Origin of the sequence: Azospirillum picis, assembly GCF_017876115.1 — a bacterium.
In the GTDB taxonomy this organism is placed as follows: domain Bacteria; phylum Pseudomonadota; class Alphaproteobacteria; order Azospirillales; family Azospirillaceae; genus Azospirillum; species Azospirillum picis.
In genome coordinates this window covers 113601-170744 of sequence record NZ_JAGINO010000007.1, presented here as the reverse complement: position 1 = coordinate 170744, position 57144 = coordinate 113601, and the positions used below count along the sequence as shown (strand labels likewise).

The following is a 57144-nucleotide window of genomic DNA, read 5'->3' as shown; positions in this document are numbered from 1 at the left end:
CACGCCCGCATTGGTCAGGCAATCCACCATGTAGAAGACATAGGCGGGACCCGAGCCGGATACAGCGGTCGCCGCATCCACCAGCGCCTCGTCCTCCAGCCATTCCAGGCTGCCGACGGCGCCCAGCAGGCGGCCGGCGCGCTCGACGACGCCGGCCAGGACGTCGGCCGGGATGCCGGGGCCGGCGACGGCGACCGTCGCCCCGCGGCCGACCGCGGCCGGGAGGTTGGGCATGGCGCGCACATGCGCGCCGGCCGCCGGGAACAGCAGCTTGAGGTCTGCCAGCGTCTTGCCGGCCATGATCGAAACGACGAGGCTGCCGCCCGACAGCCACCCCTCGACCGCCGGGGCGGCGGCGGCCACCATCTGCGGCTTCACCGCCGCAACCAGGATGTCGGCATGGCCGGTGCCGGCGGGGTTCAGATGGAAGCCGGCGTGGCCGGCCAGCGCCTGCAACTCGGCGGTCGGTGTCGGGTCGATGACCGCGATCGCGCTCCCGGGCACGCCCTGCGCCAGCCAGCCGCGCAGCATCGCCGCCCCCATGCGCCCGGCGCCGAGCAGAAGGATCGAGACGTCGGGGCTATGGTCGGAGGCGGGCACCGGGCTGGTCATGGCGTCGCTGGTCTCTCACATGGTCGAAGGGGAGGAACCGGGCAGGCTTGCGCGCCTGCAGCCACGGGAGGCCCCCGCGCTGCAGCGGTCCGTCACGCTGCCCGCCGATTGTCTGGATTGGCTGCCATTCCGACCCGGTCCGTCCGGGGGCGCAGCGAGTCCTATTTAACGCAGAAGCCACCCGGCTTTCCATCTGGTATTTTCATCATTTTGCCGTCTTATGTTCTGTATACGAGTTGATTTTCAGAATGAACAACGGCTTTTCACCGCAATCGCAGAGCGATCATGTCGGGTCAAGGAGTGTTCCCCGACAAGCTCCGCAGAAAATACGGCTTCCTCGCAGCACGCCGATGAAAGTTCCGTTCTCAGCGTGCGCGACAGGCGTTTCTTCTTGATGGCGTCCGGATTGCCGACGGGCTTACGGACTTGGCAGCCACGGCCTGCCCGCCCCCCCGCAACGGGAGAGCGGATGATGGTTCGACCGCGTCGGCGACAGCCGGGATCCCGGCGCGCCCCGCCTTCGGGCTTGTGCACCCGCGCGACAGATCACCCCTTGAGCGGCCTTGCCTTCGCCTTGTCCGGGGGCTTGCGATCGGGAACCGGGGGAGCGGATTTCTCGGTCCCGGCCTCTCCCAGATAGGTCTGGGCGGCGGCGACCACCGTCTGCCAGGGGCGGTTCAGGGCGGCCTCCGGCCAGCCGCCGGCGAACAGGCCGGAGATCATCCAGCCCGCCATCAGCGTCACCGCGAGCTGTTCGGAAAAGCCGCCGGTCTTCAGGATCGGCAGCGCGAAGTTGCGCCGCCGCTTGATCGGCCACAGCAACGGCAGGCCGGCGGGCGTCAGCAGGTCGCCCGCCAGATGGGTCAGGTAGCCGACGATGAAGGGGACCAGCAGGCGCGAATAGGCCGCATGCTCATGAAGCAGCCAGACGCAGCCCGCGATCGCCAGGACCGAGTGGGTGATGCCGCGGTGGCCGAAGATGCCGGACACGGCCAGCGACAGCGGCCGCATCATCTGGCCCATCGTCGATTTCGGATGGTCGATGTCGGGCGCCAGCGCTCCGACGATCGCCGCGCCGAACGCCACCAGATCGAACTCCACCCCATACCGGCTGGACAGGTAGAACCAGGTCGCACCGCCGACGATTATGTGAGAGGACGCCATCAACGTCGGTCACCGCGGAGCCTGAAGCGGGTTGGTCGGGGCCGGCGCCGTTGCCAGGGCCGAATTTGGGGGAGCCTGACATTAAGGCACATTTCGCTTCCAGAACAATGCTTCAAAATGAAAGGAGGGATTCCCTGGGCGCATAACCAGCATGCGCACGGCAGGGGACGGACGCCGGCGAACGGACGACCCGCGGCATTCCCGGGGGCCTGCATATGCGGTAATGCGTTGCAGGCCGAACCTGTTGATCATGGCCGGAAGGAATGCGATCCTGCCGCCTCATCATCGGGCGGGCAGGATGTCATCGAACACGTCACCGAATGGCGGCAAGCGCCTGACGATCGGGGTCGTCGACGATGATCCGGCCGTTCTCCAGACGGTCGCCGACCTGCTGGCCGGCGAGGGATTCGAGCCGGTCCGCTGCCCCGACGCCGCCTCCCTGATGGCGGTCCTCGCCTCCGTCCGGCTCGACCTGATCGTCCTGGACCTGCGCCTGCCCGACCGCGACGGCATTTCCATCGCAGCCCAGGTGCGGGGCACGATGGACGTGCCGATCATCATGCTCACCGGACGCGGCGACGACATCGACCGCATCATGGGGCTGGAGGTCGGCGCCGACGACTACATCGTCAAGCCGTTCAACAACCGCGAGTTCATCGCGCGGGTGAAGGCGGTCCTGCGCCGCACCGCCCGCGAGCCCATCCGCGAGACCGCACATGTGCCGCCGCCCTGCAAGCGCGGCTACCGCTTCGCCGGCTTCACGCTGGACGAGGATGGCCGCCGGCTGTTCGACCCGGCCGGCAAGCCGGTGTCCCTGACCGTCGCCGAGTTCGACCTGCTGCTGGCGCTGGTCCGCGCCCATGGGCGGGTGCTCAGCCGCAACCAGATCCTCGACCTGACGCATCACGACCGCGACGACGTCTTCGACCGGACCATCGACGTCCTGATCCTGCGCCTGCGCCGCAAGATCGAGAGCAATCCGCAGCAACCCTGGCTGATCCGGACGGAACGCGGGCTCGGCTACGTGTTCGACTGCGACATCGAGGCAATCGGCACTTGATCCGGGGACACTGATCCGGTGGCGGCCGGTCCGGCGGCCGCGGTTCCGTTAACAAGATTACAGCCCCTCCCCATCGTCCGTGAAATCGGCCATTCACGCTGGCGGGGTATGCTGGCCGGACCAACAAACCCGTCCTCGTCAAAAAAGCCATTTCGACCTCCTGGGAGGAGTGTTCCGTGAAATCCACAGGCAATTGGATCAAGTCGGCCGGCCTCGGCCTGGGAATCCTCGCTGCCGGGGCCGTCCTCGCCGCCACGGCGGCGCCGGCCAAGGCGCAGGGCACGCTGACCGTCCTGTGCGGCGTGCAGGAGGAGTGGTGCAAGGCCATCGCCGTCGCCTTCGAGAAGAAATCCGGCACCGCCGTCGCCATGAGCCGCAAGAGCGCCGGCGAGGCGCTCGCCCAGATCCGCGCGGAAGCGGCCAACCCGAAGACCGATGTCTGGTGGGGCGGTCCCGGCGACCCGCACCTCCAGGCGGCGGAGGAGGGGCTGACCCTCGCCTACGAAAGCCCGCAGTTCAAGGACCTGCAACCCTGGGCGCAGAGCCAGTACAAGCAGTCGCAGGGCCGCAGCATCGGCATCTACGCCGGCGCGCTCGGCTTCACCTACAACACGGAGCTTCTGGCCAAGCGCAAGATCCAGGCCCCGAAATGCTGGGCGGACCTGCTCCGTCCGGAGTTCAAGGAAGAGATCCAGATCGCGAACCCCAACGCCTCCGGCACCGCCTACACCGCGCTGGCGACGCTGGTCCAGATCCTGGGCGAGGACAAGGCCTTCGATTACCTGAAGAAGCTGAACGACAACGTCAACCAGTACACCAAGTCGGGAAGCGCGCCGGCCGCCGCGGTCGCGCGCAGCGAGACGCTGGTCGGCGTCATCTTCATGCATGACGGCATCAACCAGAAGATCAACGGCTTTCCGGTGGACGTCGCCGCCCCCTGCGAGGGAACCGGCTACGAGATCGGGTCCGTCAGCATCATCAAGGGTTCCAAGAACCTCGACGCCGCCAAGGCGTTCTACGAGTTCGCCCTGTCGCCGGAAGGACAGGCCACCGGGGCCGAGACCAAGCAGTTCCAGATGCCGTCGAACCGGAAGTCGGCGACCCCTCCCGAGGCCCCGAACCTCGAGGCGATCCGGCTGATCGACTACAACTTCCAGAAATACGGAACCGCCGAGGAGCGCAAGCGCCTGCTGTCGCGCTGGGATGCCGAAATCAAGTCCGTCGCCCGGTAACCGCCTCCGCTTCCCTCATTCCGGCCGAATCCGCCATTCGCCGCCCATTTCCCGGGCGGCGGAGCCGGCCGTGCTCGGCCCGTCAGAACCCTCAGGTGATGTGATGCGTCCTCGCTCAGCAATATGGCTGGCGCTGGGGTGGGTGGGCTTTGCCCTGCTCCCCTGGTTCGCCGGCGGCGGCACCCAGCCCGCCCTCGAACCGCCGGCGCCCGGCCCGGCCGGCTCCGCCCTGATCGACGGCCTGACGAACGGACGCTGGTGGCTCCTGCCCATCGCCCTGCCGCTGCTCCTGGCGCTGGCCGTCACCGCGCTTCCCCGGCTGCGCCCCCGTCAGCCGGCGGCGCTGCTGGCCGCCGGCGCCTTCGGGCTCGCCTGGGTGGCGGTGCAGGGCTTCGCGATCGGCCTCGACGGCTGGGCGTGGGGATGGCTCGGCAGCCTGTTCGGCCCGCTGCCGCGCGGGCAGGGAGGCTACGGCATCGGTGCGGTGCTGACCGTGCTTTCCTTCCTGTTCCTGATGACCAGCGGCTTCGCCGGCCTCGGCTTCATGAAGGGGGACCGCTTCACCGCGGGCGCCATCGGGCTGGTGCTGGCCGCCATCGCCGCCTTCGTCTTCCTGCCGGTGGGCTATGTGCTGAGCGGTGCCGGCGACACCGGCGACGGCGGCTTCTCGCTGGTGGCGCTGGCTGGGCGGATCGCGGCCCCCGACATCTGGCGCCTGTCCTGCCTGACCGAGGCGAAGGCCTGCGGCGTGGTCTGGAACAGCGTCTTCCTGGCGGTGCTGACCGGCATCGCGACCACCCTGCTGGGCCTGGCCTTCGCCCTGGTGGCGGTGCGCACCGGCTTCCGCGCCAAGAAGCTGCTGCGGCTGCTGACGGTGCTGCCGATCATCACCCCGCCCTTCGTCATCAGCCTCGCCGTCATCCTGCTGTTCGGGCGCAACGGCACGGTCACCCTGGCGCTGTCGGACTGGTTCGGCATCCCGGTCTCGCGCTGGATCTACGGGCTTCCCGGCGTCCTGCTCACGCAGACCCTGGCCTTCACCCCGATCTCCTTCCTGGTGATGATCGGCGTGGTGCAGGGCATCGGCCCGTCGCTGGAGGAGGCCGCGCAGACCCTGCGGGCCAGCCGCTGGGTCACCTTCCGCACCGTCACCTGGCCGCTGATGCGTCCCGGCGTCGCCAACGCCTTCCTCATCAGCTTCATCGAGAGCCTGGCCGACTTCGGCAACCCGCTGATCCTCGGGGGCAACCTGGAGGTGCTGTCGACCAAGATCTACTTCGCGGTCGTCGGCGCGCAGAACGATCCCGGCCGCGCCGCGGCGCTGGGCATCATCCTGCTCTGCCTGTGCCTCGGCGCCTTCTGGGTGCAGCGCCAATGGCTCGGCAAGAAATCCTATGCGACGGTGGGCGGCAAGGGGGACAACGGCATCCCGTCCGAACTTCCCCGCGGGATCAGGATCGCCGCCTACGCCACGGCGCTTCCCTGGGCCGCCTTCACCTTCATCCTCTACGGCCTGATCCTGTTCGGCGGCTTCACCGAGAACTGGGGACGCAACAACAGCCTGACCCTGCGCCACTACCTGGCGGCCTTCGACCTGAGCTGGGGGCCGGGCGGCCTGATCTGGTCGGGCCGCGCCTGGGGATCGCTGTTCACGACGATCGAGGTCGCCGCCCTGTCGGCGCCGCTGACCGCCGCCGTCGGCCTGCTGACCGCCTACCTGCTGGTCCGCCAGCAGTTCAAGGGCCGCGGCGCCTTCGAGTTCCTGACGATGCTGAGCTTCGCCATTCCCGGCACCGTCATCGGCATCAGCTACATCCTCGCCTTCAACCAGCCGCCGATCGAGCTGACCGGCACCGTCACCATCCTGATCATCTGCTTCGTCTTCCGGAACATGCCGGTCAGCATCCGGGCCGGCGTCGCCGCCATGTCGCAGATCGACCGCAGCCTCGACGAATGCTCGCTGACGCTGGGTGCCGGCAGCGTGCAGACGATCCGCCGGGTGATCCTGCCGCTGCTGCGCCCGGCCATCGTGGCCTCTCTGGTCTACAGCTTCGTCCGGGCCATCACCTCGATCAGCGCCGTCATCTTCCTGGTCAGCCCGAAATACGAGCTGGCCACCGCCTACATCGTCGGCCGGGTCGAGCAGGGCGATTTCGGCCTCGCCATCGCCTACAGCTCGGCACTGATCGTGCTGATGTCGATCGTCATCGCGCTGATCCAGTTCGCCGTCGGCGAACGCCGGATCGGCCGCCGCACCGCCACTTCCGCCACGCTTCAGGAGAAGCCGGTATGAGCATCGCCAGCAAGGCCGCGGGCGTCGAGTTCCGCAACGTCACCCGCCGCTACAACACCGTCGCCGCGGTGGACGATGTCAGCTTCACCATCGAGGCGGGCACCCTCGTCACCCTGCTCGGCCCGTCGGGCTGCGGCAAGACCACCACGCTGCGCATGATCGCCGGGCTGGAGATGGCGACCAGCGGGACGATCCTGATCGGCGGCAAGGACGTCACCCGGCTGCCGGCCACCGACCGCAACGTCACCATGGTGTTCCAGTCCTACGCGCTGTTCCCGCACATGACGGTGGCGGACAACGTCGCCTATGGGCTGGTGGTCAGCGGCGTGCGCAAGCGCGACGCCGCCGCCAAGGCGGCCGAGGGGCTGGAGCTGGTCGGGCTCGGAGGCTACGGCCAGCGCCTGCCGAGCGAACTGTCGGGCGGCCAGCAGCAGCGCGTCGCCGTCGCCCGGGCCCTGGTGCTGGAGCCGGAGGTGCTGCTGTTCGACGAGCCGCTGTCCAACCTCGATGCCAAGCTGCGCCGCAAGATGCGCGACGACATCCGCGAGTTGCAGCAGAAGCTCGGCCTGACCTCGGTCTACGTCACCCATGACCAGGAGGAGGCGCTGGCCGTCTCCGACCGCATCATTGTGATGAACAAGTCGGTGATCGCCCAGAGCGGCACGCCGGACGAGCTGTACCGCCGGCCGAAGAACCGCTTCGTCGCCGACTTCATCGGCGGCGCCAACCTGATCGACGGCGAACTGGTCGGGCGCAGCGGCGGCACCGCCACGGTGGCGCTCGGCCGGCTGACGCTGTCGGTGCCCGATCCGGGGCTGCCGGCCGGGGAGGTCCTGCTGGCCATCCGGCCCAACGCGATCCGCCTGCGGCCCGCCCCCGTGGGAAGTGCCGCGGACAATGCCGCCAGCGAGGGCATCCCGGTCACCGTGCGCAAAGCCACCTATCTCGGCTCGCACATGGAATACGGGCTGGCCAGCGAGTTCGGCGACCTGTTCGTGGTCGATCCGAACGTCTCCAACCCGGTGCCGGCGGGGGCCAGCGCGCTCGCGACCTTCACCGGCGACGGCATCGCCGCCGTCGGACGCTGACGCAGCGGCGCCGCGGGCGGCGCGGAGAGAAGGGAGGTCGGGGGTGGAAGGAAGGGCAACGCCGTCCCGGCGGACGCGCCTCGGGATCCGGTCCGGGCTGGACGCCGCCATCGCACGGACCTGCGCCGGCGCGGAGGAGCTGCGCCGGCGCGGGCCGGCCGAACGCCGGCGGGCTTCTTTTCCCGCTGGCGCGGGCAAGGCGGACGGCTGTAGCCTCCCAACCGATGGTCAAGCGCGTGTTGCCCCCCGTTAGCGTCCGCGGCCGGCTGCTCGCCGCCTTCGGAACCATGGTGGTCCTGACCGCCGCGGTCGGCGGGGTCGGATGGATCGGGCTGGGGGAGACGGAGCGCTCCCTGCTGTCGCTGCAGCGCGACGGGCTCGGCAACATCGCGCTGGCGATGCGGATGGCGGAGCTGAGCACCGGGCTGGCCGCCCGCGCGCCCTTCATCGCCGCCATCGAAGCCACACCGGGGCTCGACGAGGAACGCAGCCAGCTCGAACTGAAGCTCGCCGACCTGACGGGGCTGGTCAACCGGCTGCCGGGGCTGGAGCGCGTGTCGCTGCACGTCCCCTCCGACGCCCCGTCGCTGGTGCGGCTCGCCGGCCGGCTCGACGGCACGCTGCGCAACCTGATGGACGTCACCGGCGAGGCCATCGCCGTGCGGGCGGAGGCCGCGACGATCCGGTTGGGCCTGGAGCGCCAGCGCATCCTCGGCGAGACGCTCGCCGCCGCCGCGGCCAGGACCTTCGAGCATCCCGGTTTCGAGGTCGTGGGAACGCCGCCCCTGCCCTTCTCGGTGCTGCGGCTGGCCGACCGCACGCGGGACACCGTCTCCGCCGCCCTCTCCACGAACAACCCGGCCGACCTCGCGCGCTGGCGCACCGGCTTCGAGGCCGACCGCCAGAGCCTGCGGGCGATCGACACCGCCACCGCCGGGCTGGCCCTGCTTGCCCCGTCCCTCGACCAGCTTCTCGGCGTGCTGGACACCCAGGCGCCGGTGTTCGACATCCGCGGGCGCCAGCTCGGGATCGAGCAGCGCAGCCGCTTCCTGGTCGCCGCCGCCAACACCCTGTCGGTCCAGTTGAACCGCGAGGTGGAGAGCGTCACCACCGCGATGCAGTCGGCGGCCCGCAGCCGGAGCGACGCCACCTTCTCCGCCCTGTCGTCGGGCAAGGCCGGCATCCTCGCCCTCGGCGTGCTGTGCGCCCTGGCGGCGGTCGCGGCGGCGGTCTACGTCATGCGCGACGTCGCCGGCAACCTGCGGGCGGTGACGCGGGCGATGTCGGCGCTGGCCGGCGGCGACCGGCTGGTCAGCGTCCCGGCCACCGGCCGGCCGGACGAGATCGGCGACCTCGCCCGCGCCTTCAGCGTCTTCAAGGAGAACGTCGCCGAACGCGATGCCCTGGCGCGGAAGCTGGGCGAGAACTCGCGCATGCTGAAAGCCGTCTTCGACAACATGAACGACGGCCTGTCGGTGTTCGACGAGAACGGCCGGCTGGTCACCTGGAATCCCCGCTTCCTCGACCTCAACGGCTTCACCCCGGCCGAGGTCGCCGGACGCGAGCTGGCCGAACTTCAACGGAGCCTGTCGAGGCGCGGCGTCGGCATCCACATGCTCGACGGCAGCAGCGTCGACCTGGAGGAGCTGACCCGGCTGCGGACGCGGCAGGCCGTCCGCTGCGAGCATCATTTCCCCGACGGGCGCGTGGTGGAACTGCACAGCAGTCCGATGCCGTCCGGCGGTTTCATCACCACCTACTCCGACCTGACGGAACGCAAGGACATCGAGAAGCAGCTCCGCCACGCGCAGAAGATGGAGGCGGTCGGCCAACTGACCGGCGGCATCGCCCACGACTTCAACAATCTGCTCGCCGCGATCATCGGCAACCTCCAGATGATCCACGACGAAACCGTGGAACAGGAGCAGGTGCGCGGCAAGGCGCTGCGGGCGCTCGACGCGGCGGAACGGGGCGCGACGACGATCCAGCGCCTGCTCGCCTTCTCGCGGCAGCAGGCGCTGCAGCCGCAGGCGATCGACCTGAACGAGCTTGTCGAAGGAATGCTGGATCTGCTGGCCTACGGCCTGGGCGGCGGGATCGTCCTGAAGACCGAACTGGCGCCCGGACTGCCCCCGGCCCTGGTCGACCCTGGGCAGTTGGAGAACGCGTTGCTCAACCTCGTCGTCAATGCCCGCGACGCGCTGGCCGACGGCGGCACGATCGTCATCGCCACGGAGGCCGACGGAAGGGACGCCGGCGGTGCCGCCGCGGGAGGGGGCGGCGACGCGATCGTCCTGTCGGTCCGCGACAACGGCAGCGGCATGCCGCCCGCCGTGCTGTCCCGCGTGTTCGAGCCGTTCTTCACCACCAAGCGCTTCGGACGGGGCAGCGGGCTCGGCCTGTCGATGGTCTACGGCTTCGTCCGGCAGTCAGGGGGCAAGGTCGACATCCACAGCGAGGTCGGCGCCGGCACCCGGGTCGCCATGTCCTTCCCGTGCGCGCGGCTGCAGCCCGAGGCGCCGTCCCAGCCGCGGGATCCTGGCCTGGTCGAGGGCGGGCGGGAACGCGTCCTGGTGGTGGAGGACGACGCCACCCTGCGCATGACCACGGTCGACATGCTCACGGCGCTGGGCTACCGGGCGGTGCCTGCGGCGTCCGCGGAAGAGGCGCTGGTCCTGCTGGAGAGGACGGCGTTCGACCTGCTGTTCACCGACGTCATCCTGACCGGCGGCATGAACGGACCCGCCCTGGTGGCGGTCGCGAAGGTCAGGCAGCCGTCGTTGCAGGTCCTGTTCTGTTCAGGCTATGCGCGGGATTTCCTGGTGGAGAGCGCCAGCCTGCCGCTGGACATCCACTTCATCCAGAAACCCTACCAGAAGCCGCTGCTCGCCGCCCAGGTCCGGAACGTCCTCGGCAACGGCGCCCAGCCAGCCGCCCAGTCCGGCCCCGTACGCAGCCTGGCCGACCAGACGGCGACGCCGGAACGGGGCTGAGGCGGCAAGGCAGAGGACCAGGAACCGGACCGCAGGTCGACGCCGAGCCCCCGAGACAGGAGGGGAAACGGGAAGGCCCGCGACCTCCGGCGGCAGGGACGCTGCCGGAGATCGCGGGCCTTCGCCGTGGCGGTCGGTCAGTTCGCCACGGCCTTGATCTCGGCGTCCCAACGGCTCAGCAGGCGCTTGCGCTCCTCGACCATGCCGTATTTCTGGAAGTTGTAGTCGATCAGCCGGACATCTTCGAACTTCGGCGCATCGGGCGGCGACACCGACTGCTTGTTGGACGGCGTCATCTGCATGTTGACGGCTCCGTAGTTCTGCGCTTCCGGCGTCAAGGCGAAGTCGTAGAACGTCTTGGCGGCGTCGAGGTTCTTGGCGCCCTTGAGGATGCTCATCGAACCGATCTCGTAGCCGGTTCCCTCGCAGGGGGTCGAGATGTCGACCGGGAACTTGTTGACCTTCTGGATGACGCTATCGTTGACCCAGGAGATTCCGACCAGCGTCTCGCCGCGGGCGACGGCCGCTGCCGGGGCCGCACCGGACTTCGTGTACTGGTTGATGCTCTCGTTGAGCTTCTTCAGGTAGTCGAAGCCGGCATCCTCGCCGAAGATCTGCACGAGCGTCGCAAGCGTCGTGTAGGCCGCGCCGGAGGAGTTGGGATTGGGCATCTGGATCTCGCCCTTGAACTCCGGACGCAGCAGGTCGGCCCAGCATTTCGGCGGCTGGATCCCGCGCTTGGCCAGCATCTCGGTGTTGTAGACGAAGCCGAGCGCGCCGGCATAGATCCCGACGCTGCGCCCGTTGGACTGCTTGTACTGGCTCTGCGCCCAGGACTGCAGGTCCTTCAGGTGGGCGCTCTCGTAGGGGACGCTCAACCCTTCCTCGGCCGCCTGAAGGTGCGGGTCGCCCGAGCTGCCCCACCAGATGTCGATCTTCGGGTTGTTCGCCTCGGCCCGAATCTGCGCCAGAGCCTCGCCGGCGCTCTTGCGGGTCATCGCGACGCTGATGCCGGTCTTCTTCTCGAAGGCGACGACCATCGCCTTGCACCATTCCTCCTGCACGCCACACATGACGGTGACGCTTCCCTGCGCATGGGCCGAGCCTCCACCAAGCGCAAACAGGGCGCCGATACCGACAGCCAGAGAAGCCGCTCTGGCAAATGCAGAAATCATGGAAAAATCCTCCGACTTGTTCTAGATTATTATTTTCACGAGGATGCCATTTTATCCAAAAATATTTGCATTTCTGAACATAAATGGCATCAATAGCGAAGAGAGAACAAGAACGATATTGATTTCTCTTCGCCTCTTTCACCGCCGTCGCGTGGCGTCGTTCCCCCGGCGCCATTCTTTCCGATTGTTCATACAACGTGCGAATGAATGGCGGATTTCATGATGATGGGAAACGGACGAAACACTGTTAACCGAGACCGTACGGCAGGTGGTGCCTGGGTGCCGGCCAGGGACAAGACCGGCAGTGGGATCGGCGATCATGGCTGAGCCTGTCGCTGCCACCGTCGACCGCCTGCGTGGACGGGCCGGATTCCTGCCGGTCGACGCGGTGGCCGGGCTCGCCGACGACGGCGTTCTCGTCCTCGATCCGTTTTCGACGCTCGTCTCGCCGGGGGTGGCGCTGGCGGCCGGCGTCACCCTCTGGCCCGGCACGATCCTCCAGGCGACCGGCGATGGCCGCATTGCGATCGGAGCCGAGACCCAACTCTTTCCCGGAACCCGCATCGTCGCCGCTGGCGGGCGGGTGTCGGTCGGCACCATGGCCGAAATCGGCGAGGAAGGCGGCTTCACCATCAAGGCCGACCAACCCGGCAACCTCGTCGAGATCGGCAGCGGTGCGCGGCTGCTCGGCGGCGGTTCGCTCACCCTGTGCAACAGCATCGGGGATGGGGCGCAGGTGCTCGGTCCCATCCGGATGCAGAACTGCCGGCTGCAGGCCGGCGGCAGCCACCGCGAGCCCGATCCCGACCGGCGCGGCGGCGTGCTCAAGGGCAGCGGCGTCGCCCGCGGCCTCACCGTGCCGACCGGGATGGTGATCCAGGCGTTCGGGCTGTTCAGCGAGGACGACCTGCGGCCGCAGACCTTCTTCCATCCGAAGCCACGGGAGTGATGCGATGACGGATATCGGGAATGGCCGGCTCGAACTCGGCCTCGGCCTGCTGTCGATCGGCCGGAGCTGGGGGGTGCGCCCGGCCGCGGTGCCCGGCGAGGCCGAGGCCGACGCCCTGCTGCGGCGCGCGCTCGACCTCGGCATCCGTGTGCTCGACACGGCCCCGGCCTATGGCGGCAGCGAGGCGGTGCTCGGCCGTTTTCTCGCCCGCCTGCCGGGACCGCAGCGCTCCGCCGTGACGGTGATGACCAAAGCCGGCGAGCATTGGGATCCGGAAACCGGGGTTCCCTTCGCCGACCATGGCCGGGATGCCCTGCGGCGCAGCATCGACCGCAGCCTCGGACTGCTCGACCGCGTCGACGTGCTGCAGATCCACAAGGCGACGGTCGAGGTGGTGGACAGTCCCGGCGTCGTCGCCGCGATCGACCATGCCAGGGGGGCGGGCGTGACGCGGTTCGGGGCAAGCGTCGCGACGGTCGATGCCGGCCTGCGGGCGATCGAGACGGGGCTCTATTCCTTCCTGCAATTCCCCTTCAGCAGCGCCAACCGGCAGATGCTTCCGCTTCTCCCGGCAATGGCCGGGGCCGGGCTGCGGGCGATCGTCAACCGTCCCTTCGCCATGGGTGCGCTGGTCGGGCCGGACGCCGACGGGGATGCCGCCCGGTCGGCTTTCGCCTTCATTGCCCGGCATCTCGCCGACGGCATCGTCCTGACCGGAACCGGCAAGGTCGCCCACCTCGAAGCGAACGCCGCCAGCTTCGCCGGCGCGATGGCGCAACCCGCTCCCTAACCCTCACCGCTTCCGCAACAGCGCGGCAGGCTGCCCGAGGAATGGGCAGGCTGCCGCGTACCTGAACGGCTGCGTGCAAATTGGGCACATCCCACATCGGCGCGCTTTCGGCCCTCGTTCCGGTCGCGCCCCGCAACCGCCGTCCGTCCGCGCCCGAGGGCGTTTGGCCTGACGTTTGCAGAGTACAGAGGCTTGCTTTTTCACCAGCCCGCAGGACCGGCCCGGCAGCTTAATATCGGGCGAGTGGACAGGTCGATCGGCGGACAGGCCGCGTACACTGCCAACAAACAGGATTGACAGCGGGCTTCGGCCCTCGTTAACGTTGGGACAAGAATTAATTGGGCGAATAATAAAATCGCCTAACCGTCTGATACCAGACACATAAGCATCCCGAACGGGGGCAGCCCCTGCGCGCGTCCCCGGCCAGGCCGGCGACCTGCGCAGGCGTGGGACCATGTGCAAGTCCACACAAAATTCCCTAAGGACAGGAGGGTTAGAGATGTACCGCTACGTTCTGGGATGCGCGCTCGCCGCCGGTGTCGCCGCGGCCGCTCCGGCCAACGCGCAGGACAGCGTCAAGATCGGCCTCGTCGAGCCGCTGACCGGCTCCGTCGCCTACAACGGCAAGTCGGTGGTCGAGGGCGCCAAGCTGGCGGTGGAGCAGATCAACGCCAAGGGCGGCGTGCTCGGCAAGCCGGTCGAGCTGGTGATCGAGGACGGGCAATGCGCCCCCGCCAACTCGGTGAATGCCGTCGAGAAGCTGGTGCAGAAGGACAAGGTGGCCGTCCTGGTCGGCGCCTTCTGCAGCTCCGCCACCGCGGCGATCATGCCGGTGGCGCAGAAGTACAAGATTCCGCTGGTCACCGGCGTGTCGTCGAGCGCCGCCCTGACCGAACAGAACAATCCCTGGTTCTTCCGCGCCGCCGAGACCGACGCGCTGATGGCCAAGGCCTTCGCCAAGATCCTCGCCAACGACCTGAAGCTGAAGAGTGTCGCCTATGTCGGCGTCAACGACGACTGGGGCCGCGGCGGCGTCGAGGAGTTCTCGCGCGACCTGTCGGCGCTCGGCGTCAAGACGGCGATGACCGAGTATTTCGACCACGGCACCACCGACTTCTTCACCCTGCTGACCAAGCTGCGCGCGGCCAAGCCCGACGGCATCTTCGTCGCGGCGGAGACGCAGGACGGCTCGATCCTGGTCAAGCAGCTCCAGGAGATGGGCCTGCAGAGCAAGGTGTTCGGCGTCGGCTCCTGGGCGACCGCCGACTTCATCAACCTGACCGGCGACGCCGCCGAGGGCATCTATGCCGCGGTCCCCTACGTCTCCAGCGTCGAGAACCCGGCCAACCAGGACTTCGTCAAGGCCTACGAGGGCAAGTACAAGGTGAAGCCCGGCAAGTACGGCGCCGCCGGCTACAACGCGCTGAACATCACCGCGCAGGCGATCGCGCGGGCCGGCGGCACCGACGCCGAGGCCATCCGCAAGGCGCTCGCCCAGACCGACTACAAGGCGCCGAACGGCAACTACCGCTTCACCGCCAAGGGCCAGGCCTACGGCTTCGACGCCGTGCTGGTGCGCATCGAGGGCGCCACGCCCAAGGTCGTCGCCTCGGCCCCCGTCGAAGCGCCGCAATGAGCGCCGCAGTGAGTGCCGCAGTGAGGCGGCATCCCGCCACGCCCTAAAGGCCCCCTATCGAGGCTGACACCGCAATGGATCTGTTCCTGCAATTCCTGGCCAACGGGCTGGTGGTCGGCGTCTTCTACGCGCTGTCGGCGCTCGGGCTGACGCTGATCTTCGGCCTGATGCGCGTGGTGAACTTCGCCCACGGCGAGTTCTACATGCTGGGCGGGGTGGTGGGGTGGTTCGTCACCACCTACCTCGGGCTCGACTTCTTCTCAGGGCTGGTGCTGGTGGCGCTGGTCATGGGCAGCTTCGGCTGGGCGGTGGACCGCTTCCTGATCGAGCGCGTCCGCGGCCAGGGCGAAGAGCCGGGCATCCTGCTGACCATCGGGCTGTCGATCTTCCTGGTCAACATCACCCTGCTCGCCGTCGGCCCGGCGCCGCTGAAGGTCGCTCGCGCCATCACCGAGGGGCCGATCTTCCTCGGCCCGGTCACCATCACCAAGATGCGCCTGCTCGCCATGGTCATCGGCGTGGCGCTGATCTTCGCGGCGCACGCCATCATCCACCGCACCCGGCTGGGCAGCGCCATGCGGGCCACCTTCCAGGACCCGATGGCCGCCAGCCTGGCCGGCATCCGCACCAAGCAGGTCTATGCCGCGACCTTCGCGCTGGGCTGCACCCTGTCGGCGCTGTCGGGCATGCTGCTGGCCAGCATCTATTCCGCCCAGGCGTCGGTCGGCGGGCTGGTCAGCCTGAAGAGCTTCGTCGTGGTGATCCTCGGCGGCATGGGCAGCTTCCCCGGCGCCATCGCCGGCGGCCTGCTGCTCGGCGTCGCCGAGGCGCTGTGGGGCGGCTATGTCGCCACCGGCATGGTCGACATCATCGGCTTCCTGCTGGTCATCCTGATCCTGGTGCTGCGGCCGCAGGGTCTGTTCTCGATCCGGGCGGAGAGGGCCTGACATGACGCTCGAACGCAACGTCCTCCTCGGGCTCGGGGTACTGGCGGCCCTGCTGCCCTTCGCGGTCACCGACCAGTATCTCCTGCACCTCGCCGTCATGGCGCTGTTCTACGCCATCCTCGCCAACAGCCTGAACCTGGTGGTCGGCTATGTCGGCGAGTTCTCGCTCGGCCACACGGCCTTCCTGGGCACCGGCGCCTACACCGCGGCCCTGCTGTCGGTGAACGCCGGCTGGCCGATGTGGGCGGCGGTGCCGGCGGCAGGCCTGGTGGCGGCCCTGTTCGGGCTCGGCATCGGCGCCATCACGCTGCGGCTGCAGGGACCGTACTTCGTCATCGTCACCCTGTCCTTCGCCGAGGTGCTGCGCATCATCGCCAACAACTGGATCGGCGTGACCAACGGCCCGATGGGGCTGGCCGGCGTCGGCCAGGGTGGCATCGCCGACAAGCGCGTCTTCTTCGCCATCGTGCTGGGGCTGGCGGCGCTGACCTTCTACCTGTCCTACCGCTTCGTCTATTCCAACGCCGGCCGCGCCGCGGTGGCGGTGCGCGAGAACCGCTACGTCGCGCAATCGATCGGCGTGAACCCCTTCGGCTCGGCCATGCAGGCCTTCGTGCTGGGCGCCTTCATGGCGGGGTTGGCCGGCGGCTTCTACGCCTTCTACATCTCCTTCGTCGGGCCGGAGGTGTTCCGCTTCTCCTTCATGGCGACCATCATCATCATGGTGCTGATGGGCGGCAAGGGCACGCTGGTCGGGCCGGTGGTCGGCGCGGTCATCGTCACCCTGCTGGAGGAATACCTGCGCGAGCTGCAGGAGCTGCGGCTGTCGCTGTTCGGGCTGATCGTCATGGCGATCGTGCTGTTCCTGCCCAACGGCCTGATGGGCTTCATCGCCCGCCGCCGCGAGCAGCGCGGCGACGCCCCCTCCCTCTCCCCCGCCATCGAGGAGCGCACCGTATGACCGCCCTCCCCACGCAGCGCCATGGCGGCGAACCGCTGCTGCGCGCCGAGAACCTGACCATGCGCTTCGGCGGCATCACCGCGGTGAAGCAGGTCGGCTTCTCGGTCGGCCCCGGCGAGATCGTCGGGCTGATCGGCCCCAACGGCGCCGGCAAGACCACCTGCTTCAACATGCTGACCGGCTTCTACACGCCGACCGAGGGCCGGGTCTTCTTCAAGGGCGCCGACGTCACCAGCCACAAGCCGCACGCCATCGCCCGGCTCGGCCTGATCCGCAGCTTCCAGAAGACCAACGTGATGAAGCGGCTGACGGTCTTCGAGAATGTGCTGACCGGCCACTACCTGGAAGGCCGCCAGTCGCTGCTCGCCACCTTCTTCCCCGGCGAGCGGGTCCGCCGGGCCGAGCGCGAGGCGCGGGAGAGCGCCGCCGCCGTCGTCGAGACGATGGGCCTCGCCCGCCGCATGAACGCCCCGGCCCACCTGCTGTCCTGCGGCGAGCTGCGCCTGCTGGAGGTCGCGGTGGCGCTGGCCGCCAAGCCGACCCTGCTGATGCTGGACGAGCCGGCCGCCGGCCTGAACAGCCACGAGGCCCTGCTGTTCGGCGAGACCCTCAAGACGCTGATCGGCAAGGTGGTGCAGTCGCTGCTGATCGTCGAGCACAACATGGAGCTGGTGATGGGGGTGTGCGACCGCATCGTCGTCCTCAACTTCGGCCAGATGCTGGCGGAAGGCGAGCCGCGCGAGATCCTGAACAACCCGAAGGTCGCCGAGGCCTATCTCGGCAAGGCGGCGGCATGAGCACGATCACGATGGACGCCCCGGACAGGACGGCCACTGCGGGCGATCCGGTGCTGCGGGTGCAGGACCTGCATGTGGCCTACGGCAGCACCGCGGCGCTGCACGGCATCTCGCTCGACGTCCATGCCGGGGAGACGGTGGCGCTGATCGGCGCCAACGGCGCCGGAAAGAGCACGACGCTGCGCGCCATCTCCGGCCTGCTGAAGGCGCGGTCGGGCAGCATCGACTGGAACGGCAAGCCGATCGCCAACCGCCCGCCGGAGGAGATCGTCGCCGCCGGCATCGCCCATTGCCCGGAAGAGCGCCATGTCTGGCCCGGCATGACGGTGGAGGAGAACATCGCGCTCGGCGCCTATCTCTGCCGCTCGAAGGACGAGGTGCGCACCCGCATGGGCATGGCCTTCCACCGCTTCCCGCGGCTGCGCGAGCGGGCCAGGCAGATGGCCGGCACGCTCAGCGGCGGCGAGCAGCAGATGCTGGCCATCGCGCGCGCCCTGATGTCGGAACCGCGCCTGCTGATGCTGGACGAGCCCAGCCTGGGCCTCAGCCCCCGCATGGCCGAGGAGGTGTTCGAGGTGGTGCGCGCCATCAACGCCCACGGCGTGACGGTGCTGCTGGTCGAACAGAACATCCACAACGCGCTGGCGGTCGCCAGCCGCGCCTATGTCGTCCAGACCGGCCGCATCACCACCGCCCGCCCGTCCGCCGAGCTGCGCGACGACCCGGAACTGCTGAAGGCCTATCTGGGCGGGTGAGTTCGGGGCGTGGACCGGCCCCCTCCCTAACCCTCCCCCGCTTCGCGGGAGAGGGGACTGCCGCCGAATTGGCGCGTGCTCCCTCTCCCGCAACGCGGGGGAGGGTCGGGGAGGGGGCCGGCCCGCCACCAGACCACTGGCGTCACAGGTCAATAGTAATTAAACAGCCGACCGATTAATTTTCGGCGTCTCCCTGAAGGAGGGATAGAGTGAGAAGCAAACCGCGGATCGGAATCGTCGGCGGCGGCATCGGCGGCGTGGCGCTGGCCGGCTGCCTGCTGCAACGGGGCTTCGAGGTGCGCCTGTTCGAGCGCGCCCCCGGCTTCGGCGAGATCGGCGCCGGCATCCAGATGACGCCGAACGCCGTCAAGGTGATCAAGACGCTGGGCCTGCTCGACAAGATGCTGGAGGCGGGCTTCCTGCCGAAGGCGCTGGTCGGCCGCAACTGGCGCACGGCGCGGGAGAATTTCCGCACGCCGCTGACCGACTGCCCGACGCTCTACGACGCGCCCTTCATCCACATCCATCGCGCCGACCTGCATTCCATCCTCGCCTCGGTGGTGCCGGAGTCGATCGCCACCTTCGGCATCGGCTGCACCGGCGTCCGCCAGGATGCCAACGGCGCCGTCGCCACCTTCGACGACGGCAGCGAGTATGAGGCCGACCTGATCGTCGGCGCCGACGGCGTGCGCTCCGCCGTGCGCGCCTCGCTGTTCGGGCCGGAGGCGCCGCGCTTCACCGGCCACATGTGCTACCGCGCCGTGGTGCCGGTCGGCGGCCCGGTCGACTTCGTGGCGCCGGAGGCGTCCTTCTGGTTCGGCCCGAAGAGCCACGTCGTCACCTACTATGTCCGCGGCGGCACGGCGGTGAACATCGTCGCGGTGGCCGAAACCAGCGACTGGGTCGAGGAAAGCTGGAACGCCCCCAGCAGCCGGACCGAGCTGCTGAACGCCTTCCAGGGCTGGCACCGCAACGTCGAGACGCTCTTCCAGCGCGTCGACACCGTCTACAAGTGGGGCCTGTTCGACCGCGACCCGATGACCGGCTGGTCGAAGGGCCGGGTCACCCTGATGGGCGACGCCGCCCATCCGATGCTGCCCTTCCTGTCGCAGGGTGCCGCCATGGCGATCGAGGACGCCTATGTGCTCGCCGCCTCGCTGGACGGCCACGGCCACGACGTCGCCTCGGCGCTCAGGGACTACGAGCGCGAGCGGCTGCCCCGCACCAGCCGGGTCCAGTTGGAGGCGCGGGAGCGCGGGCGCACCTACCACCTGCCCTCCCCGCTCGCCCAGGCCAAGCGCGACTTCGTCTACTGGCTGCGCGGCCTGATCAACCCGCAGGCCACCGGCATCCAGGCCAACTGGGTTTACGAGTACGACGCCCGCAAGTTCCGCCCCGGCGTCGCCGCCACCCCCGAACTCGCCGCCTGAGGGACGCATCCAATGACCACCCGGACCTACCGCATCGGCCAGATCGTCCCCAGCTCCAACACGACGATGGAGACGGAGATCCCGGCGATGCTGACCGCGCACGCGCTGGCGCACGGCACCCGCTTCACCTTCCATTCCAGCCGCATGCGCATGAAGACGGTCAGGAAGGAGGAGCTGGCGGCGATGGACGGCGAGTCCGACCGCTGCGCGCTGGAACTGACCGATGCCCGCGTCGACGTGCTGGGCTACGCCTGCCTGGTGGCGATCATGAGCATGGGCCGCGGCTACCACCGCATCTCGCAGGAGCGCCTGCAGGGCCGCACGGTGGAGAACGGCGCTCCGGCACCCGTCATCACCAGCGCCGGGGCGCTGGTCGACGCCCTTCCGGTCATCGGCGCCAAGCGCATCGCGCTGGTCGCCCCCTACATGAAGCCGCTGACCCAACTGGTCATCGACTACATCGAGCATGAGGGGGTGGAGGTCGCCGACTGGCGGGCGCTGGAGATCCCGGACAACATCGCGGTCGGCCGCCACGACCCGGAAAACCTGCCGGCGATCGTCGCCGGCATGGACACCGCCAGCGTCGACGCCATCGTGCTGTCGGCCTGCGTCCAGATGCCGTCGCTGCCGGTGATCGCCAAGGTCGAGGCGATGACCGGCAAGCCGGTGGTCACCGCCGCCGTCGCCACCACCTACGCCATGCTGAAGGCGCTGGACCTGAAGCCGGTGGTGCCGGGTGCCGGCGCCCTGCTGTCCGGCGCCTACTGAGGGAGGACAGTATGGGCAGCACCTTCCGCTACGGCGCCAACATCCACGCCAACGGCATCCGCCAGCATTACCTGCGCTACGGCGGCAGCGGCCGTCCCGTGGTGATCGTGCCGGGCATCACCAGCCCGGCGCCGACCTGGGGCTTCGTGGCCGAGCGTTTCGGCCGCAACTTCGACACCTATGTGCTCGACGTCCGCGGCCGCGGCCTGTCGGAGACCTCCGGCAGCCTCGACTACGGGCTGGACGCCATGGCCGCCGACGCCGCCGCCTTCGCGGCGGAACTCGGGCTCAAGGACTACGCGCTGGTCGGCCATTCCATGGGTGCGCGCATCGGCCTGCGCGCGGTCAGCCGCCACGGCGCCGAGCCGGGCTGCCTGGTCATGGTCGACCCTCCGGTGTCCGGCCCGGGCCGCCGCCCCTACCCGGCGCAGCTTCCCTGGTACGTCGATTCCATTCGGCTGATGGCGCGGGGCGCCGATCTGGAGGCGATGCGCCCCTTCTGCCCGACCTGGACCGACGAGCAACTGCGCCTGCGCGCCGAATGGCTGCACACCTGCGACGAGCGGGCGATCGTCACCGCCTATGAGGGCTTCCAGACCGACGACATCCACGGCGACCTGCCGCGGGTGCGCTGCCCGTCCCTGCTGATCGCCGCCGGCCGCGGCAACGTCATCCTGCCGGAGGAGGAGGCGGAAATCCGCGACATCAACCCGGCCATCGGCATCGTCCGGGTGGAGAATGCCGGCCACATGATCCCCTGGGACGACGAGGACGGCTTCTACCGCGCGTTCGGCGATTTCCTGGGCAAGCCGGTCTGAGGTGCGGCGCCCTCCCCCCCTCCCTGCCCCTCCCCCGCTTCGCGGGAGAGGGAGCACGCGCCGGATCGGCGGTAGTCCCCTCTCCCGCGAAGCGGGGGAGGGTTAGGGAGGGGGCCAGAACGCAGCAGCGCAATCCCCCACACACACGAAAGGGCCCCACGATGTCCGTCAGCGACGCCGACATGGTCCGCGCCTGGACCCATGTCCTCACCCTGTCGAAGCTGAAGCCCGGCGACACGGTCACCCTGCTGACCAGCGCCAACACCCACCCGCAGACCCTGCAGACCGCGCGCATCGCCGCCGGGATGATGGGGGCGGTGGTGAACCGGCTCGACCTCGCGCCGATGAACGCCGAGCACGCGCACAGCCGCGACAGCCTCGCCTATCTCGGCACCACGCCGCTGACCGGAAACCGCGCCGCCATCGCGGCGCTGAAGGAAAGCGACATCGTGCTCGACCTGATGACGCTGCTCTTCTCGCCCGAGCAGGCGGAGATCCTGGAGAGCGGCACCCGCATCCTGCTGGCCGTCGAGCCGCCGGAGGTGCTGGTCCGCCTGCTGCCCAGCCTGGAGGACAAGGCCCGCGTCGCCGCGGCCGCCGCGCTGATGGCCGATGCCAGGGAGATGACCGTCACCTCGGCCGCCGGCACCGACCTGCGGCTGCCGCTCGGCGAGTTCCCGGCGATCCAGGAATACGGCTTCGTCGACGAGCCCGGCCGCTGGGACCATTGGCCGAGCGGCTTCGGCCTGACCTTCCCCAACGAGCGCAAGGCGGAGGGCCGCGTCGTTCTGGAGCGCGGCGACATCCTGCTGCCGATGAAGTCCTACGTCACCGACCGCGTCGAGATGACGGTGGAGAAGGGCTACGTCACCTCGATCACCGGCGGCATCGACGCCGACCTGCTGAACGATTACATGGAGGTCTTCGCCGACCCCGAGGCCTATGCCGTCTCCCATGTCGGCTGGGGCCTGCAGAAGCGGGCGCGCTGGTCGACGCTCGGTCTCTACGACCGCGAGGGCACCATCGGCATGGACGCCCGCGCCTTCGCCGGCAACTTCCTGTTCTCGATGGGGCCGAACAACGAGGGCGGCGGATCGCGCACCACCGCCTGCCACATCGACATTCCCATGCGCAACTGCACCGTCCGCCTGGACGGCCGCGAGGTGGTCCGCGCGGGCCAGCTTCTGGAACAGGAGGAAACGGTATGAGCGAGCCCACCCAAGCAGTCTACGAGCGCCAGGGCTTCGGCCGGTCGCTGGGCATCCAGGGCCGGATCGGCCTGCTGATCGTCGATTTCGTCAACGGCTTCGCCGACCCGGCTGTGTTCGGCGGCGGCAACATCCCCCCCGCCATCGCCCGCACGGTGACGGTGCTGGAGGAGGCGCGCAAGCGCGGCTGGCCGGTCGCCCACACCCGCATCGTCTATGCCGGCGACGGCTCGGACGCCACGGTCTTCTCGATCAAGGTCCCCGGCATGCTGACCCTGACCGAGGACGCCCCGGCCAGCGCCATCGTGCCGGAACTGACGCCGGCGGCCGGCGAACTGGTGGTGCGCAAGACCAACCCCTCCGCCTTCTTCGGCACCGGCCTTGCCCCGTGGCTGACGCAGAAGGGCGTGGAGACGCTGCTGGTCGCCGGCTGCACCACGTCCGGCTGCGTGCGGGCCAGCGTGGTCGACGCGATGTGCCACGGCTTCCGGCCGGTGGTCCTGTCCGATTGCGTCGGCGACCGGGCGCTCGCCCCGCACGAGGCCAACCTGTTCGACATCGCGCAGAAATATGGCGACGTCGTGCCCGCGGAGCGTGTACTCGCGCTCTGAACGCATGAAAGGAGAGGGTGCGCCTTTGGCCAACGGTGTTATACGTGTCCGCGACAGGGACGAACCCTCCGCGGATGCCATGAAGTCAGCGAGTACACAGTCCAAGGCGGCGGCGCACCCGGAAACCGAGCATCCGGAAACGGCCGCCAAGCGCGGGCGCCCGGCGCAACGCCGCCGGGCCGGCCCCGGCCGGCCGGAAGGCGTCAGCAACGTCCGCGACGAGATCCTCGATGCGGCGGAGATCGAGTTCGCCAACCTCGGCTACGCCGGCACCAGCCTGCGCAACGTCGCCGACGCCGCCCAGGTGACGCAGGCGCTGATCAACTATTACTTCGGATCCAAGTACGGCCTGTTCGAAGAGGTCTTCCTGCGCCGCGGGCGGCAGATCTCCGAGGATCGCGTGCAGCGGCTGGAAGCGCTGCGCAGCGCCGGCACGCCGCCGGCGGTGGCTGACATCGTCCGCGCCTTCCTGCTGCCGGCCCTGTCGATGCGGGCGACCGCCGCCGGCCGCACCTTCATGCGGCTGCAGGCCCGCCTGCACACCGAACCGCCGGAAATCTCCTACAAGCTGCGCAACGAGGCCTACGAGGACTCCACCCGCATCTTCACCGAGGCCCTGCGCGATGCCCTGCCGCACCTGGCCGAGCGGGATGTCTACTGGCGGATGACGCTGATGATCGGCGCCTATCTCTACGCCTTCTCCGACACCCACCGGCTGGAGGAGATGGCGCCCGGCATCTGCAACCTGGACGATCCCGACGAGATCCTGAACGCCATCACCAGCTTCGTCACCGCGGGCATGCTGGCTCCGGCCCCCTGAGGAGCCCCACCGGCCTGGACGTTGACGATCCGCCATTCCTGATCTGGATCAAGGCGCGCCCTGCCCCGTCCAAGCAATATTAATCGAACGATTAATTTGAGGGCGCCGCCATGCCGCTACCGTCTCACCCCCCTTGCGAAACCGCCGCACGCCTCCTCGCCGGCAAAGGCTGGTGCGCCACCCTGCTGGAGCGCTGGCGCGCCGGCAGGCAGGCCCGGGCGCTGGATTCCCTGACGGCGTTCGACCGCAATGCCGTGCTGCATGATGCCGGGCTGGCGGAAAGCGATCTCCCGGCCGTCGCCCATGGCGGCCATGCGCGGTCGCTCCTGCCGGCGGCGCTCGCCCTGCGCGGCATCGACGGCGCCGCCCTGGACGGCGGTCGCGCCGACATCATGCACGACCTCGCGCGGGTGTGCATGCATTGCCGCAAGGCACGCGCCTGCACGCGGCTGCTGGCTGCCGGGGACCGCGGCGGACATGCCCGCCTGTGCCCGAACGAGCCGACCCTGGCCTCGCTCGGATAGGAAGCCGCCGCCGCCGGCCACCGCCGTTTAATGGCGGTACCCCGGTCCGGCACCACCGGCGCATGTTCCCCCCGACGCCCCCGTGGCGTAGCGTTCTGGACCTCCGGCGGCATCAGGATACCGCCGGAGGTCCAGAACGCTATGACGAACGCAGCAGGGGGGATTGCCGCCGATGCCGTCCATGGGCCATGTGCATTTCGACGCGGCGGGGGATGACCGGTCCGCCGTCTGGTCCATCGTCGCCGCGCTCCTGTTCGTGCTTCTCGTGGACAGCCTGTTCGGCTTCATCCTCCGCCCCTACCTGGACGGCAGCGACGGCGACACCACCGTCTGGGACGTGCTGGTGCTGATCTTCGTCGGAAACCCCGAGCGGCTGCCGCTGGACTCCTGGGAACCGATGATGACGGCCCTCGCGTGGCTGCATCAGCATGGCGGGAAGGACGTCTATGATGCCGTCTTCTTCACCCAGCACGTGAAGTTCCAATATCCGTTGACCTCGCTGCTGCCGCTGGAATTGCTGTCCGCGCTGCATCTTCTGCACCTGCGCGTCTATGCCCTGATCAACCTGCTGATGGTCGTGGCGAGCGCCGCCGGCATGGCGCTCCTGATGCGCGACCTGTCGCAGGGGTGCGATGCCGGCCGGCCGCCGACGCTGCGGGACCAGGTCCCGACACGGCGCTGGGCGCCGGCGACGCTCGGGATCGTCGCCACCCTGTGCTTCTATCCGATCACCAAGGCCTTCGCGGTGGGCCAGATCCAGGTCTGGCTGAATGCCGCCTTCATCTTCGCCGCCCTCTTCTACCTGCGCGACCGGCGGCTGCTGGCCGGCCTGCTGCTCGGCGGCTCGACGCTGATCAAGCCGCAGATGTCCCTCTTCCTGGTCTGGGCGCTGCTGCGCCGGGACTGGCGCTTCGCGCTGGGCTGGACGGCCGTCGTGGTGCCCGGCTTCGCGGCCGCGACGGCGCTCTACGGCCTCGGCCCGTCGCTGCACTATCTCGACGTGCTGTCCTTCCTGGGCCGGCATGGCGAAAGCTACTATTCCAACCAGACCGTGAACGGCCTGCTGCACCGGCTGCTGCACAACGGCCCCAACCTGCTGTCGATGACCAGCAGCGACGCGGCGTGGCGGGGCAGCGCCTTCGCGCCCTACCATCCGCTGGTCCATGCCGCCACGCTGGTCACCGGCATCCTGTTCGGGCTGTTCGGGCTGCTCTGGCGGGCCGGCGGCAAGACCGGCGACCGGATGGCCTCCTTCCTGGTGGCCGGGCTCTGCTTCACGATCGGTTCGCCGATCTCCTGGGTCCCCCATTACGGGGTGATGCTGCCGGCCTTCGCCGTCCTGCTGTTCATCCTGCTCGGCCGCCTGCGGAGCGACCGCCGGCGGACCTTGCGCGACCTGCTGCTGCTCGGCACCGCCTTCGCGATCATGAGCAACGACTTCTTCCGGCCGCTGGACGAGCTGGCGGACACCCCGTTCAACGTCCTGCAGTCCTACCTGTTCTTTTCCGGGCTCCTGCTGCTCGGCCTGCTGGTGGGGACCGCCGGCCGCCAGGGGGCGCCCGACGGGGGACGGCCGGTGTCCCTCTCCGGCGCCCTGGCGGCCCCGGGGACGGGGAAAGCCGCGCCGGACACCCCCTGACCGGAGAATGGGACGGGAGGACGGGACCGGGCGCGAGCGTGCGGGCGGCGGAACCTGCCGTCCTTCATTTCCTTCGGCATCGGGAGTGCGCACGATGAAGACCGACGGTGTCCGTGACCCGGGAGGCTCCGGTGGACAGCCTCTCCTTTCCCGCACCATCACGACGGCCGCCGCCTGCTGCCTCGCCGTCATCCTCGTGTTCGGGATCCTGCTGAAGCCTTACCTGGACTCCACAGGCCCGACCGAGAGCTCGCCGCTGGACGTCCTGCGCCTCATCGCCGCCGGCTCCCCGGCCCGCCTCCCCCTGGATTCCTGGGAGCCGATGATGAGGGCCTTCGCCTGGCTGCACCGGCATCCGGGCGGGAACGTCTACGAGGCGATCTTCTTCACCGAACATGTGAAGTTCCAGTACCCGCTCACCTCGTTCCTGCCGATGGAGCTGATGTCGTCGCTCGGGCTCCTCCATCTCCGGGTCTATGCGCTTCTCAACCTTGTCCTCACGGTCGCCACGGGGATCGGCATGGGCATCCTGCTCGTGGACCTGGCGAAGTGGCTCGATTTGCCCGGCCCGTCGGGGAGCCGGTCGACGCGGATGAAGCTGGCCGGGCTGGGCGTGCTGGCGACGCTCGGCTTCTTTCCGGTGGTGAAGGCATTCTCCATCGGGCAGATGCAGGTCTGGCTGAACGCCGCCTTCGTCTTCTCGGCGATCCTGTATCTTCGCGACCGGCGAGGGGCGGTGGGGGTCCTGCTCGGCCTGTCGACGCTGATCAAGCCGCAGCTTTCGCTCTTCCTGCTGTGGGCGCTGCTGCGCCGCGACTGGCGGATGGCCGGTGGCTGGGCGCTGGTGGTGGGGATCGGCACCGCGGCTGCGGCGGCACTCTACGGGGTGCGGCCGATGCTGACCTATCTCGACGTGCTGTCCTTCATCGGGCGCCACGGCGAGGGCTATTATTCGAACCAGACGCTCAATGGGCTGCTGAACCGGCTGCTCGGCAACGGCAACAATGCCCAGTGGCTGGGCGACGCCTTCGCGCCCTATCATCCGATCGTCCATGCGGCGACGCTGTTGTCCGGCCTGCTGTTCGTCGCGTTCGGCCTGCTGTGGCGCCGTCACGACCGCGGCCCGGGCGGGATCCTCTCCTTCACGCTGGCCGGGGTCTGCTTCACCGTCGGCTCGCCGGTCGCCTGGATCCATCATTACGGCATTCTCCTGCCGGCCTTCGCGGTCGCGCTGCTGCTCCTCGTCAGGACGGCGGCGGACGATCCGCCGGCCGCGGCGCGCGGCTACGCCCTCCTCGGCCTTGCCTACCTGCTCACGAGCGTCGATGCGTTCAAGCTGGTCAACGCCCTGGCCGACACGCCGTTCAACCTGCTCCAATCCTATTTCCTCGTCGGGACCCTGCTCCTCATCGGCGTGCTCTGGCGGACGGGCGCACACCTCCGGCCGCTGGCGGAACTTGTGCCGCCGGCCGGACACCGGCCGCTGGTACGGAACGCCGTCCAGCGGCTCCTGTTTTCCGGCTGATGACGAAACCGGAAAAAGGGAGCCGTATCATGGCACGATACAGGAGTGACGGCAGTGCGGACTGGCTGTCCGCGCGCGGGCTGGCGATGATGGCGGGCGGAGCGGTGCTGGCGCTGGCGGCCAGCCGGCTGCTGCCGCCGGTGGTGGCGCAGATGGCGGGCTCCGCCCGCGCCGCGTCCGGCCGGGACGCCTTCGACGCGCTGGTCGACGACCACCGGAACATCCAGGCGCTGCTGTCGGAAATGGTGCAGACCCCCATCGACTCCACGGTGCGGCGGACCCAGCTTCTGCTGCGCCTCAAGCGCCGGCTCGCCGCCCACGCCATGGCGGAAGAGGACGTCGTCTACCCGATGCTGCACGACCAGGCGCACAAGGAGGAGGACGCCAAGCATCTCTACGGCGAGCATGCCGAGATCAAGATGCACCTCTTCACGCTGGAACGGATGCCGAAGGACGACCCGCGCTGGCTGGCCGTCGCCCACGACCTGAAGCGCATCGTCGACGGACACATCCGCCAGGAGGAGGAGATCGACTTCCCCGCCCTGCGCAACAGCCTGGACCAGCGCGAGACCGCCGTGATGTCCGGCAGCGTCGCCCGCGAGAAGGCCCTGATCCTCTGACATACCCCGGAAGGCAGTAGGGTAGGCGGAACGCATCATCCGCCGACCCTGTTGTCCTGCGTGCCCAACACGCGGCCATCGTAATGGCATTCGACGGGGAAACATCCATGAGAGCACTGGTCTGGCACGGCGCCAACGACATCCGCTGCGACACGGTCGCGGATCCGGAGATCGAGCACCCGCGCGACGCCATCGTCAAGGTGACCACCTGCGCCATCTGCGGCTCGGACCTGCACCTGCATGACCACTTCATGCCGGGCATGGAGAAGGGCGACATCGTCGGCCACGAGTTCATGGGCGAGGTGGTCGACGTCGGCACCGAGGCGAAGGGCGCGCTGAAGGTGGGCGAGCGGGTGGTCATCCCCTTCACCATCATCTGTGGCGAATGCGATCAGTGCAAGCGCGGCAACTTCTCGGTGTGCGAGCGGTCCAACCGCAACAAGGCGATGGCCGACAAGATCTTCGGCCACACCACCGCCGGCCTGTTCGGCTACACCCACCTGACCGGCGGCTATGCCGGCGGGCAGGCCGAATATGTGCGCGTCCCCTTCGCCGACCGTACCCACGTCAAGATCCCCGATGGCCTGACCGACGAGCAGGTGCTGTTCCTCGGCGACATCTTCCCCACCGGCTGGCAGGCCGCCGCCCAATGCGACATCCAGCCGACCGACACCGTGGCGATCTGGGGCTGCGGCCCGGTCGGGCAGATGACCATCCGCAGCGCCGTCCTGCTCGGCGCCAAGCAGGTCATCGCCATCGACCGCGTGCCCGAGCGCCTGGCCATGGCGCAGGCCGGCGGCGCCACCACCATCAACTTCGACGAGGAAAGCGTCGTCGAGCGGCTGAACGAGCTGACCGGCGGCAAGGGTCCGGAGAAATGCATCGACGCCGTCGGCATGGAGGCGCACGCCACCGCCACGCTCGACAGCATGATGGACCGTGCCAAGCAGGCGCTGATGCTGGAGAGCGACCGGGCGCATGTGCTGCGCGAGATGATGTATGTCTGCCGGCCGGCCGGAACCCTGTCGATCCCAGGCGTCTATGGCGGGCTGATCGACAAGATCCCCTTCGGCATGGCCATGAACAAGGGCCTGACCTTCCGCATGGGCCAGACCCACGTCAACCGCTGGACCGACGACCTGCTGCGCCGCATCCAGGAAGGACAGATCGACCCGTCCTTCGTCATCACCCACACCGTCCCCCTCGACCAGGGCCCCGAGATGTACAAGACCTTCCGCGACAAGCGGGACGGCTGCATCAAGGTGGTCCTCAAGCCCTAAGGTGACGTCATGGCCTATTACGACCGCTCCTCGACCGGAGACACCCTCGCCCGCGGGCTGGGCTGGTTCAGCATCGGGCTCGGCGTGGCCGAGCTGATGGCCGGCCGCAGCATCGCCCGCTGGATGGGGATGGAGGACAAGACCAACCTGATCCGCGCCTATGGCGTGCGCGAGATCACCGCCGGCGTCGGCCTGCTGGCGCTCGGTGATCCCAAGCCCTGGATCTGGGGCCGCATCGCCGGCGATGCCGTGGACATGGCGACTCTGGCGGCGGGCATGGAGGACAATCCCCGCGCCGGCAACGCCCGCATCGCCTTCGGCGCGGTGGTGGCGGCCACGGCCCTCGACATCGTCTGCGCCCAGAAGCTCCACCAGGAGGAGGCCGCCTACCGGCGCCAGCCGCTGCCCGACTACAGCGGCCGCAGCGGCTTTCCCCGCCCGGCCGAGGCCATGCGCGGGGCGGCGAGCGACGCGCCGATCGCCGAGGACATGCGCACGCCGAAGATCCTGCAGTTCCAGCCGTCCGGGCCGGCCTGACGGGTCATGCACCCCGCCGACCTGTTCATCGGGCTGTGGCGCCGCCTGACCGCTCGGCGGGACGAGGTCCGCAGCCTGGCGGGCCGGCTGGAGGCCGATCCGGAGCGCGCGGCGGTGCTGTTCGACGCAGCCGCGGAGCGGCTGCGGGATGGCGCCGCCTCGCTGGAGACCTGGGTACTCGATCCGGATGCCCGCGGAAATGGCGAGGCGGACGGCGGGGCGGATGGCGGGGCGCCGCCGCTTGACCGCGTCCTCGCCGCCGCCCAGGCCATCGACGCCTGGTTCATGCCCTTCGCCGCCTGGTACGCCCCGGCGGCAGCGGACCTTCGGATGCAGGGCTCGGCGGCCCCGGATGGTGCGGCGGCGGACCTCCTGGAGGCCCGGCGGCGCTACAATCGGGACGGCCGCTTCAACGCCGACCCCGCCGACGGGCAGCTCATCCTGCGGCCGGGGCTGCTGGCGCGGGCCTTCAACGTCCGTGAAGCGGTCATGCCTTCCGCCGGCGGATGCGACGACGGCTTCGATCCGGTCGACCTGTTCCGAACCCTCCTGGTCGTCCCGCCGACGCTGGCCGTCGGTGCCGACCGGGACGGCGAGCCGGAGAGGCGGATCACCATGCGCTTCCAGCGCCTTGCCGGCCTGCAGGACCAGGTTCCGGCCGATCCCGACTGGCGCCCCGTCATCGGCGTCGTTCCCCTCTTGCAGGCCGAGGACGATCTCGACATCCATCGCTTCGAACGCGATGGCGAGACCTGGTACGACCCGCTGGCACGGCCGCTCGCCCGCCGCGCCGCGGATGCGGTCGCGACACTGGCCGAACAGGGCGCCACCATCGTCCTGTTCCCGGAAGTCTCCGCCCATCCGGAAACGCTTGCCGCGATCAGCGAGGCGTTGCGCCGGCAGGCGGTCGACGGCTCCATCCGCTATGCGCTGGTCGGCGTGCGGCAGCAGGCGAAGGACGGCGGCAGGCCGCGCAACCGTGCGCTGCTGCTCGACCGCCGTGGCCGCGAGATCGCCGGGCAGACCAAGCTGCACTGCTGGGACCTGGACAGCAACCAGTGCCGCTCCTACGACCTGCGCGACCGCAACGGCCGCCTGCTCGACTGCGCCCGCGAGGACATCGAGACCGGCAGCCGTTTCACCCTGTTCGAGCTGCCGGGATTCGGGCGCCTGGCAATCGCGATCTGCGAGGATCTGGGACGGTCGCAACCGAGCGCCTGGATCGCCTCCGCGATGGCGGCCGACTGGCTGGTCACGCCGGTGATGGACAGTGGCCTGACCACCGGGCGTTGGCAGGCGAAGGAAGGGGCGGCGTCCTCCCGCACCGGCTATTGCCGGGTCATCGTCGCCAACAGTATGGCCCTTTCCCACCGCTTCAACCGCTACTGCCGCGCCAACGGCGAGGAGGACATGATCATCCACGATTGCGGCGTCGCCCTGCTCTTCCAGCCGCGGGCGGACGAAGCGGCCGCTCCGCGCATCGACTGCCTCACCCTGCCGCTCGCCGACCCCGCCCCGGGCTATGTCTGCTCCCGCTGGACGCCGGACCGCTGGCAGGAACTGCCCGAGCCCGAGGAGGCGGAATGACCGGCTTCGAAACGGCTCTCCGCCTGCTGGCCGACGACCTGCTCGCCGCCGTCGGGCGGGGCGATTGGGACGCAGCCGACGCGGAGCTGGCCACCCTGGCCGAGGAAGCCGCGGCCGCCATGGCCGCCGGCCGCACCGCGGATCTGTCCGCCGTCGCCCGCCAGACCGTCCGCTGCCACACCGCCCTGTCGCTGGGCGAGGACGGGAACGGCAACGCGATGCAGCGCCTGGGCCAGCTCCGCATGCTGGCGCTCGTCGTCGCCGCCGCCCGAAGCCGCAAGCCGCCCCGCACTCCCCGCCTGCTCGCCGCCCCCGGCACGCCCGGTGCGGCGATCCTCTCCGCATTGAAGCGAGGTCCCTTGAGCGGCCCGGCGCTGGCCGGTGCCACCGGGCTATCGGCCGCCGCCATCGCCGCCGCCCTGCCGGAACTGCGCGCCTGCGGCCTCGTCCGCTCCTGGCCGGCCGGCCGGCTGACGTTCAACGCGTCGACCGATAGGCCATTGACCGATAGGCCATCAACGGGTGGGGAGAATGCGACGGCACGGGAGATGCCCTGAAGACGGCTCCCCACCCCCTGCACGATTGGGGCGGCGGGTTGCGACGGATGGCAATGGGCCGGCGCGCGGCCTGACCTGATGCCCTAAGCCACCCGGCTCCCGCCATCCTCCGATAGGACAGCAGCCCGAACCAATTCCGGGCAAGGATGTTCACAAGGGACATCGCGTCCTTTCCACCGATCAAGCAGGAACCGATGGAAGAGCTGATTTCCCCCACGGTCGTCGCCCTTGCGGCGCCGGCCGTTGCCGTGGCCATCGCGCTTGCCATTCACGAAGCCGTCGTACGGGTGCTGCAACGCCTGTTCCGTCCCCACAACGCCGCGGTCCTGAGCCGCGTGGTGCGCAACGGCATCACGGCGACCCGTTTCGCCGTGGCCTTCGCCGCGATGCTCGCCTCGATGCCGGCATTGCCGCTGCCCGCCAGCCTGCTGGAGCCGCTGGGCCGCGCGGTCGGCATGGGCTTCATCGCGGCGCTCGGCTGGTCGATCGCCACCAAGGTCGGGGCGGTGTTCGACGCCTATCTCGACCAGAGCGGCCCCAACGAGCGCGGCTTCGAATGGCGCCGCCGGCGCACCAAGCTGACGGTGTTCCGGCGCCTGGCCCTGCTCGCCGTCATGGGGATCACGGTCGGCTTCATGCTGATGACGGTGCCGCTGGTGCGCACCATCGGCATCAGCCTGTTCGCCTCGGCCGGCGTCGCGGGCATCGTCCTCGGCATCGCCGCCCGCCCGACCATCGCCAACCTGATCGCCGGCATCCAGATCGCCCTGACGCAGCCGATCCGCATCGGCGACTCGGTGGTGGTCGAGGGGGAATGGGGCAACATCGACGAGATCACCTCGACCTATGTGGTGGTGCGCATCTGGGACGACCGCCGCCTCATCGTGCCTCTGGGCTATTTCCTGGAGAAGCCCTTTCAGAACTGGACCCGCGACGCACCGAACATCCTGGGCTCGGTGATGCTGCACGTCGACTATTCCGTGCCGATCCAGGCCCTGCGCGACCATCTTCACAAGGTCCTGGAGGGAACGAGCCTGTGGGACAAGCGGGTTTGGAACCTCCAGGTCACCGATCTGAAGGAACATACGATGGAGCTGCGTGCCCTGGTCAGCGCCCCCGACGCCGGCACCGCCTGGGACCTGCGCTGCCTGGTGCGCGAGGAAATGATCCGCTTCCTGGCCGAGCACTATCCGGGCTCCCTGCCGCGCGACCGGCTCGACATCGCCCGCCCGGGGACCGAGAGGGCGAACGAACGGGCGACCGAGCGGATGGCCGGGCGGGAGTTCGCGCACTCCGTTCCGGACGGCATGCCGGAGCCGGTGCGGATCAATCGATAGGGATGGGGCGTTAACAGGCGCCTGTTCCACAACCGTCACGGAGCCCGCCATCGTGGCCTTGGCCGCCTTCCTGTCCCTCCTGACCCTCCTGTTTCCGGGGGCATCGTTCGCGGCCGCCGCGGGCGGCTCCTCCACCGGTCCGTCGGAAACGGTGCTGATCGGCCAGATCATCGTCCTGATCCTGTCCGGCCGCCTGTTGGGCGAGGGAATGCAGCGCATCGGCCAGCCCGCCGTCATGGGCCCCCTGATCGCCGGCATCCTGCTGGGTCCGACCTTCTTCGGCGCGTTGTGGCCGGACGCCCAGCACGCCCTGTTTCCATCCGGGCGCGAACAGGCCGGCATGCTGAACGCGGTCTCCGAGATCGGGATCCTGCTCCTTCTGCTGCTGGCGGGGATGGAGACCGACCTGTCGCTGATCCGCAAGGTCGGCCGGGCCGCCTTCACCGTGTCGCTGACCGGCATCTTCGTGCCCTTCGCCTGCGGCTTCGCGCTGGGCCAGCTCATGCCCGCGTCGATGCTGCCGGATCCGGAGCAGCGCCTGATCGCCTCGCTCTTCCTCGGGACCGCCCTGTCGATCTCCTCCGTGAAGATCGTGGCCATGGTGGTGCGGGAGATGAACTTCGTCCGCCGCAACGTCGGGCAGGTCATCCTCGCCTCCGCCATCATCGACGACACCGTCGGCTGGATCATCATCGCCATCACCTTCGGGCTGGCGGCCCGGGGGAGCTTCGAATGGGGATCGCTGGCCTGGAGCGTGTTCGGCACGCTGGGCTTCATCGGCATCAGCCTGACGGCCGGGCGCCGGCTGATGGCCCGGCTGATCCGCTGGACCAACGACAGCCTGGTCAGCGAGGCGCCGGTGCTGTCGGCGGTCCTGGTGGTGATGGGGCTGATGGCTCTGGCCACCGACGCCATCGGCGTCCACACCGTGCTGGGCGCCTTCGTCGCCGGCATCCTGGTGGGCTCCTCCCCCATCCTCACCCGGCGGATCGATGAACAGCTCCGCGGCATCACCACCGCGCTGTTCATGCCGGTCTTCTTCGGCGTCGCAGGGCTCAAGGCGGACCTGACGATCCTCGCCGACCCGATGCCGCTGGCGCTCACCGCCGGGCTGGTGCTGATCGCCAGCCTCGGCAAGTTCGCCGGCGCCTTTGCCGGCGGCTGGATGGGCGGGCTCGGCCGGCGGGAAGCGCTGGCGCTCGCCACCGGCATGAACGCCCGCGGTTCCACCGAGGTGATCGTCGCCACCATCGGCCTGTCGATGGGGGTGCTGACCCAGGAACTCTTCACCATGATCGTCACCATGGCGGTCCTGACCACCCTGGCGATGCCGCCGACCCTGCGCTGGGCGCTGCGCCGCCTGCCGATGAGCCGTGAGGAAACCGAACGGCTGGAGCGCGAGGCGTTCGAGGAGCGGGGCTTCGTCCCCAACGTGGAGCGGGTGCTGCTGGCGGTCGACGAGACGCCGCCCGGCCGGCTGGCGGCACGGCTGGCCGGCATGCTGGCGGGTTTGCGCGGGCTGCCGGTGACGGTCGTCAGCGTCGGCAACGGCAATGGCGCAGCCGACGCGGCCGACGGCGATGCCGCGCCCGGACCTGCCGCGGGAGGCGACCACGAGACGGTGGTGCGGGCCAGCGTCGAAGCGACACAGGCCCGCACGGCCACACCCGACGAACCGCCGCCCGAGGTCGAGGTGCTGACCCGCGCTCCCGAGATGCCCGTCGAGGACATGATCGAAAGCGAGGCCGCCAAGGGCTACGATCTGTTGATGGTCGGGATGGAGGAGGCGGACCGGCCGGCTGCCGACCTGCCGCCCCGCCTCTCGGAGCTGGCCAACCGGTTCGACGGGCCGTTGGCGGTCGTCTCGGCCCGCGGCAGCCACCGCGCCCGGCCGGTCGAGGCGCCGCTGGACATCCTGGTGGCGGTCAGCGGCACCGAGGTCTCCCGCCGCGCCGCCGAAGTCGCCCTGGCGCTGGGCCGCGCCGCCGACTGTCCGGTGACGGTGCTCTATGTCGGGTCGACGGCGGTCCGCCCGTCGCGCCGCAACCGCCGTCAGGCCCGCCGCGATGCGGAGGCGGCGCTGGACGAGATCTCCGGTATCGCCGAGCGCTATGACCGCACCGTGCGGGCCATTGCCCGCACCGATCTGGCCGCCGAGGACGCGGTGCTCGACCAGGCCGACCGCGGCGGCCACAGCCTTGTGGTGATGGGGGTCAGCCGCCAGGGTCAGGAAACCCTGTCCTTCGGCGCGGTCGCTGCGGCCCTGCTGGAAACCGCCGACCGCTCCCTGCTGTTCGTCGCGACCTGATCAGAAGGGCCTCATGGCCTTCACGAAGCCGCGGAGGCGCTGAATTCGGCAAGCAGTCCCCTCCCTCTCCCGCGTTGCGGGAGAGGGAGGGGACTGCTTGCCGGGAAAAAGGAGCGGCACCCTTTCCCGGCTTGGGAAAGGGTGCATGGGCGATGCTAGGACGACAGCGTCTTGTTGATGCGCAGGGCCGCCAGCGTGCAGACAGCCCCCGACAGCAGGTAGAGGCCGGACGCGATCAGGCCGAACTCGCTCGACAGGTACAGCGCGACGAAGGGGGCGAAGCCGGCGCCGAACAGCCAGGCGAGGTCGGAGGTCATCGCCGACCCGGTGTAGCGGTACTGCTGGCTGAAGCCCGAGGCGACCGAGCCCGAGGACTGGCCGAAGGACAGCCCGAGGATCACGAAGCCCAGCACCATGAAGACCAGCTCACCCACCTGGCCGGCGTTCAGCAGCAGCGGGGCGAAGCCGCTGAACACGGCGATCGCCGCGGCGCAGCTCCCAAGCAGCGTCCGCCGCCCCACCCGGTCGGCGATGTAGCCGGAGGCGACGATGGCGGCGACGCCGAAGACCGCGGCGATCACCTCGATCAGCAGGAAGGATGCGGTCGCCTCCTGCGTGAACAGGGAGATCCAGGACAGCGGGAAAACCGTCACCATGTGGAACAGCGCGAAGCTGGCCAGCGGTGCGAAGGCGCCGATCGCCACCCGCTTGCCTTCCATCTGCAGGGTTTCCACCACCGGGGCGGGCTGCAGCTCGCGATTGTCGAACAGCCGTTCGAACTCGGGCGTCTGCACCAGCCGCAGCCGCGAGAACAGCGCCACCACGTTGATGGCGAAGGCGACGAAGAAGGGATAGCGCCAGCCCCAGCTCGCGAAATCCTCGGCCGACAGGCTGGAGACGAAATAGGCGAACAGGCCGCTGGCGACGATCAGGCCGATCGGCGCACCGAGCTGCGGGATCATCGCATACCAGCCCCGCTTGTTCTCCGGCGCGTTCATCGCCAGCAGCGAGGCGAGGCCGTCCCAACTGCCGCCCAGCGCGATGCCCTGCCCGATGCGCGACAGGGCCAGAAGCCAGGCCGACGCCGCGCCGATGGCCTCGTAGCCGGGCAGGAAGGCCAGCGCCACCGTCGAGCCGCCCAGAAGGAACAGCGCGATCGTCAGCTTGGTGCTGCGGCCGTAGGCATCGTCGACGGCCATGAAGATGAAGGTGCCGATCGGACGCGCGATAAAGGCGAGCGCGAAGATGGCGAAGGACCAAAGCGTCCCGGTCAGCGGATCCACATAAGGAAACACAAGCTTCGGGAAGACGATCACCGAAGCGATGGCAAAGACGAAGAAGTCGAAGAATTCGGAAGTGCGGCCGATGATCACACCGATGGCGATCTCACCAGGGTTCACCCCGTGATGCCGCGCGTTCACCAGCCTGCCATCCCGTTCGAGCGCCGCAATCGATGAACTCGTCATGTCGGCTCCGATACGTTATTTCACTTGCCATGATCCGTAGACCATACAATATGACATCGTACCAATCAGGGATCTGTCAAGCGCGCAGGAGCGAGGCATTGGACAAATTGTCCAATGTCGCCGAGGGGGCGTGAACGCTAGCTGTCTCCCCAAAGCAAACCTTACGTATACAGGTCCTGCCTTGAGCCGTTATCGCGCAATCGCCCTGCTGCCAGTGATGGCGGCGCTGAGTGGCTGCAACCTGGTCGTGCTGAACCCGTCCGGCGATGTGGCGAGCCAGCAGGGAGACCTCGTGGTCATCTCCACCCTGCTGATGCTGCTGATCATCGTTCCGGTCATGGCGCTTACCGTGCTGTTCGCCTGGCGCTATCGCCAGTCCAATAACACGGCGCGTTACGAGCCGGACTGGGACCATTCGACGCAGCTTGAACTCGTCATCTGGGCAGCCCCGCTGCTCATCATCATCTGCCTCGGTGCCATCACCTGGGTGACCACCCACAAGCTCGATCCCTACCGTCCGCTCGACCGCATCGCCGCCGACAAGCCGATGCCGGCCGGCGCCGCGCCGTTGGACGTGCAGGTGGTGGCGCTCGACTGGAAGTGGCTGTTCCTCTACCCGGAATACGGCATCGCCAGCGTGAACGAGATGGCGGCCCCGGTGGACCGGCCGATCCGCTTCAGCATCACCGCCTCCTCGGTGATGAACTCCTTCTACGTCCCGGCGCTGGCTGGCCAGATCTACGCCATGCCGGGCATGGAGACGAAGCTCCACGCCGTCATCAACGAGCCGGGCTCCTTCAAGGGCTTCTCGGCCAATTACAGCGGCGCCGGCTTCTCCCACATGCGCTTCACCTTCCTCGGCCTGTCGGACGGCGATTTCGGCGCCTGGGTCAACAAGGTGAAGGCCGCGTCCGACACCATGGACCGCAGCCGCTACCTGGCGCTGGAGAAGCCCAGCGAGGCCGTTCCGGTGCAGTATTTCGGCAGCACCGATCCGAAGCTGTTCAAGGCGGCTGTCGAGCGCTGCGTGGCCCCCGGCAGCATGTGCATGGGCGACATGCACGCCATCGACCGCGCGGGCGGCCTGAACGCCGGCGGTCTCGCCGCCGCGGAAGCCCTGCTGCGGGCCAGCGCCCTGACCGACCGTCCGGCCGGCTCCGACGCCACCGGCCTGTGCACCGTCGCCGAAGCGGTCGACGCCGCGGCCCCGCTCGCCGCCACCACCCTCGCGCCGATCAGCGTGCGCAAGGCCGGAACCCCGGCCGGCGCGCTGCGGCCTGCCGATCTCTGATTGGGCACACCGGCATGCTAGAGACCTTGACGACCTTCCTCTTCGGGCGCCTCAGCCTGGAGTCCTTCCCCTACCACGAGCCCATCGTCGTCGCGACCTTCTTCGCGGTCGTGCTCGGCGGCGTGGCGCTGGTGGCTGCGCTCTCCTACTTCAAGCTGTGGGGCTACCTGTGGCGCGAGTGGTTCACCAGCGTGGACCATAAGCGCATCGGCATCATGTACATGGTGCTGGGGCTGATCATGCTGCTGCGCGGCTTCGCCGACGCCATCATGATGCGCGCCCAGCAGGCCATCGCCTTCAACGGCAGCGAGGGCTACCTCAACTCGCACCACTTCGATCAGGTCTTCACCGCCCACGGTGTGATCATGATCTTCTTCGTCGCGATGCCGCTGGTGACGGGGCTGATGAACTATGTCGTGCCGCTGCAGATCGGCGCCCGCGACGTGTCCTTCCCGTTCCTGAACAACTTCAGCTTCTGGATGACCGTCGGCGGCGCCGTCCTGATCATGGCCTCGCTGTTCCTCGGCGAGTTCGCCCGCACCGGCTGGCTGGCCTACCCGCCGCTGTCCGGCCTGGAGGCGAGCCCAGACGTCGGCGTCGACTACTACATCTGGGCCCTGCAGGTGGCGGGCGTCGGAACGACGCTGTCGGGCATCAACCTGATCTGCACGATCATCAAGATGCGCGCCCCCGGCATGACCATGATGAAGCTGCCGGTCTTCACCTGGACCTCGCTCTGCACCAACGTGCTGATCGTCGCCTCCTTCCCGATCCTGACCGCCGTGCTGGTCCTGCTGTCGCTCGACCGCTACGTCGGCACGCACTTCTTCACGAACGACATGGGCGGCAACCCCATGATGTACGTGAACCTGATCTGGATCTGGGGCCACCCGGAAGTCTACATCCTGATCCTGCCGTGCTTCGGCATCTTCTCGGAGGTGACTTCCACCTTCACCGGCAAGAAGCTGTTCGGCTACACCTCGATGGTCTACGCGACCGTCGTCATCACCATCCTGTCCTACCTGGTGTGGCTGCACCACTTCTTCACCATGGGTTCGGGCGCCAGCGTGAACTCGTTCTTCGGCATCACGACGATGATCATCTCGATCCCGACGGGTGCGAAGATCTTCAACTGGCTGTTCACCATGTACCGCGGCCGCATCCGGTTCGAACTGCCGATGATGTGGACGATCGCCTTCATGCTGACCTTCGTGATCGGCGGCATGACCGGCGTGCTGCTGGCGGTCCCGCCGGCCGACTTCGTCCTGCACAACAGCCTGTTCCTGATCGCCCACTTCCACAACGTCATCATCGGCGGCGTGCTGTTCGGCCTGTTCGCCGGCATCTACTACTGGTGGCCCAAGGCCTTCGGCTTCCGCCTGGACCCGTTCTGGGGCAAGATGTCGTTCTGGTTCTGGGTGATCGGCTTCTACTTCGCCTTCATGCCGCTCTACGTGCTGGGCCTGATGGGCGTCACCCGCCGCCTGCGCGTGTTCGAGGATCCGTCGCTGCAGATCTGGTTCCTGATCGCCGCCTTCGGCGCCTTCCTGATCGCGCTCGGCATCGGTTCCTTCCTGATCCAGATCGCCGTCAGCGTCCTGAAGCGCAACCAGCTCGTCGACGTCGACGGCGACCCCTGGGACGGCCGCACGCTGGAATGGGCGACCTCCTCGCCGCCGCCGGGCTACAACTTCGCCTTCACCCCCGTCATCCATTACAATGACGCGTGGTGGGATATGAAGAAGCGCGGCTACAAGCGTCCGCTGGAGGGCTTCCGCCCGATCCACATGCCGAGCAACACCGGCAGCGGCATCATCCTGGCCGGCATCAGCACCGTCCTCGGCTTCGGCATGATCTGGCACATCTGGTGGCTGGCGGCGCTGAGCTTCATCGGCCTGCTGGCGGTCGCCATCGGCCACACCTTCAACTACAACCGCGACTTCCACATCCCGGTCGAGGACGTGATCGCGACCGAGGCTGAGCGGACCCGGCTGCTCTCCGGGCAGGTGCAAGCATGACGACGACGTTCGAGACCATCCACGACCGGGAACACCCGGTTGTGGAAACCCCGGAGTTCTACGTGCGGGACGAGGTCGCCCACGAAGGCGGCAGCACCGCGCTGGGGTTCTGGATCTACCTGATGAGCGACTGCCTCATCTTCGCGGTCCTGTTCGCGACCTACGGCGTGCTGAGCACCGGCTACGCCGCCGGCCCGACGCCCAAGGAGCTGTTCGACCTGCCGCTGGTGGCGTTGAACACCACGATGCTGCTGCTCTCCTCCATCACCTATGGCTTCGCCATGCTGGCGATGGAGAAGGGACGCACGGCCCAGACCCAGGGATGGCTCGCCATCACCCTGGTGTTCGGCCTCTGCTTCCTCGGCATCGAGCTGTACGAGTTCGCCCACATGATCCATGAAGGCGCCGGCCCGTGGCGCAGCGCCTTCCTGTCGTCCTTCTTCACCCTGGTCGGCACCCACGGCCTGCACGTCACCTTCGGCAGCGTGTGGCTGGTGACGCTGATGGTCCAGGTCGCCCGCCGCGGCCTGATCCCGGCCAACCGCCGGCGCCTGATGTGCCTCAGCATGTTCTGGCACTTCCTGGACGTCATCTGGATCGGTGTCTTCACCTACGTCTATCTGATGGGAGTGCTGCGATGAGCACCCACGCGCACGGCGATCATCACGCGCACCACGGCGGCCATCACGCCCCTGGCCACGCCCACGGGCACGGCCATGGCCACGGGCACGACGACCACCATCACGAGGGCGGCCACGGCACCTTCGGCAGCTACATGATCGGCTTCGTCCTGTCGGTGATCCTGACGGCGATCCCGTTCTGGCTGGTGATGACCGGCAAGTTCGACAACACGACCACCACGGCCGTCATCCTGGTCCTCGCCGCGGTGCAGATCATCGTCCACATGGTCTACTTCCTGCACATGAACGGCCGCACCGAAGGCGGCTGGTCGATGCTGGCGCTGATCTTCACGGTGATCGTGCTGTTCATCATGCTGTCCGGCTCGTTGTGGGTGATGTACCACCTCAACTACAACATGATGCCGGGCATGACCCACGACATGAGCAAGATGCCGTGAGGCCGGCCGGCGGATGAGCCAGCAACGCGAAACACCGCCCGCGGACATCCCTGCGGGCGGCAGGGCGAAGGGGGCCCGCCCGGCCTGGGCGCTGGCCCTCTTCGCCATTCTGGCGCTGGCCGGCGTCGCCGGCCTGACGACGCTCGGCGTCTGGCAGCTCGAACGGCGGGTCTGGAAGCTCGACCTGATCGACCGGGTGGACGCCCGCATCCACGCCGCCCCGGTTCCGGCGCCGGGACCGGACGGCTGGCCAGGCATCTCGGCCGCCGGGGAAGAGTACCGGCGGGTGACCGCCAGCGGCCGCTTCCTCAACGACCGCGAGACCCTGGTCCAGGCGGTCAGCGACCTCGGCGGCGGCTTCTGGGTGCTGACCCCGCTGGTCACCGACCGCGGTTTCACCGTGCTGGTCAACCGCGGTTTCGTCCCGCCGGATCGGCGCGATCCCGCCAGCCGGGCCGGCGGCCTGCCGGCGGGCGAGGTCACCGTCACCGGGCTCCTCCGCATGACCGAGCCCAGGGGCGGCTTCCTGCGCAGCAACGATCCGGCGGCCGACCGCTGGTATTCCCGCGACGTCGCCGCCATCGCCGCGGCGCGCGGCCTGGACCGCCCCGCCCCCTACTTCATCGACGCCGACCGGACGCCCAATCCCGGCGGCTGGCCGGCCGGCGGGCTGACGGTCGTCTCCTTCCCCAACAGCCATCTCAGCTACGCGCTGACCTGGTTCGCGCTGGACCTGATGCTGATCGGCTGGATCGTCTACGTCGTCCGCACCGAATGGCGCCGCCGCCGCTGACGGCCGCCGTCCCTCATTCGCTGTTCGCAGGCGTATCGATGGCGTGATGGAGCGCCTGCGCCGCGGCGAGCCCGATGGCCTGGGTCCCGCCGGCCCGCGGATCCTCCACCCGCACCACCACCCCGCGGCCGACCAGCGCGATGCCGTTCTCGATGAAGGAACGGATCAGCCGCTGGTAGGCCTCGCGCCGGATGACGAACTGCTCGTTGGGCTTGGCGGTGAACTTGACGCCGATGATCAGGGCGTCGTCCTCCACCCGCCGCACGCCCTGCGACTTCAGCGGCTCGATGATGTTCGGCCCAATCTCCGGGTCGGCGGCGAGCTGCTTGCCGACCTGCTTCACCAGCGCCTTGACCTGGTCGAGGTCGGTATGGGCCGGCACACGGAACTCCAGCCGCATCAGCACCCAGTCGCGGCTGTGGTTGGTCAGCGCCTTGATCTGGCCGAACGGCACGGTGTGGACCGCCCCGCGGTGATGCCGCAGCTTCAGCGACCGCAGCGATATCCCCTCGACCGTTCCGCGCAACTGCCCGATCTCCACGTAATCGCCGACATGGAAGGCGTCCTCCAGCAGGAAGAAGATCCCGGCGAAGATGTCGGCGATGATGGACTGGGCGCCCAGCCCGACGGCGATGCCCACCACCCCGGCCCCGGCCAGCAGCGGCGCGATCTCGACGCCCATCGACGACAGGGCGACCATCGCCACCACCGCGACCAGCGTCACCTGCAACGCCTTGCGCAGCAGCGGCAGCAGCGTCGCCATCCGCTGCGCCTTGGTCGAGGGGCCGGTGCGCCGCGACGCGTCGAGCGCCCGGTCGACTCCCCGCACCACCAGCGACCACGCGACATAGCCGAGCAGCAGGACGACCGACAGGTTGAGCAGCAGCCGCGCCGGCACCGAAGCCGGCCCGCTGCCGAGGCCGATTTCCCAGATCGCCGCGGTGCCTGCGACGGCCAGCACGACCAGCGCCAGCAGGATAGCCCGGGTCAGGCGCACGACCTGCGGCGGCTCGATGGCCCCCGGCGGCTCGGCCTCCCCGCCCTCCTCCCGCATGAAGTCCGGGCTGTCGTCCGGGCTGTCGTCCCGGCCGTCGGTCCGGTAGAACCGCGCGAGCGGCCGGGCCAGCGCCAGGGCCGCCAGCGGCAGGCCGAGCGCCAGCAGCAGGCTCCCCAGCAGGCGCAGCCCGGTGCCGGGCACCATCTGCACGGCATCGCGGGTCACGATCGTCCACAGCCACAGCAGATAGAGAGACCCCAGCGCCGGCCAGGCCGACAGGATCGCGGTCGAGCGCGAATCGAGCCGCAACCCCTCGGCCAGGGTCCGGGCAACGGCGCTGCGCCCCGACCAGACCAGCCACAGCAGGTAGAGGAAGGGCAGTGCGGTGATCGGCAGGCCGAGCGCGATGTCGGCCTGATGGGGGATGCCCAGCGCCCGCAGCACGTCCAGGACTCCCAGCGGCACCACCGCCAGGGCGACCGCCGTCACCGCCGCGCGCTGGAGCGCCCGTGCCGCGGCGTCGCCGAGCGGCAGCAGCCGGTGCGCCGGGTCGGCCGGTGCGGTCAGCAGGCGGAGGAGGCGGTCGGTCAGCAGCAGCGTCGCCACGACCTGCATCGTCGCCAGCAGCAGCGCCGGCACCGCCGGATGGGGAGGCCGCATGATCGCGAAGGCCAGGAAGGCGCCCAGCGCAAAGGCCGCCATCTGGGCCAGGTCGGCGCTCAGCCGCAGCAGCGGGGCCGGCGCGCTTCCCAGCCGGAGCGCCCCGAGGCGGAGCAGCCTGCGTGCGCTCACGGCCATCGCCAGCCCGGCGGCGAAGAGCGCCGCCAGCCCGACAAGCGACCGCCACGGCGCCATGGGCGCCTCGACGCCGTTGGGGTGGACGACGCTGTAGGCCAGGATCGCCGGCAGCCGCGGATACACCGCCGCGATGGCATCCAGCCGCTGCGCGTACTCCTTCAATCCCATCTCCAGGGGGGATAGCGGTTCCATGGTGGGCATTCCCGCCATCGGATCGGCAACCGCCGGAGGTGGTGACGGCGATTGGGCCATGGCCGCGCCCGGCCAACCGAGAACCGCGAGGGCCAGCAGGGCCGACCCGAGGCATGACCGGAACCGTCGCAAGGCGTCGGGGTCGAACACCGCTCACCCTCCCTCTGTGGCATCCGGCCGGCCGGGCGGCACGAAATCCCGGACGCCGCCCGGCGGCCGGTCCGCCGATGATTGCCCAGCGGGTCGGGTCCCGCAAGAGAGCTACCCGCCCGGCCGCCCGGCACCGGCGCACCCCGATACCCCAGTGCCACGCTGCTACTTTCGGTCCATGACAGGCTGCCATCCTGGGGCGGAATGCCTATATAAGTCGTCAGGCTGATGAGCTGGACGAGGAACGGGACCGTCATTCGTGCGCGACACCACCGACCGCAAGAACCTGTTCCTGCTTGTCCAGCTTCGCTGGCTTGCCGTCGCCGGACAGATCGTCACCATCCTGATCGTCCATCTTCAGATGGGGATCCGGCTTCCGCTGGTGCCGATGACCGCGGTGGTGCTGTTCCTGGTGGCGCTGAACGTCGCCAGCCTGCTCCACATCCGCCGCAACGCCTCGGTGTCGAACACCCAGCTTTTCCTGGAACTGCTGATCGACGTCTGGGCGCTGACGGTGCAGCTCTATCTCAGCGGCGGCGCCTCCAATCCCTTCATCTCGCTTTACCTGCTGCAGGTGGCGCTGGGGGCGGTGCTGCTGGAGGCGTGGTCGGCCTGGGCGCTGGTGCTGGTGGCGACCGCCTGCTTCACCGGCCTGACCGGCACCTTCCGCCCGCTCCCCCTGCCCCATGCCCACGAAGGCGAGCTGTTCAGCCTGCACATCCAGGGGATGTTCATCTGCTTCGTGCTGGCGGCCAGCCTGCTGGTGCCCTTCCTCACCCAGATCAACCGCAACCAGCGCGCCCGTGACGCCTATCTCGCCGAGCTGCGCCAGCGCTCGATGGAGGAGGCGCACATCGTGCGCATGGGCCTGCTCGCCTCCGGCGCCGCGCATGAGCTGGGGACGCCGCTCGCCACGCTGTCGGTCATCCTCAACGACTGGCGCCGCATGCCGGTGCTGGCGGACGATCCCGACCTGTCCGAGGAGCTGGCGGAGATGCAGTCCCAGATCGACCGCTGCAAGACGATCGTGTCCGGCATCCTGCTGTCCTCGGGAGAGGCGCGGGGCGAAGGGACCGTCCGCACCACCGTCAAGGATTTCCTCGACGAGCTGGTGGAGGACTGGCTGTCCAGCCGCTCCCCGCGGCGGTTCGACTACCAGAACAACATCGACGCGGACGTGCGGATGGTGTCCGACCTCGCGCTGAAGCAGGTGCTGTTCAACGTTCTCGACAACGCGCTGGAAGCCTCTCCAGCCTGGATCGGGATCGCGGTGCTGCGCCAGGGCGACAGTCTGGTGGTGGCGGTCAACGACAGCGGCCCCGGCTTCGACGAGTCCGTCCTGGCGGAGCTGGGCAAGCCCTATCGTTCGACCAAGAACCGGCCGGGCAGCGGCCTCGGCCTGTTCCTGGTGGTCAATGTCCTGCGCAAGCTGGGCGGCACCGTCTCGGCCCGCAACCGCGCGGCCGGCGGCGCCACCGTCACCCTGACCCTGCCGCTCGCCGCCCTGTCGCCGGGAGAGTCCGATGGAGACTGAACGCACGCTGCTGATCGTCGAGGACGACGAGTCCTTCGCCCGGGCGCTGCGGCGGTCGTTCGAACGGCGCGGCTACGATGTCCACAACTGCAACGGGCTGGAGGAGATGCGCGGCCTGCTGGACGAGGTCCAGCCCGGCTACGCCGTCGTCGACCTGAAGCTGGCAACCGGCAGCGGGCTCGATTGCGTCAAGGAGTTGCACGACAGCGACGACGAGATGCGCATCGTCGTGCTGACCGGCTTCGCCAGCATCGCCACCGCGGTCGAGGCGATCAAGCTCGGCGCCTGCCACTATCTGGCCAAGCCGTCCAACACCGACGACATCGAGGCCGCCTTCGAGCGGACGGAGGGCGACACCTCCATCGCGCCGGCGGCGCGCACCACCTCGATCAAGAACCTGGAGTGGGAGCGCATCCACGAGACGCTGGTCGAGACCGGCTTCAACATCTCCGAGACGGCCCGCCGGCTGGGCATGCACCGCCGCACGCTCGCCCGCAAGCTGGAGAAGAAGCGCGTGCCTTGACGGGCCAGCATCTCCCCCTCCCTAGCCCTCCCCCGCTCCGCGGGAGAGGGGACTGCCGCCGCACTGCGACTTACTCCCTCTCCCGCGAAGCGGGGGAGGGTTGGGGAGGGGGCGAGCGCCGCCCCTACTCCGCCTCCTCGACCAGCCGGCGGTTGCGCACCATCGCCGCCGCCAGCTCCCGCTCCAGCGTCTCCGCCCGATGGGCGGCGGTGTGGGCGGCCAGGATGCGGCGGCGGGCGGCTTCGCCGATCTCGCCCTCGGCCGCCGGCTGGCGCAGGACGCGCTGCACGTCGTGGGCGCCGTCGGCCAGGATGATCTCGCGGCCGGGCTCAAGCAGGGTATCGATGCCGTCCCACACATCGGAGATGATCGGGGTGGCGCAGGCCGCCGCCTCGAACAGCCGGACGCTGGGGCTGTAGCCGGCGCGGATCATGTCGGCGCGCGTCACGTTCAGCGTGAAGCGGCTGGCGGCGTAGAAGGCGGGATGGTCGGCCGGCGGCACGTGGTGCAGCCGCTCGACGTTCGCCGGCCAATCGATGTCGTCGGGATATTGCGGCCCGGCCACCACGAAGCGCAGCTCAGGCGCCCGGCGGGCCGGCTCCAGCAGCAGCCGGTCGAGGGTCGGCTGGCGGTCCGGGCTGTAGGTGCCGAGATAGCTCAGGTCCCAGCGCTTGGGCACCGGCAGCGGCGCATAGGCCTCGGCATCCACCGAGCAGTAGAGCGCACGGGCGGCCGGCGAGCCGTAGCGCTCCATCAGGAGGTCGAGCGTCGGCCCGCCGGTGAAGGAGAAATACACGTCGTAGCCGGGGATCACCTCGGGCGACAGGTACTCGTAGTCGCCGCGCTCCAGCTTGGCCAGCGTCACCGGCGTGTCGATGTCGTAGAAGGACACCACGCCGCGCGCCGTCTCCTGCGCCCAGCGGCCGACCGCGACGCCGTCCGGCACATAGGAGCCGACCAGCACCGCATCGGCCCCGGCGACGGCGGCGGTGAAGCGCCTGAGGTCCTCCAAATCGGTGTAGAAGGCCAGCTCGCACCAGGACGGGTTCGGCAGGTCGCGGTTGCTGGCGTACCAGGGAACGTCGCGCTCCAGGAACAGGACGTCGTGCCCGCGCGCGGCGAAGGACTTCAGCAGCGCGCGGAAGGTGGTGGCGTGGCCGTTGCCCCAGGAGGAGGACAGGCTCAGCCCGAGGACGACCAGCTTCATGCGGCACTCCGTTCCCGGCGGGCGGCCAGCGCGCCGCGCAGCAGCTCGTTCACCTCGACCGCCCGGCGGGCGTAGGTGTGGCCGGCGAGGATGCGGCGCCGCGCCGCCTCGCCGATGGCGCGGGCGCGCTCCGGGGTCAGGGCGCGCAGGTGCTCGGTGACGTCCTGGCCGTCGCGGGCGACCAGCACCTCCTCGTCCGGGGCGAGGAACAGCTCCACCCCCTCCCAGGCGTCGGTGATCAGGCAGGCGCCCGCCCCGGCCGCCTCGAAGACGCGGGTGGCGGGCGAGAAGCCGACCTCCGCCATGCTGTCGCGGGCGATGTTCAGCACCGCCTTCGCCGAGGTGTTGAAGGCGTTGTGGTCGGCGGTGCCGACATGGCCGATGTGGGCGACGTTGGCCGGCAGGCCCTTGGTCTCCCAGCCGCTGCCGCCGATGATGTAGCGCGCCTGCGGGTTGCGGGCCGCCGGCTCCAGGAAGAAGCGCTCCACCCGCGCCTCGCGGTCGGGCAGGCGGTTGCCGAGGAAGTTGAGGTCGGCCGTGAAGCGCTCCTGCGGCGGCACCGGATGGTGGGTCGCCGGGTCGAGCGCGTTGTAGATCGGACGGCAGACCGGCGCCCCCATCGCCTCATAGGCCGAGACCACTGGCGGGCCGCCGCCGTAGGTCAGCACATAATCCAGTTCCGGCAAGCGGCGGCGCAGCACATGGTCGGGCGTCTGCCGCAGTTCCGCCAGCGTCGCCGGCGCGTCGACGTCCCAGTAGAGGCGCAATGCCTGCGGGTTGGCCGCGTCCATCACGCCGGCGAGCAGCTCGTCGTCGAAGACGCCGACGCCGTTGGCCTTCACCACCACGTCGGCGGCGGCCGCCTGGGCGATCACGGCGCGGCAGGCCTCCGGCGTGGCGTCGTAGACGACGACCTTCGCGTAGTCCGGCGGCTCGATGTCGCGGTGCTTCTGGCGGTCGAAGGCGTCAGGCTCGTAGAAGGTGATGTCCCAGCCGTGCCCGGCCAGTTCGCTCAGCATGCCGCGGTAGTAGGTGGCTGCTCCGTTCCAGTAGGAGGACAGCAGGCTCGAACCGTAGAAGGCCATCTTCATCGGGCGGACTCCAGGAGGACCGGTTTCTTGTTGGCGCCGCGCAGCGTCTCGACGACCGCCAGCAGCTCGTCGACGCGGTGGGCGCAGGTGTGGCGGGCGCGGATGGTCTCCAGCCCGTTGCGGACCAGCTCGGCGCGCAGCCCGGTGTCCTCGTCGACGGCGCGCAGGTGGCGGGCCATCTCGGCGCCGTCGCGGGCGAACAGGAAGTCGCGGCCGGGCCGGAACAGCCCCTCCGCATCGCTCCACGGCGCGCTGACCAGGGGGATGCCGCAGGCCAGCGCCTCGAACACCCGGATGGTCGGGATGCCCGGCAGCGTATCGACGTAGAAGCGGCGCGGCACATGAACGGTCACGCGGTGGCGGGCGAAGATCTCCGGCGCCCGCGCGTTCGGCAGCCAGCCCTTGTAGGCGATGCCGTAGCGCTCCAGCGTCGCCAGCGCCTCGCGGGGATAGCGCACGCCGTAGATGTCCAGCGGCAACCCGGCGTCGCGGGCCGGCGCGAACAGGAAGCGCTCCAGCTCCTCGGTCCGCTCGCCGTCGCCCCAGTTTCCGATCCACACCGCGCCGGCCCGCAGCCCTTTCTGCGCCCCCTCTGGCGCCCCCTCCTGCACCGGCGGGTGGAACAGCCGGATGTCGGCGGCCTCGTGCCAGACGAAGACGCGGCCCTCCCAGCCCCAGCGGCGGTAGACCGCGGCCAGCGTCTCGCCGAAGGCCAGAACGCCGTCGTAGCCCGACAGGTCGAAGGCGTTGATCGCCGCCGCGTCGCTGACCGCGCGGTGGTGGGTGTCGTGGAACAGCAGCGTGAAACGGCCGCCGCGCTTGCGCGCCGCGCCGGCTGCCGCGACCAGCGCCGGGTCGTTCCACTCGTGGACGATCACCAGGTCGGCGCCGTCGCACGCCGCCTCGATGTCGAAGCCGGCCGGCATCGTCCGCGACGACAGCTCCGGATAGGCGGCGCGGTAGGCGGAAAGCCCCGCCTCGCCATGGTCGGCCAGCAGACTCCGCAGGCTCCAGGCGCCCTCGGGCTCGAAGACCCGGACGTCGTGGCCGCGGGCGACGAGGTCGCGCAGGACGCCGCGCAGGAAATGGGCGTTGCCGTGGTTCCAGCAGGAGGCCAGCGAATGGGTGAAGTAGACGATCCTCACGCGATCACCTCCGATCGGACCGGATAGGCGGGGCGGTCGGCCGTCACCGACCGGTAGGCGTCGAGCATCCCGGCCGTCAGCCTGTCCATGCCGTAGCGGGCGGCACGCCGCCGGGCGGCGGCGGCACGCCGCCGCGCCTCGGCGGGGTCGTCGAGCAGCCGGCGCAGCACCGCCGCCAATTCCCGGGCATCGGCCGGGTCGGCGAAGACGGCGACTCCATCCCATAACTCGCGGAAGCTGGCGATGTCCGACAGCACCAGGGCGCAGCCGGCCTGCGCCGCCTCAAGCACGGTCAACCCGAAGGGCTCGTAGAGCGGCAGCGAGGCGAAGACCGGCGCCCGCTGCATCCAGCCGGCGACCGAGGCGCCGTCCAGCCGCCCGAGCGCCTTGGCATGCCGCAGCCCCACCCGGTGGCCGGTCGGGCTTTCCAGGGGACCGGCGGCATAGACCGGCGCATCGATCAGCAGGGCTGCCTCGTCCAGCAGGGCGACGTTCTTGCCGCCGTCCCACAGGCGCCCGGCGGTGAAGACGAAGCGCTCCCGTCCGGTCGCCGGCCGGCGGACCGCCGGCCTGCCCATGGAGCGGCCGTTGCGCACCACCACCGGCGGCGCCACGCCGTAGATCGCGGCGGTTGCCGCGGCAAAGGCGGCGCTGGGGGCGACGAGCAGGTCGCAGGCCTCGTAACCGCGGCGCAGCAGATCGGTCCGCCAGCGGAAATCCTCCGGCATCTCGCCGCCGCGCACCGCAGCCCACCAGCTCGCCATGCAGGAATGGCAAACGCCGACCACCGGCATCTCGAACCCGGCGTCGGCGGCCAGCGCCGGGCTGTTGAGGTGGACGACATCGGGGCCGAGCCGAGCCGCCAGGTCGCCCAAAGCTACGGCGGTGCGGCGGACGGTGGCCTCGTCCGCCGCGGTCCAGTCGAGCGGCAGGCCGGTGTCGATCAGCTCCAGCCCGCCGACCGCCGCGGCCGCGGCAGCCTGGTCGGGATGCGGCGAGGGGCCGAAGACGGCCAGCGTCACCCGCGTGCCCTGGGCCGCCAGCTCGCGCGCCAGATCCAGCGCATAGGTCCACACGCCGCCGACGCTGTCCGCCGTCATCAGCACATGCGGCGGTTCCCCCGCAGCCGGCGGCCTTGCCGCTGCTGGTCTGGGTGATGCCTGCCCCGGTGCTGCTGGTCTGGACGGCGGCAGTTCGGGCGCCGGCCCCTTGGACACGATCCTCAACGGCACGAGCATGCCGCCTCCAGCTCCGTCAGCGGCAACGGGTCGCCCTCCTGGATATCGCTCAGACGATCGAACAGGCCGAGATAATGCTCGTGCGCCCGCTCCCAGGCGCGGTCGTCCGGCTCGCCCCACAGGCGGCGGTAGTCGGGCGAGGCGGGATAGGGATAGAGCGGGACCGGGTCGTTGGCCCACACGCCGGCCGCCAGCAGCTTCTCGCGCCAGGCCTTCACCAGACCGGCGTCGTCGCCGGCCATGGCGATCAGGTTGGCCTGGACGAAGGGCACGCTGCGGCGGGCATGGATCAGCCGGTCGGCCAGCTCGTCGGTGGTCATGCGGCACTTCTTGTCGAGGGCGGCTCGCCCCTCGACCGTCAGGCTTTCCACCCCCGCCTCGATCGACACGCAGCCGGCCGCCCCCAGCAGGTCGAGCATGTCCGGCTTCCACAGGTCGATCCGCGTCTGCACGCCGAACTCGACCGGGCGCTCGACCAGCGCCTCCAGCAGGTCGCGCCGCGGCAGGAAGATCTCGTCGACGAAATAGACGTAGCGCGCGCCGGCGGCGACCAGCCCGTCGATCTCCGCCAGGATCAGGGCGGTGTCGCGCCGCCGGTACTGGTCGCGGAAATCGATCTTGGCGCAGAAGCTGCAGGTGTAGGGACAGCCGCGCGACGCCTCCACCTCCGCCCCCGGCCCGACCGTATCGGTGCCGTAGCGGTGGTGATGGTGCGGATGGCGCTGCAGCCACTCCGCCGGCCAGGACAGCGCCGGCAGGTCGGTGAAGCGCCCGGCATGCGGCGGACCGGTGACCACCAGTTCGCCGCCGGCCATGCTCGGCCGCCGGAAGGCCAGGGCCGGCACCTCGTCCAGCGCCGGATCCCCGGCGAGGCGGGCGACGATCTCCTCGCACTCGCCACGCACGACCACGTCGACACCGAGCTTGTCCAGCGTCGGGCGGGGCGTGGTGGAGCCGTGCGGCCCGACGGCGACCGTGCGCCCGCCGCGGCCGTCCAGCGCCAGCAGGAACTCCCGCGGCACCCGCAGCTCCGGCTGGGCGCAGCGCCAGAACAGGTAGGTCGGCGCAGTGGTCAGCACGGTCATCGCCGGCGCGAAGGCGGCGACCCGCTCGGCGATCTCGGCGTTCGACAGTCCCGTCAGCGCGCCGTCGAGCAGCAGCACCTCGTGCCCGGCCTGCTCCAGCAACGCCTTGCTGTAGCCGAGCTCCAGCGGCAGGTGGGCTTCGCGGCACCCGAAATAGATGCTGTGCCCGAAGCTCCAGGCGGGGTTGACCAGCGCAACCCGCATCAGGCCGCCTCCACCGTCGGCGGCACGGCTGCCGATGGCACGGCCGGCAATGCGTCGGCGGAGGACGGCACGCCCCCGGCTTCCGACCGCAGCCAGTCCGCCAGCAGCGCCACGCCGCGCTTCCAGCCGGTCGGCTCGCCCAGGTCAAGCGCCCGGCGCACCGCACGGTTGTCGGACACGTAGTAGCGCTGGTCGCCGGCGCGCCAGTCGCCGTAGCTGACCTCGACCTTGCGGCCCATCAGGTACTCGATGTGGTCGATGAGCTGGCGCAGGCTGATGGCGTTGGCCGGGCCGCCTCCCAGGTTGAAGGCGCGGCCCTTCACCTGCTCGATCCGTTCCCAGGCCGAGACATAGGCCTGCACCGCGTCGGCGACGAACAGCACGTCGCGCACCTGGCGGCCGTCGCCGTAGATGGTGATCGGTTCGCCGTTGAGCGCGCGGATCAGGAAATGGGCGACCCAGCCCTGGTCCTCCGTGCCCATCTGGCGCGGCCCGTAGATGCAGCTCATCCGCAGCACCGCCGTCGGCAGGCCGAAGCTGCGGGCATAGTCCAGCACATACTGGTCGGCCGCGCCCTTGGAGCAGCCGTAGGGGGTGTGGAAGTCGAGCGGACGCCCCTCGCCCACCCCGCGGGCGCGCAGGCCGGCGTCGGCCGGCGCATAGGCGCCGTCCGCCAGTTCCAGCGGGACGTCGGCGAGGTCGCCATAGACCTTGTTGGTGCTGGCGAACACCAGCGGCGTGCGCCGGCCCTGGCGGCGCAGCGCCTCCAGCAGGCTCAGCGTGCCGCGGATGTTGACCTCGAAGTCGTCGACCGGATCGACCATGCTGGTGGTCACCGCGACCTGGGCGGCCAGATGGAAGACCGCCTTGGCATCCTTCGCCGCGTCGGCCAGGGCCTGCTCGTCGCGCAGGTCGGCGACCACGGCGCTGATGCGGGAGGGATGGCGCGACTTCAGCCAGTCGAGGTTCCGCTCCACGCCCGGGCGGCGCAGCGCGTCGTAGACCAGCACGTCATGTCCCTCGGCAGCCAGCCGGTCGGCGAGGTTGGACCCGATGAAACCGGCGCCGCCGGTGATCAGGACCGGGGTCGTGCTCCCGCTCATGCCACCAGACCCCGTGCCTCGAGTTCGCGGCGGGCGTCGGCGACGCGGTCGTGCGCCTCCTGCCGGGCGACCCATTCGGCCAGTTCGGCCAGCCCTTCCGCGAAATCCTCCTGCCGGTCGTAGCCGAGCACGGTGCGGGCCTTGGTCAGGTCGGGGATGTTGTGGCGGATGTCGCCGGCGCGCGCCTTGCCGGTGATCTCCGGCGTGAGGTCGGCGCGGCCCATCGAGGCAGCCTGCAGCAGCGCCACCTCTTCCACCGTGCGCTCCTCGCCGGAGCCGATGTTGAACACCTCGCCGTTGGCCGCCGGGTTGTCGAGCGCCAGCAGGAAGGCGCGGGCGACGTCGCGGACATGCACGAAGTCGCGGCGCTGCTGGCCGTCCTCGAAGATCATCGGCTTCTGGCCGTTGGCGATGCGCGAGGCGAAGATCGCCAGCACGCCGGTGTAGGGGTTCGACAGCGCCTGGCCCGGCCCGTAGGCGTTCCACAGCCGCAGCGCCGACCCCTCCATGCCGTATTGGGCGGTCAGCGTCAGGGTCAGCCGCTCCTGCACGTACTTGCCGATCGCATAGACCGACTTCAGCGCCGGGCGCTTGCTCTCCGGCGTGCGCACCGGGATCAGCGGCCGGCCCTGCTGGTCGAGCGGATCCCAGGAGCCGTCGGGATTGCGGGCGCCGCGCACGACGTCCTCCATCAGCGTGCCGTCGGCGGTGCGGTAGAGTCCCTCGCCGTAGATGCTCATCGACGAGGCGACGACGACCCGCCGGACCGGCTTGTTGATCAGGCGCTGGAACAGCACGGCGGTGCCGTAATCGTTGACCGAGGTGTAGCGGTCCACCGCATACATGCTCTGGCCGACGCCGACCTCCGCGGCGAGGTGGATCACCGAGTCCACCCCCTCCAGGGCCAGGGCGACCGTCTCGTCGTCGCGCACGTCGCCGACCAGCAGGTCGACCTCCGGATCCAGTTCGTCGGGGCGCTGGCGGTTCGGATGCACCTGTTCGATCAGGCTGTCGAGAACCCGGACCCGATCGCCGCGGGCAAGGAGCGCGCGGGCGACATGACGGCCGATGAAGCCGGCCCCACCGGTGACGAGAACGGTCTCTCCCACAAGTCCCTCCGAGGAATTTGAAAGATTATTGACGTTGGCGCATGGGGATCGGTGCGGAGCGGGCCGGTCGCAAGGACGCCAGCCGTCCGATCCATCCCCACACGCTGCCCAGGGCACCCCTTGAGGTTTTGCAAAGGCGAGCAACCACAACTCTTTGGCGGAGTCTTGGCAGCCATATTGTCGACGTTAACACCACCTTTAAAATTTTCACATCATGTCCAAAAGTAATGCACCTTACGATCAATCTTCCGATGTTTCCTGTTCGTCGCTACAAATATCCAGCTTTGTAGCTCGACGTGCATTTAAGGGTGGGAGAGTTCCGTGACTGGGAAGAAGCTCCGGGTAGCAATCGCAGGCGTCGGCAATTGCGCATCATCTTTTGTGCAGGGTATATGCTATTATGCCGATGCCAAGGCCAATGAGCCGCCCCCGGGGCTTATGACGGTTGATCTCGGCGGATACCAAGTCGGTGACATCGAAATTTCCACGGCATTCGATGTCGGGGTTTCGAAGGTCGGCCGCGACGTCAACGATGCGATCTTTGCCAGCCCCAACAACACGATCCAGTTCGCCCGTCCCAAGGCATCCGGCGTGATGGTGGCTCGTGGTCCGACGCTGGACGGCATCGGCCGCTATCTGGCGGGAGACATCGAGGAGTCGACGGCCGAGCCGGTGAATGTCGCGGAAACCCTGCGCCGCACCGGCACCGACATCCTGGTCTCCTATCTTCCGGTCGGATCGCAGCGGGCCACGGAGTTCTACGCCGAACAGGCGCTGGAGGCCGGCTGCGCCTTCGTCAACTGCATTCCCGTCTTCATCGCCTCCAATCCCGACTGGGCGAAGCGCTTCAGCCAGCGCGGCCTGCCGATCATCGGCGACGATATCAAGAGCCAGGTCGGCGCCACCATCGTCCACCGCATGCTGGCCAACCTGTTCCGCGAACGCGGCGTGCGGCTCGACCGCACCTATCAGCTCAATTTCGGCGGCAACACCGATTTCAAGAACATGCTGGAGCGGGAGCGGCTGGAATCGAAGAAGATCTCCAAGACCCGCGCCGTGACCAGCCAGCTCGACGTGCCGCTCGATCCCGACGACGTCCATGTCGGTCCCAGTGACCATGTCCCTTGGCTGACCGACCGCAAATGGGCGCACATCCGGCTGGAAGGCACGACCTTCGGCGGCGTGCCGCTGAACGTGGAATTGAAGCTGGAGGTGTGGGACAGCCCGAATTCGGCCGGGATCGTCATCGACGCCGTCCGTTGCGCCAAGCTGGCGCTCGACCGCGGCATATCCGGACCGCTGGTCGGTCCGTCGAGCTACTTCATGAAATCGCCGCCCGAACAGTTCACCGACCACGAGGCGCGCGAGCGCACCCTGCGCTTCATCGCCGGCGAGCCGCTGCCGTCGCGCCTGATGTGACGCGGCCGGGAAGGAACGACACGGTGGAAACCGTCTTCTTCCTGATCCGCCATGCCTCGCACGACCGGCTGGGCTCGGTGCTGTGCGGACGCATGGCAGGGGTCACGCTGGGCGACCGCGGCCGGGCGGAGGCGGACGCCCTGGCGCAGCGCCTGTCGGCGCAACGCTTGAGCGCCGTCCTGTCCAGCCCGTTGGAGCGTGCGCAGGAGACCGCCGCCCCGATCGCCGCCCGCCAAGGACTGGCGGTGACGGTCGATCCGGCGCTGAACGAGATCGACCTCGGCGCCTGGAGCGGCAAGCGCTTCGAGGAGCTGCACGGCGACCCCGCCTGGGAGCTGTGGAACCGCGCGCGCACCCACGCCCGGCCGCCCGCTGCCCTCCCCCCCCCTGCCGGCTCGCCCACTGCCGGCTCCGGCGGGGAATCGATGGCGGAGGCCCAGACGCGGATCGCTGCGGCGCTCGACCGGCTGCGGCGCGCCAACCCCGGCGGACGGCTGGCGCTGGTCAGCCACGCCGACCTCATCAAGGCGGCCCTGGCCCATGCACTCGGCCTGCCGCTCGACTTCCATTCCCGTTTCGAGATCAGCCCGGCCTCCGTCAGCGTCGTCGTCGCCGGCGACTGGGGGCTGAAGGTCCACAGCATCAACGAGGGTGCGGCATGACGAGCCTGACGGCCGACCAG

General features: G+C 69.4%; 50 protein-coding genes (2 of these 50 running past the window's edge). 38 read left to right on the top strand and 12 right to left on the bottom strand.

Features of this window, described 5'->3' with window-relative positions:
* Window positions 1-612, bottom strand: the 5' portion of a protein-coding gene (proC, locus tag J2850_RS12485) for a pyrroline-5-carboxylate reductase (RefSeq protein WP_209982049.1). 279 nt of this gene lie to the left of the window's left edge; only the first 612 of its 891 coding nucleotides appear in the window; its start codon is at window positions 610-612; its stop codon lies off the left edge, out of view.
* A gap of 546 nt (window positions 613-1158) precedes the next feature.
* On the bottom strand, window positions 1159-1776 hold the full coding sequence (locus J2850_RS12480) for a metal-dependent hydrolase (RefSeq protein WP_209982047.1): 618 nt from the start codon (window positions 1774-1776) through the stop codon (window positions 1159-1161).
* A gap of 298 nt (window positions 1777-2074) precedes the next feature.
* On the opposite strand from J2850_RS12480, the gene J2850_RS12475 reads away from it, so the two are divergent.
* The 5 genes from J2850_RS12475 (at window position 2075) to J2850_RS12455 (ending at window position 10442) form a co-directional block, all read left to right on the top strand.
* Entirely contained in the window at window positions 2075-2836 is a 762-nt protein-coding gene (locus J2850_RS12475; protein WP_246513015.1) for a response regulator transcription factor, read from the top strand.
* Window positions 2837-3012: 176 nt separating this feature from the next.
* Window positions 3013-4068, top strand: coding sequence for an ABC transporter substrate-binding protein (locus tag J2850_RS12470; RefSeq protein ID WP_307354394.1), 1056 nt, complete (start codon window positions 3013-3015; stop codon window positions 4066-4068).
* Between the two features lie 103 nt (window positions 4069-4171).
* Window positions 4172-6361 (top strand): ABC transporter permease, encoded by a 2190-nt coding sequence (locus tag J2850_RS12465; RefSeq protein WP_209982045.1) that lies wholly within the window; start codon window positions 4172-4174, stop codon window positions 6359-6361.
* Entirely contained in the window at window positions 6358-7449 is a 1092-nt protein-coding gene (locus J2850_RS12460) for an ABC transporter ATP-binding protein (protein WP_209982043.1), read from the top strand. Before J2850_RS12465 ends, J2850_RS12460 begins: the two co-directional genes overlap by 4 nt.
* Window positions 7450-7685: 236 nt before the next feature.
* Window positions 7686-10442: a PAS-domain containing protein gene (locus tag J2850_RS12455; protein WP_209982042.1), complete on the top strand. Its 2757-nt coding sequence runs from the start codon at window positions 7686-7688 to the stop codon at window positions 10440-10442.
* 137 nt (window positions 10443-10579) lie between these two features.
* On the opposite strand, the gene J2850_RS12450 is transcribed toward J2850_RS12455, so the two are convergent.
* Window positions 10580-11617 (bottom strand): ABC transporter substrate-binding protein, encoded by a 1038-nt coding sequence (locus J2850_RS12450; RefSeq protein WP_209982040.1) that lies wholly within the window; start codon window positions 11615-11617, stop codon window positions 10580-10582.
* A gap of 319 nt (window positions 11618-11936) precedes the next feature.
* Between J2850_RS12450 and J2850_RS12445 the strand changes: the two genes are divergently transcribed.
* From J2850_RS12445 to J2850_RS12335, 23 genes are all read left to right on the top strand, one after another.
* A complete protein-coding gene (locus tag J2850_RS12445; RefSeq protein ID WP_209982038.1) occupies window positions 11937-12566 on the top strand; it encodes a hypothetical protein in 630 nt (209 codons plus the stop codon).
* A gap of 4 nt (window positions 12567-12570) precedes the next feature.
* Entirely contained in the window at window positions 12571-13356 is a 786-nt protein-coding gene (locus tag J2850_RS12440) for an aldo/keto reductase (protein ID WP_209982036.1), read from the top strand.
* Between the two features lie 499 nt (window positions 13357-13855).
* Complete coding sequence (locus J2850_RS12435) at window positions 13856-14992, top strand: ABC transporter substrate-binding protein (RefSeq protein ID WP_209982034.1); 1137 nt, start codon at window positions 13856-13858, stop codon at window positions 14990-14992.
* 74 nt (window positions 14993-15066) lie between these two features.
* Window positions 15067-15939 carry a branched-chain amino acid ABC transporter permease gene (locus tag J2850_RS12430; RefSeq protein ID WP_209982033.1) on the top strand — a complete coding sequence of 291 codons (873 nt, stop codon included), beginning with the start codon at window positions 15067-15069 and terminating at the stop codon, window positions 15937-15939.
* A 1-nt stretch (window position 15940) separates the two neighbouring features.
* Window positions 15941-16900 (top strand): branched-chain amino acid ABC transporter permease, encoded by a 960-nt coding sequence (locus J2850_RS12425; RefSeq protein ID WP_209982031.1) that lies wholly within the window; start codon window positions 15941-15943, stop codon window positions 16898-16900.
* On the top strand, window positions 16897-17697 hold the full coding sequence (locus J2850_RS12420; RefSeq protein ID WP_209982029.1) for an ABC transporter ATP-binding protein: 801 nt from the start codon (window positions 16897-16899) through the stop codon (window positions 17695-17697). The genes J2850_RS12425 and J2850_RS12420 overlap by 4 nt, the downstream gene beginning before the upstream one ends.
* Window positions 17694-18452: an ABC transporter ATP-binding protein gene (locus J2850_RS12415; protein WP_246513014.1), complete on the top strand. Its 759-nt coding sequence runs from the start codon at window positions 17694-17696 to the stop codon at window positions 18450-18452. Before J2850_RS12420 ends, J2850_RS12415 begins: the two co-directional genes overlap by 4 nt.
* A 209-nt stretch (window positions 18453-18661) precedes the next feature.
* Window positions 18662-19882, top strand: coding sequence for an FAD-dependent monooxygenase (locus tag J2850_RS12410; RefSeq protein ID WP_209982027.1), 1221 nt, complete (start codon window positions 18662-18664; stop codon window positions 19880-19882).
* Window positions 19883-19894: 12 nt separating this feature from the next.
* Window positions 19895-20650 carry a maleate cis-trans isomerase family protein gene (locus J2850_RS12405; protein ID WP_281414976.1) on the top strand — a complete coding sequence of 252 codons (756 nt, stop codon included), beginning with the start codon at window positions 19895-19897 and terminating at the stop codon, window positions 20648-20650.
* An 11-nt stretch (window positions 20651-20661) separates the two neighbouring features.
* Complete coding sequence (locus J2850_RS12400) at window positions 20662-21468, top strand: alpha/beta fold hydrolase (protein ID WP_209982026.1); 807 nt, start codon at window positions 20662-20664, stop codon at window positions 21466-21468.
* Between the two features lie 161 nt (window positions 21469-21629).
* A complete protein-coding gene (locus J2850_RS12395) occupies window positions 21630-22676 on the top strand; it encodes a 2,5-dihydroxypyridine 5,6-dioxygenase NicX family protein (protein WP_209982024.1) in 1047 nt (348 codons plus the stop codon).
* Window positions 22673-23287 (top strand): isochorismatase family protein, encoded by a 615-nt coding sequence (locus tag J2850_RS12390; RefSeq protein ID WP_209982022.1) that lies wholly within the window; start codon window positions 22673-22675, stop codon window positions 23285-23287. Before J2850_RS12395 ends, J2850_RS12390 begins: the two co-directional genes overlap by 4 nt.
* A gap of 79 nt (window positions 23288-23366) precedes the next feature.
* A complete protein-coding gene (locus J2850_RS12385; protein WP_209982020.1) occupies window positions 23367-24107 on the top strand; it encodes a TetR/AcrR family transcriptional regulator in 741 nt (246 codons plus the stop codon).
* 110 nt (window positions 24108-24217) lie between these two features.
* Window positions 24218-24631 (top strand): hypothetical protein, encoded by a 414-nt coding sequence (locus J2850_RS12380; RefSeq protein ID WP_209982019.1) that lies wholly within the window; start codon window positions 24218-24220, stop codon window positions 24629-24631.
* Window positions 24632-24803: 172 nt separating this feature from the next.
* Window positions 24804-26270 carry a glycosyltransferase family 87 protein gene (locus J2850_RS12375; RefSeq protein ID WP_209982017.1) on the top strand — a complete coding sequence of 489 codons (1467 nt, stop codon included), beginning with the start codon at window positions 24804-24806 and terminating at the stop codon, window positions 26268-26270.
* Window positions 26271-26364: 94 nt separating this feature from the next.
* Window positions 26365-27795, top strand: a complete 1431-nt coding sequence (locus J2850_RS12370; RefSeq protein ID WP_209982015.1) for a glycosyltransferase family 87 protein — start codon at window positions 26365-26367, stop codon at window positions 27793-27795.
* Between the two features lie 29 nt (window positions 27796-27824).
* On the top strand, window positions 27825-28415 hold the full coding sequence (locus J2850_RS12365; RefSeq protein ID WP_209982014.1) for a hemerythrin domain-containing protein: 591 nt from the start codon (window positions 27825-27827) through the stop codon (window positions 28413-28415).
* Between the two features lie 107 nt (window positions 28416-28522).
* Window positions 28523-29695: a zinc-dependent alcohol dehydrogenase gene (locus tag J2850_RS12360; RefSeq protein ID WP_209982012.1), complete on the top strand. Its 1173-nt coding sequence runs from the start codon at window positions 28523-28525 to the stop codon at window positions 29693-29695.
* Between the two features lie 9 nt (window positions 29696-29704).
* Entirely contained in the window at window positions 29705-30232 is a 528-nt protein-coding gene (locus J2850_RS12355; protein ID WP_209982010.1) for a cyclase dehydrase, read from the top strand.
* A gap of 6 nt (window positions 30233-30238) precedes the next feature.
* On the top strand, window positions 30239-31819 hold the full coding sequence (locus tag J2850_RS12350) for a nitrilase-related carbon-nitrogen hydrolase (RefSeq protein WP_209982008.1): 1581 nt from the start codon (window positions 30239-30241) through the stop codon (window positions 31817-31819).
* A complete protein-coding gene (locus tag J2850_RS12345) occupies window positions 31816-32376 on the top strand; it encodes a hypothetical protein (RefSeq protein ID WP_209982006.1) in 561 nt (186 codons plus the stop codon). The genes J2850_RS12350 and J2850_RS12345 overlap by 4 nt, the downstream gene beginning before the upstream one ends.
* A gap of 194 nt (window positions 32377-32570) precedes the next feature.
* Complete coding sequence (locus J2850_RS12340; RefSeq protein WP_209982004.1) at window positions 32571-33713, top strand: mechanosensitive ion channel family protein; 1143 nt, start codon at window positions 32571-32573, stop codon at window positions 33711-33713.
* A gap of 52 nt (window positions 33714-33765) precedes the next feature.
* The gene (locus tag J2850_RS12335) at window positions 33766-36021 is read left to right on the top strand and encodes a cation:proton antiporter domain-containing protein (RefSeq protein ID WP_209982003.1); all 2256 of its coding nucleotides are present in this window, start codon (window positions 33766-33768) and stop codon (window positions 36019-36021) included.
* 155 nt (window positions 36022-36176) lie between these two features.
* Here J2850_RS12335 and J2850_RS12330 read toward each other — a convergent pair whose 3' ends face one another.
* Window positions 36177-37487 (bottom strand): MFS transporter, encoded by a 1311-nt coding sequence (locus J2850_RS12330; protein WP_209982001.1) that lies wholly within the window; start codon window positions 37485-37487, stop codon window positions 36177-36179.
* A 181-nt stretch (window positions 37488-37668) separates the two neighbouring features.
* Between J2850_RS12330 and cyoA the strand changes: the two genes are divergently transcribed.
* The 5 genes from cyoA to J2850_RS12305 are packed head-to-tail and all read left to right on the top strand — an operon-like array spanning window position 37669 to window position 42667.
* Window positions 37669-38778 (top strand): ubiquinol oxidase subunit II, encoded by a 1110-nt coding sequence (gene cyoA / locus J2850_RS12325; RefSeq protein WP_246513013.1) that lies wholly within the window; start codon window positions 37669-37671, stop codon window positions 38776-38778.
* Window positions 38779-38792: 14 nt separating this feature from the next.
* A complete protein-coding gene (gene cyoB, locus J2850_RS12320) occupies window positions 38793-40796 on the top strand; it encodes a cytochrome o ubiquinol oxidase subunit I (RefSeq protein WP_209982000.1) in 2004 nt (667 codons plus the stop codon).
* Entirely contained in the window at window positions 40793-41437 is a 645-nt protein-coding gene (gene cyoC, locus J2850_RS12315) for a cytochrome o ubiquinol oxidase subunit III (protein ID WP_209981998.1), read from the top strand. The genes cyoB and cyoC overlap by 4 nt, the downstream gene beginning before the upstream one ends.
* Window positions 41434-41874 carry a cytochrome o ubiquinol oxidase subunit IV gene (gene cyoD, locus J2850_RS12310; RefSeq protein ID WP_209981996.1) on the top strand — a complete coding sequence of 147 codons (441 nt, stop codon included), beginning with the start codon at window positions 41434-41436 and terminating at the stop codon, window positions 41872-41874. The genes cyoC and cyoD overlap by 4 nt, the downstream gene beginning before the upstream one ends.
* 13 nt (window positions 41875-41887) lie before the next feature.
* Window positions 41888-42667 carry an SURF1 family protein gene (locus J2850_RS12305; protein WP_209981994.1) on the top strand — a complete coding sequence of 260 codons (780 nt, stop codon included), beginning with the start codon at window positions 41888-41890 and terminating at the stop codon, window positions 42665-42667.
* Between the two features lie 13 nt (window positions 42668-42680).
* Here the strand turns inward: J2850_RS12305 and J2850_RS12300 are convergent, their stop codons facing one another.
* Window positions 42681-44654 (bottom strand): mechanosensitive ion channel family protein, encoded by a 1974-nt coding sequence (locus tag J2850_RS12300; RefSeq protein WP_209981992.1) that lies wholly within the window; start codon window positions 44652-44654, stop codon window positions 42681-42683.
* Between the two features lie 409 nt (window positions 44655-45063).
* Here J2850_RS12300 and J2850_RS12295 point away from each other — a divergent pair, with 409 nt between their 5' ends.
* Both J2850_RS12295 and J2850_RS12290 read left to right on the top strand, forming a co-directional pair.
* The gene (locus J2850_RS12295; RefSeq protein WP_209981991.1) at window positions 45064-46338 is read left to right on the top strand and encodes an ATP-binding protein; all 1275 of its coding nucleotides are present in this window, start codon (window positions 45064-45066) and stop codon (window positions 46336-46338) included.
* Window positions 46328-46861, top strand: coding sequence for a response regulator transcription factor (locus J2850_RS12290; RefSeq protein ID WP_209981989.1), 534 nt, complete (start codon window positions 46328-46330; stop codon window positions 46859-46861). Before J2850_RS12295 ends, J2850_RS12290 begins: the two co-directional genes overlap by 11 nt.
* A gap of 124 nt (window positions 46862-46985) precedes the next feature.
* Here J2850_RS12290 and J2850_RS12285 read toward each other — a convergent pair whose 3' ends face one another.
* The 7 genes from J2850_RS12285 to J2850_RS12255 form a co-directional block, all read right to left on the bottom strand.
* Window positions 46986-48068, bottom strand: a complete 1083-nt coding sequence (locus J2850_RS12285) for a CgeB family protein (RefSeq protein WP_209981987.1) — start codon at window positions 48066-48068, stop codon at window positions 46986-46988.
* Window positions 48065-49159, bottom strand: coding sequence for a CgeB family protein (locus J2850_RS12280; RefSeq protein ID WP_209981985.1), 1095 nt, complete (start codon window positions 49157-49159; stop codon window positions 48065-48067). The genes J2850_RS12285 and J2850_RS12280 overlap by 4 nt, the downstream gene beginning before the upstream one ends.
* The gene (locus J2850_RS12275; RefSeq protein WP_209981983.1) at window positions 49156-50304 is read right to left on the bottom strand and encodes a CgeB family protein; all 1149 of its coding nucleotides are present in this window, start codon (window positions 50302-50304) and stop codon (window positions 49156-49158) included. The genes J2850_RS12280 and J2850_RS12275 overlap by 4 nt, the downstream gene beginning before the upstream one ends.
* Window positions 50301-51404, bottom strand: coding sequence for a glycosyltransferase family 4 protein (locus J2850_RS12270; protein WP_246513031.1), 1104 nt, complete (start codon window positions 51402-51404; stop codon window positions 50301-50303). The genes J2850_RS12275 and J2850_RS12270 overlap by 4 nt, the downstream gene beginning before the upstream one ends.
* A 122-nt stretch (window positions 51405-51526) precedes the next feature.
* Entirely contained in the window at window positions 51527-52831 is a 1305-nt protein-coding gene (locus J2850_RS12265) for a TIGR04295 family B12-binding domain-containing radical SAM protein (RefSeq protein WP_209981979.1), read from the bottom strand.
* Window positions 52831-53934: an SDR family NAD(P)-dependent oxidoreductase gene (locus tag J2850_RS12260; RefSeq protein WP_209981978.1), complete on the bottom strand. Its 1104-nt coding sequence runs from the start codon at window positions 53932-53934 to the stop codon at window positions 52831-52833. The genes J2850_RS12265 and J2850_RS12260 overlap by 1 nt, the downstream gene beginning before the upstream one ends.
* A complete protein-coding gene (locus J2850_RS12255; protein WP_209981976.1) occupies window positions 53931-55043 on the bottom strand; it encodes an NAD-dependent epimerase/dehydratase family protein in 1113 nt (370 codons plus the stop codon). Before J2850_RS12255 ends, J2850_RS12260 begins: the two co-directional genes overlap by 4 nt.
* Window positions 55044-55481: 438 nt before the next feature.
* On the opposite strand from J2850_RS12255, the gene J2850_RS12250 reads away from it, so the two are divergent.
* The 3 genes in view from J2850_RS12250 to J2850_RS12240 are tightly spaced (at most 23 nt apart) and all read left to right on the top strand, a layout consistent with a single transcriptional unit that may run on beyond the window.
* Complete coding sequence (locus J2850_RS12250) at window positions 55482-56462, top strand: inositol-3-phosphate synthase (protein ID WP_211113881.1); 981 nt, start codon at window positions 55482-55484, stop codon at window positions 56460-56462.
* Window positions 56463-56485: 23 nt separating this feature from the next.
* Window positions 56486-57124, top strand: coding sequence for a histidine phosphatase family protein (locus tag J2850_RS12245; protein WP_209981970.1), 639 nt, complete (start codon window positions 56486-56488; stop codon window positions 57122-57124).
* On the top strand, window positions 57121-57144 hold the beginning of the coding sequence (locus J2850_RS12240) for a TIGR04290 family methyltransferase (RefSeq protein ID WP_209981968.1). 741 nt of this gene lie beyond the right edge of the window; the window shows 24 of its 765 coding nt (coding positions 1-24); the start codon lies at window positions 57121-57123; its stop codon lies beyond the right edge, outside the window. The genes J2850_RS12245 and J2850_RS12240 overlap by 4 nt, the downstream gene beginning before the upstream one ends.

What these genes read in the sequence shown, in the direction of transcription:
- J2850_RS12340 (WP_209982004.1), top strand. Translation starts at nt 32,571, where the DNA reads ATGGAAGAGCTGATTTCCCCCACGGTCGTCGCCCTTGCGGCGCCGGCC.
- J2850_RS12400 (WP_209982026.1), top strand. Translation starts at nt 20,662, where the DNA reads ATGGGCAGCACCTTCCGCTACGGCGCCAACATCCACGCCAACGGCATC.
- J2850_RS12355 (WP_209982010.1), top strand. Translation starts at nt 29,705, where the DNA reads ATGGCCTATTACGACCGCTCCTCGACCGGAGACACCCTCGCCCGCGGG.
- J2850_RS12445 (WP_209982038.1), top strand. Translation starts at nt 11,937, where the DNA reads ATGGCTGAGCCTGTCGCTGCCACCGTCGACCGCCTGCGTGGACGGGCC.
- J2850_RS12390 (WP_209982022.1), top strand. Translation starts at nt 22,673, where the DNA reads ATGAGCGAGCCCACCCAAGCAGTCTACGAGCGCCAGGGCTTCGGCCGG.
- J2850_RS12260 (WP_209981978.1), bottom strand. Translation starts at nt 53,934, where the DNA reads ATGAGCGGGAGCACGACCCCGGTCCTGATCACCGGCGGCGCCGGTTTC.
- J2850_RS12420 (WP_209982029.1), top strand. Translation starts at nt 16,897, where the DNA reads ATGACCGCCCTCCCCACGCAGCGCCATGGCGGCGAACCGCTGCTGCGC.
- J2850_RS12290 (WP_209981989.1), top strand. Translation starts at nt 46,328, where the DNA reads ATGGAGACTGAACGCACGCTGCTGATCGTCGAGGACGACGAGTCCTTC.
- J2850_RS12435 (WP_209982034.1), top strand. Translation starts at nt 13,856, where the DNA reads ATGTACCGCTACGTTCTGGGATGCGCGCTCGCCGCCGGTGTCGCCGCG.
- J2850_RS12465 (WP_209982045.1), top strand. Translation starts at nt 4,172, where the DNA reads ATGCGTCCTCGCTCAGCAATATGGCTGGCGCTGGGGTGGGTGGGCTTT.
- J2850_RS12270 (WP_246513031.1), bottom strand. Translation starts at nt 51,404, where the DNA reads ATGACGGCGGACAGCGTCGGCGGCGTGTGGACCTATGCGCTGGATCTG.
- J2850_RS12375 (WP_209982017.1), top strand. Translation starts at nt 24,804, where the DNA reads ATGCCGTCCATGGGCCATGTGCATTTCGACGCGGCGGGGGATGACCGG.
- J2850_RS12280 (WP_209981985.1), bottom strand. Translation starts at nt 49,159, where the DNA reads ATGAAGATGGCCTTCTACGGTTCGAGCCTGCTGTCCTCCTACTGGAAC.
- J2850_RS12460 (WP_209982043.1), top strand. Translation starts at nt 6,358, where the DNA reads ATGAGCATCGCCAGCAAGGCCGCGGGCGTCGAGTTCCGCAACGTCACC.
- J2850_RS12250 (WP_211113881.1), top strand. Translation starts at nt 55,482, where the DNA reads ATGACGGTTGATCTCGGCGGATACCAAGTCGGTGACATCGAAATTTCC.
- J2850_RS12365 (WP_209982014.1), top strand. Translation starts at nt 27,825, where the DNA reads ATGGCACGATACAGGAGTGACGGCAGTGCGGACTGGCTGTCCGCGCGC.
- J2850_RS12285 (WP_209981987.1), bottom strand. Translation starts at nt 48,068, where the DNA reads ATGAAGCTGGTCGTCCTCGGGCTGAGCCTGTCCTCCTCCTGGGGCAAC.
- J2850_RS12425 (WP_209982031.1), top strand. Translation starts at nt 15,941, where the DNA reads ATGACGCTCGAACGCAACGTCCTCCTCGGGCTCGGGGTACTGGCGGCC.
- J2850_RS12370 (WP_209982015.1), top strand. Translation starts at nt 26,365, where the DNA reads ATGAAGACCGACGGTGTCCGTGACCCGGGAGGCTCCGGTGGACAGCCT.
- cyoC (WP_209981998.1), top strand. Translation starts at nt 40,793, where the DNA reads ATGACGACGACGTTCGAGACCATCCACGACCGGGAACACCCGGTTGTG.
- J2850_RS12450 (WP_209982040.1), bottom strand. Translation starts at nt 11,617, where the DNA reads ATGATTTCTGCATTTGCCAGAGCGGCTTCTCTGGCTGTCGGTATCGGC.
- J2850_RS12305 (WP_209981994.1), top strand. Translation starts at nt 41,888, where the DNA reads ATGAGCCAGCAACGCGAAACACCGCCCGCGGACATCCCTGCGGGCGGC.
- J2850_RS12430 (WP_209982033.1), top strand. Translation starts at nt 15,067, where the DNA reads ATGGATCTGTTCCTGCAATTCCTGGCCAACGGGCTGGTGGTCGGCGTC.
- J2850_RS12480 (WP_209982047.1), bottom strand. Translation starts at nt 1,776, where the DNA reads ATGGCGTCCTCTCACATAATCGTCGGCGGTGCGACCTGGTTCTACCTG.
- J2850_RS12395 (WP_209982024.1), top strand. Translation starts at nt 21,630, where the DNA reads ATGTCCGTCAGCGACGCCGACATGGTCCGCGCCTGGACCCATGTCCTC.
- J2850_RS12300 (WP_209981992.1), bottom strand. Translation starts at nt 44,654, where the DNA reads ATGGAACCGCTATCCCCCCTGGAGATGGGATTGAAGGAGTACGCGCAG.
- cyoB (WP_209982000.1), top strand. Translation starts at nt 38,793, where the DNA reads ATGCTAGAGACCTTGACGACCTTCCTCTTCGGGCGCCTCAGCCTGGAG.
- J2850_RS12440 (WP_209982036.1), top strand. Translation starts at nt 12,571, where the DNA reads ATGACGGATATCGGGAATGGCCGGCTCGAACTCGGCCTCGGCCTGCTG.
- J2850_RS12380 (WP_209982019.1), top strand. Translation starts at nt 24,218, where the DNA reads ATGCCGCTACCGTCTCACCCCCCTTGCGAAACCGCCGCACGCCTCCTC.
- cyoD (WP_209981996.1), top strand. Translation starts at nt 41,434, where the DNA reads ATGAGCACCCACGCGCACGGCGATCATCACGCGCACCACGGCGGCCAT.
- J2850_RS12475 (WP_246513015.1), top strand. Translation starts at nt 2,075, where the DNA reads ATGTCATCGAACACGTCACCGAATGGCGGCAAGCGCCTGACGATCGGG.
- J2850_RS12385 (WP_209982020.1), top strand. Translation starts at nt 23,367, where the DNA reads ATGAAGTCAGCGAGTACACAGTCCAAGGCGGCGGCGCACCCGGAAACC.
- J2850_RS12265 (WP_209981979.1), bottom strand. Translation starts at nt 52,831, where the DNA reads ATGCGGGTTGCGCTGGTCAACCCCGCCTGGAGCTTCGGGCACAGCATC.
- J2850_RS12360 (WP_209982012.1), top strand. Translation starts at nt 28,523, where the DNA reads ATGAGAGCACTGGTCTGGCACGGCGCCAACGACATCCGCTGCGACACG.
- J2850_RS12415 (WP_246513014.1), top strand. Translation starts at nt 17,694, where the DNA reads ATGAGCACGATCACGATGGACGCCCCGGACAGGACGGCCACTGCGGGC.
- J2850_RS12345 (WP_209982006.1), top strand. Translation starts at nt 31,816, where the DNA reads ATGACCGGCTTCGAAACGGCTCTCCGCCTGCTGGCCGACGACCTGCTC.
- J2850_RS12330 (WP_209982001.1), bottom strand. Translation starts at nt 37,487, where the DNA reads ATGACGAGTTCATCGATTGCGGCGCTCGAACGGGATGGCAGGCTGGTG.
- J2850_RS12405 (WP_281414976.1), top strand. Translation starts at nt 19,895, where the DNA reads ATGACCACCCGGACCTACCGCATCGGCCAGATCGTCCCCAGCTCCAAC.
- J2850_RS12350 (WP_209982008.1), top strand. Translation starts at nt 30,239, where the DNA reads ATGCACCCCGCCGACCTGTTCATCGGGCTGTGGCGCCGCCTGACCGCT.